Source organism: uncultured Hyphomicrobium sp. (assembly GCF_902826555.1).
Taxonomy (GTDB): Bacteria; Pseudomonadota; Alphaproteobacteria; order Rhizobiales; family Hyphomicrobiaceae; genus Hyphomicrobium_C.
Window position 1 is genome coordinate 1 of the sequence record NZ_CADEFI010000001.1, and the last position, 57,671, is coordinate 57,671.

Annotated in this window: 47 protein-coding genes, 2 tRNA genes and 2 pseudogenes (1 of these 51 running past the window's edge); 34 read left to right on the forward strand and 17 right to left on the reverse strand. The window is 65.3% G+C overall.

Annotated features, from left to right (window positions below; all coding sequences use genetic code 11):
• A pseudogene (locus QZV93_RS00005) lies at nt 1–505 on the reverse strand (vitamin B12-dependent ribonucleotide reductase); the annotation flags it as partial.
• A gap of 606 nt (nt 506–1,111) precedes the next feature.
• Here QZV93_RS00005 and QZV93_RS00010 point away from each other — a divergent pair.
• The 3 genes from QZV93_RS00010 to QZV93_RS00020 all read left to right on the forward strand — a co-directional run bounded on the left by QZV93_RS00010 (nt 1,112) and on the right by QZV93_RS00020 (nt 2,708).
• A complete protein-coding gene (locus QZV93_RS00010) occupies nt 1,112–1,519 on the forward strand; it encodes an NADH:ubiquinone oxidoreductase subunit NDUFA12 (protein ID WP_295554904.1) in 408 nt (135 codons plus the stop codon).
• Nucleotides 1,520–1,611: 92 nt separating this feature from the next.
• On the forward strand, nt 1,612–2,160 hold the full coding sequence (locus tag QZV93_RS00015) for a DUF2155 domain-containing protein (protein ID WP_295554907.1): 549 nt from the start codon (nt 1,612–1,614) through the stop codon (nt 2,158–2,160).
• Between the two features lie 284 nt (nt 2,161–2,444).
• Nucleotides 2,445–2,708 carry a hypothetical protein gene (locus QZV93_RS00020; RefSeq protein WP_295554908.1) on the forward strand — a complete coding sequence of 88 codons (264 nt, stop codon included), beginning with the start codon at nt 2,445–2,447 and terminating at the stop codon, nt 2,706–2,708.
• 3 nt (nt 2,709–2,711) lie between these two features.
• Here QZV93_RS00020 and hemB read toward each other — a convergent pair whose 3' ends face one another.
• Together hemB and QZV93_RS00030 are read right to left on the reverse strand one after the other, a co-directional pair.
• Nucleotides 2,712–3,755 (reverse strand): porphobilinogen synthase, encoded by a 1,044-nt coding sequence (gene hemB / locus QZV93_RS00025; protein ID WP_295554909.1) that lies wholly within the window; start codon nt 3,753–3,755, stop codon nt 2,712–2,714.
• Between the two features lie 76 nt (nt 3,756–3,831).
• A complete protein-coding gene (locus QZV93_RS00030; RefSeq protein WP_295554910.1) occupies nt 3,832–5,169 on the reverse strand; it encodes an extensin family protein in 1,338 nt (445 codons plus the stop codon).
• A gap of 225 nt (nt 5,170–5,394) precedes the next feature.
• Between QZV93_RS00030 and QZV93_RS00035 the strand changes: the two genes are divergently transcribed.
• The 14 genes from QZV93_RS00035 to QZV93_RS00100 all read left to right on the forward strand — a co-directional run bounded on the left by QZV93_RS00035 (nt 5,395) and on the right by QZV93_RS00100 (nt 19,617).
• The gene (locus QZV93_RS00035; RefSeq protein ID WP_295554912.1) at nt 5,395–6,483 is read left to right on the forward strand and encodes an enoyl-CoA hydratase/isomerase family protein; all 1,089 of its coding nucleotides are present in this window, start codon (nt 5,395–5,397) and stop codon (nt 6,481–6,483) included.
• A 128-nt stretch (nt 6,484–6,611) separates the two neighbouring features.
• A complete protein-coding gene (locus QZV93_RS00040; protein ID WP_295554914.1) occupies nt 6,612–7,124 on the forward strand; it encodes a winged helix DNA-binding protein in 513 nt (170 codons plus the stop codon).
• 280 nt (nt 7,125–7,404) lie between these two features.
• Nucleotides 7,405–8,694, forward strand: coding sequence for a L,D-transpeptidase family protein (locus QZV93_RS00045; RefSeq protein WP_295554916.1), 1,290 nt, complete (start codon nt 7,405–7,407; stop codon nt 8,692–8,694).
• A gap of 260 nt (nt 8,695–8,954) precedes the next feature.
• A complete protein-coding gene (hemA, locus tag QZV93_RS00050; RefSeq protein ID WP_295554917.1) occupies nt 8,955–10,190 on the forward strand; it encodes a 5-aminolevulinate synthase in 1,236 nt (411 codons plus the stop codon).
• A gap of 229 nt (nt 10,191–10,419) precedes the next feature.
• A complete protein-coding gene (gene glyA, locus QZV93_RS00055) occupies nt 10,420–11,715 on the forward strand; it encodes a serine hydroxymethyltransferase (protein ID WP_295554918.1) in 1,296 nt (431 codons plus the stop codon).
• Between the two features lie 112 nt (nt 11,716–11,827).
• On the forward strand, nt 11,828–12,319 hold the full coding sequence (gene nrdR, locus QZV93_RS00060; protein WP_295554920.1) for a transcriptional regulator NrdR: 492 nt from the start codon (nt 11,828–11,830) through the stop codon (nt 12,317–12,319).
• Between the two features lie 69 nt (nt 12,320–12,388).
• Complete coding sequence (ribD, locus tag QZV93_RS00065) at nt 12,389–13,525, forward strand: bifunctional diaminohydroxyphosphoribosylaminopyrimidine deaminase/5-amino-6-(5-phosphoribosylamino)uracil reductase RibD (protein WP_295554921.1); 1,137 nt, start codon at nt 12,389–12,391, stop codon at nt 13,523–13,525.
• A gap of 49 nt (nt 13,526–13,574) precedes the next feature.
• Nucleotides 13,575–14,168 carry a riboflavin synthase gene (locus tag QZV93_RS00070; RefSeq protein ID WP_295554923.1) on the forward strand — a complete coding sequence of 198 codons (594 nt, stop codon included), beginning with the start codon at nt 13,575–13,577 and terminating at the stop codon, nt 14,166–14,168.
• Nucleotides 14,165–15,310, forward strand: coding sequence for a 3,4-dihydroxy-2-butanone-4-phosphate synthase (ribB, locus tag QZV93_RS00075; protein WP_295554924.1), 1,146 nt, complete (start codon nt 14,165–14,167; stop codon nt 15,308–15,310). The genes QZV93_RS00070 and ribB overlap by 4 nt, the downstream gene beginning before the upstream one ends.
• A gap of 11 nt (nt 15,311–15,321) precedes the next feature.
• Nucleotides 15,322–15,834: a 6,7-dimethyl-8-ribityllumazine synthase gene (gene ribH / locus QZV93_RS00080; RefSeq protein ID WP_295554926.1), complete on the forward strand. Its 513-nt coding sequence runs from the start codon at nt 15,322–15,324 to the stop codon at nt 15,832–15,834.
• A complete protein-coding gene (gene nusB / locus QZV93_RS00085) occupies nt 15,831–16,361 on the forward strand; it encodes a transcription antitermination factor NusB (protein ID WP_295554928.1) in 531 nt (176 codons plus the stop codon). The genes ribH and nusB overlap by 4 nt, the downstream gene beginning before the upstream one ends.
• Before the next feature lie 2 nt (nt 16,362–16,363).
• Nucleotides 16,364–17,371 (forward strand): thiamine-phosphate kinase, encoded by a 1,008-nt coding sequence (gene thiL / locus QZV93_RS00090; protein ID WP_295554930.1) that lies wholly within the window; start codon nt 16,364–16,366, stop codon nt 17,369–17,371.
• 210 nt (nt 17,372–17,581) lie between these two features.
• Entirely contained in the window at nt 17,582–18,904 is a 1,323-nt protein-coding gene (locus tag QZV93_RS00095) for a L,D-transpeptidase family protein (protein ID WP_295554932.1), read from the forward strand.
• A gap of 59 nt (nt 18,905–18,963) precedes the next feature.
• Nucleotides 18,964–19,617 (forward strand): hypothetical protein, encoded by a 654-nt coding sequence (locus QZV93_RS00100; RefSeq protein ID WP_295554934.1) that lies wholly within the window; start codon nt 18,964–18,966, stop codon nt 19,615–19,617.
• A 14-nt stretch (nt 19,618–19,631) separates the two neighbouring features.
• Here the strand turns inward: QZV93_RS00100 and QZV93_RS00105 are convergent, their stop codons facing one another.
• The 8 genes from QZV93_RS00105 to QZV93_RS00140 all read right to left on the reverse strand — a co-directional run bounded on the left by QZV93_RS00105 (nt 19,632) and on the right by QZV93_RS00140 (nt 27,111).
• The gene (locus QZV93_RS00105) at nt 19,632–20,393 is read right to left on the reverse strand and encodes an ABC transporter permease (RefSeq protein WP_295554936.1); all 762 of its coding nucleotides are present in this window, start codon (nt 20,391–20,393) and stop codon (nt 19,632–19,634) included.
• A complete protein-coding gene (locus tag QZV93_RS00110; RefSeq protein WP_295554938.1) occupies nt 20,390–21,316 on the reverse strand; it encodes an ABC transporter ATP-binding protein in 927 nt (308 codons plus the stop codon). Before QZV93_RS00110 ends, QZV93_RS00105 begins: the two co-directional genes overlap by 4 nt.
• Nucleotides 21,317–21,396: 80 nt before the next feature.
• Nucleotides 21,397–22,446: an SPOR domain-containing protein gene (locus QZV93_RS00115; RefSeq protein ID WP_295554939.1), complete on the reverse strand. Its 1,050-nt coding sequence runs from the start codon at nt 22,444–22,446 to the stop codon at nt 21,397–21,399.
• Nucleotides 22,447–22,473: 27 nt separating this feature from the next.
• On the reverse strand, nt 22,474–22,869 hold the full coding sequence (locus QZV93_RS00120; protein ID WP_295554941.1) for a hypothetical protein: 396 nt from the start codon (nt 22,867–22,869) through the stop codon (nt 22,474–22,476).
• A 342-nt stretch (nt 22,870–23,211) separates the two neighbouring features.
• A tRNA-Asn gene (locus tag QZV93_RS00125) sits at nt 23,212–23,286 on the reverse strand.
• 85 nt (nt 23,287–23,371) lie between these two features.
• A complete protein-coding gene (locus QZV93_RS00130) occupies nt 23,372–24,940 on the reverse strand; it encodes a cation acetate symporter (protein WP_295555338.1) in 1,569 nt (522 codons plus the stop codon).
• Nucleotides 24,941–24,957: 17 nt separating this feature from the next.
• A complete protein-coding gene (locus QZV93_RS00135; protein WP_295554943.1) occupies nt 24,958–25,272 on the reverse strand; it encodes a DUF485 domain-containing protein in 315 nt (104 codons plus the stop codon).
• A gap of 150 nt (nt 25,273–25,422) precedes the next feature.
• Entirely contained in the window at nt 25,423–27,111 is a 1,689-nt protein-coding gene (locus tag QZV93_RS00140) for a TIR domain-containing protein (protein ID WP_295554945.1), read from the reverse strand.
• Nucleotides 27,112–27,399: 288 nt separating this feature from the next.
• Between QZV93_RS00140 and QZV93_RS17550 the strand changes: the two are divergent.
• The 3 genes and pseudogenes from QZV93_RS17550 to QZV93_RS00155 form a co-directional block, all read left to right on the forward strand.
• Nucleotides 27,400–27,681, forward strand: a pseudogene (locus QZV93_RS17550) (toll/interleukin-1 receptor domain-containing protein); the annotation flags it as partial.
• A gap of 243 nt (nt 27,682–27,924) precedes the next feature.
• Nucleotides 27,925–30,177 (forward strand): hypothetical protein, encoded by a 2,253-nt coding sequence (locus QZV93_RS00150; RefSeq protein ID WP_295554949.1) that lies wholly within the window; start codon nt 27,925–27,927, stop codon nt 30,175–30,177.
• A gap of 90 nt (nt 30,178–30,267) precedes the next feature.
• Nucleotides 30,268–30,711, forward strand: a complete 444-nt coding sequence (locus QZV93_RS00155; protein WP_295554951.1) for a cupin domain-containing protein — start codon at nt 30,268–30,270, stop codon at nt 30,709–30,711.
• Nucleotides 30,712–30,718: 7 nt separating this feature from the next.
• Here the strand turns inward: QZV93_RS00155 and QZV93_RS00160 are convergent, their stop codons facing one another.
• The gene (locus QZV93_RS00160; protein ID WP_295554952.1) at nt 30,719–33,472 is read right to left on the reverse strand and encodes a CHAT domain-containing tetratricopeptide repeat protein; all 2,754 of its coding nucleotides are present in this window, start codon (nt 33,470–33,472) and stop codon (nt 30,719–30,721) included.
• A gap of 107 nt (nt 33,473–33,579) precedes the next feature.
• Complete coding sequence (locus QZV93_RS00165; protein ID WP_295554953.1) at nt 33,580–34,389, reverse strand: hypothetical protein; 810 nt, start codon at nt 34,387–34,389, stop codon at nt 33,580–33,582.
• A 193-nt stretch (nt 34,390–34,582) separates the two neighbouring features.
• On the opposite strand from QZV93_RS00165, the gene QZV93_RS00170 reads away from it, so the two are divergent.
• Nucleotides 34,583–36,556 carry an MDR family MFS transporter gene (locus QZV93_RS00170; RefSeq protein WP_295554954.1) on the forward strand — a complete coding sequence of 658 codons (1,974 nt, stop codon included), beginning with the start codon at nt 34,583–34,585 and terminating at the stop codon, nt 36,554–36,556.
• 22 nt (nt 36,557–36,578) lie between these two features.
• Here QZV93_RS00170 and QZV93_RS00175 read toward each other — a convergent pair.
• A tRNA-Cys gene (locus tag QZV93_RS00175) sits at nt 36,579–36,652 on the reverse strand.
• A gap of 221 nt (nt 36,653–36,873) precedes the next feature.
• Between QZV93_RS00175 and QZV93_RS00180 the strand changes: the two genes are divergently transcribed.
• The 6 genes from QZV93_RS00180 (at nt 36,874) to QZV93_RS00205 (ending at nt 46,009) form a co-directional block, all read left to right on the forward strand.
• Complete coding sequence (locus tag QZV93_RS00180) at nt 36,874–37,230, forward strand: DUF1232 domain-containing protein (protein WP_295555340.1); 357 nt, start codon at nt 36,874–36,876, stop codon at nt 37,228–37,230.
• Nucleotides 37,231–37,355: 125 nt separating this feature from the next.
• On the forward strand, nt 37,356–38,024 hold the full coding sequence (locus tag QZV93_RS00185; protein WP_295554956.1) for a protein-L-isoaspartate O-methyltransferase: 669 nt from the start codon (nt 37,356–37,358) through the stop codon (nt 38,022–38,024).
• A gap of 410 nt (nt 38,025–38,434) precedes the next feature.
• A complete protein-coding gene (locus tag QZV93_RS00190) occupies nt 38,435–39,823 on the forward strand; it encodes a TolC family outer membrane protein (protein ID WP_295554958.1) in 1,389 nt (462 codons plus the stop codon).
• Between the two features lie 329 nt (nt 39,824–40,152).
• Nucleotides 40,153–41,133: a DUF2497 domain-containing protein gene (locus QZV93_RS00195; RefSeq protein WP_295554960.1), complete on the forward strand. Its 981-nt coding sequence runs from the start codon at nt 40,153–40,155 to the stop codon at nt 41,131–41,133.
• Between the two features lie 243 nt (nt 41,134–41,376).
• Nucleotides 41,377–43,026 (forward strand): DUF2497 domain-containing protein, encoded by a 1,650-nt coding sequence (locus QZV93_RS00200; RefSeq protein WP_295554962.1) that lies wholly within the window; start codon nt 41,377–41,379, stop codon nt 43,024–43,026.
• 205 nt (nt 43,027–43,231) lie between these two features.
• Nucleotides 43,232–46,009 carry a valine--tRNA ligase gene (locus tag QZV93_RS00205; protein WP_295554964.1) on the forward strand — a complete coding sequence of 926 codons (2,778 nt, stop codon included), beginning with the start codon at nt 43,232–43,234 and terminating at the stop codon, nt 46,007–46,009.
• 153 nt (nt 46,010–46,162) lie between these two features.
• Here the strand turns inward: QZV93_RS00205 and QZV93_RS00210 are convergent, their stop codons facing one another.
• Nucleotides 46,163–46,750: a DUF2939 domain-containing protein gene (locus tag QZV93_RS00210; protein ID WP_295554966.1), complete on the reverse strand. Its 588-nt coding sequence runs from the start codon at nt 46,748–46,750 to the stop codon at nt 46,163–46,165.
• A 554-nt stretch (nt 46,751–47,304) separates the two neighbouring features.
• On the opposite strand from QZV93_RS00210, the gene ilvD reads away from it, so the two are divergent.
• Together ilvD and QZV93_RS00220 are read left to right on the forward strand one after the other, a co-directional pair.
• Entirely contained in the window at nt 47,305–49,029 is a 1,725-nt protein-coding gene (gene ilvD, locus QZV93_RS00215) for a dihydroxy-acid dehydratase (RefSeq protein WP_295554967.1), read from the forward strand.
• A 13-nt stretch (nt 49,030–49,042) separates the two neighbouring features.
• Entirely contained in the window at nt 49,043–50,047 is a 1,005-nt protein-coding gene (locus QZV93_RS00220) for a tetratricopeptide repeat protein (RefSeq protein ID WP_295554969.1), read from the forward strand.
• A gap of 61 nt (nt 50,048–50,108) precedes the next feature.
• Here QZV93_RS00220 and xth read toward each other — a convergent pair whose 3' ends face one another.
• Both xth and erpA read right to left on the reverse strand, forming a co-directional pair.
• A complete protein-coding gene (gene xth, locus QZV93_RS00225; RefSeq protein WP_295554971.1) occupies nt 50,109–50,888 on the reverse strand; it encodes an exodeoxyribonuclease III in 780 nt (259 codons plus the stop codon).
• Nucleotides 50,889–50,925: 37 nt separating this feature from the next.
• Nucleotides 50,926–51,273 (reverse strand): iron-sulfur cluster insertion protein ErpA, encoded by a 348-nt coding sequence (gene erpA, locus QZV93_RS00230; RefSeq protein WP_295554973.1) that lies wholly within the window; start codon nt 51,271–51,273, stop codon nt 50,926–50,928.
• A 139-nt stretch (nt 51,274–51,412) separates the two neighbouring features.
• On the opposite strand from erpA, the gene QZV93_RS00235 reads away from it, so the two are divergent.
• The 5 genes from QZV93_RS00235 to QZV93_RS00255 all read left to right on the forward strand — a co-directional run.
• A complete protein-coding gene (locus QZV93_RS00235; RefSeq protein ID WP_295554975.1) occupies nt 51,413–52,648 on the forward strand; it encodes a deoxyguanosinetriphosphate triphosphohydrolase in 1,236 nt (411 codons plus the stop codon).
• 93 nt (nt 52,649–52,741) lie between these two features.
• The gene (gene argS, locus QZV93_RS00240; protein WP_295554976.1) at nt 52,742–54,556 is read left to right on the forward strand and encodes an arginine--tRNA ligase; all 1,815 of its coding nucleotides are present in this window, start codon (nt 52,742–52,744) and stop codon (nt 54,554–54,556) included.
• A gap of 189 nt (nt 54,557–54,745) precedes the next feature.
• Nucleotides 54,746–56,395: an SPOR domain-containing protein gene (locus QZV93_RS00245; protein WP_295554978.1), complete on the forward strand. Its 1,650-nt coding sequence runs from the start codon at nt 54,746–54,748 to the stop codon at nt 56,393–56,395.
• Nucleotides 56,396–56,509: 114 nt separating this feature from the next.
• Nucleotides 56,510–57,541 (forward strand): beta-N-acetylhexosaminidase, encoded by a 1,032-nt coding sequence (gene nagZ, locus QZV93_RS00250; RefSeq protein ID WP_295554980.1) that lies wholly within the window; start codon nt 56,510–56,512, stop codon nt 57,539–57,541.
• A 61-nt stretch (nt 57,542–57,602) separates the two neighbouring features.
• Nucleotides 57,603–57,671: the 5' end (the start) of a ScpA family protein gene (locus QZV93_RS00255; protein ID WP_295554982.1), read on the forward strand. The gene runs 801 nt beyond the window's last position; only the first 69 of its 870 coding nucleotides appear in the window; its start codon is at nt 57,603–57,605; its stop codon lies beyond the right edge, outside the window.

Below are 57,671 nucleotides of genomic sequence, written 5' to 3' on the forward strand. Positions count from 1 at the left end.
CGTCGATGCCGTAGGCCCAGTGCAGGCCGGTGTTGAACCATTGCGGCGAGTTGGGTGCACCCATCTGGCGCGCCAGCATGAAGCGGTGCTCGTCGTAGAAAGCGCGGGCATCGTCCTCGGTGGAGAAGTAACCGCCCTTCCAGCCCCAGTAAGTCCAGGTGCCGGCGAGACGGTCGAAGACCTGACGGGCATCGGCCTCGCCGCCAGTGCGCTCGCCCTCGGGAAGGGCTGCGAGCGCGCGCTCGTCGGCTGCGGAGCGCCAGAGCCAGGAGGGAACCTGCGTCTCCTCGACTTTCTTCAGGCGGCGCGGCACGCCGGCTTTGCGGAAATACTTCTGGGCCAGGATGTCGGCTGCGACCTGACTCCACTCCTCGGGCACCTCGAAGCCTTCGAGACGGAAGACGACGGAGCCGTCCGGGTTCTTGATCTCGGAAGTCGCGCGGCGGAACGAGATGCTCTCGTAAGGAGATTTGCCAGCCGTCGTGAAGCGCCGCGTGATCTTCATGTATTTCCTCGTGCAATTTCGAAGTTCGGACGTGCGGCGCAACGAGGAACGGGATGGCGACGCGGTGGTTATTTGGACACACTTCACCCGTGGACCGCCGCGGCGCAGCGTTCCCAGTCAGCGCTCGAAGACAGGCTGACGCAGGTGATACAGGACGTGTTGATTGAGTACTCGGAGCGCTCGCGACCGAAATCCCCCCACAGTGGTCGCGACGAGGACAAAGCTAGTGCGATTCGAGTCAGGGCGAAACTGTGGTGGGCTAGATTTTGTGGGTCGCAGAGGCAACCGCACTAGATCTAGTGGCTGTTGGCGAGTTGGGGATTGACAGCTCGAAAGGCCTGTAATTGCGGCCTTTGTGTGGGATGCCGCAAAAAGCGGCGTGTGTATAAGTCCCAAAAGCGGCCCCATGCGAGGGACTGGCTGGAGGGTAAGCCGAGTCGTCGCTAGGGGGCTGTTGTAAATCTGCCGCAAATGCTGTGTCAGCAACTTTGGCGCAAGCTCCGGGTCCGCTTGCGATCAGAAGGTGACGGTCGGGACGAAAGGCGCGCTGGCATTCAACGGCGGCGCGCGGTAATCGAAAACATCGCGGTGCGGAGGTGCGGACAAATGGGGATTTTCAGCGAGATCTTCAGCTGGTGGGGCGGCAATACCTGGGGCACGCGCCTTACGATCGCGCGCCAGGGCCGGTTCGTCGGCAGCGATTCCTTCGGCAACAGCTACTACGAGCAGTTGAAGGGCGTGGGGCCAGAGGGTCCGCTCGGCCGGCCGCGCCGCTGGGTGACGTACACGAAGCTCGCCGACCCGTCGAAGGTGCCGCCCGAGTGGCACGGGTGGCTGCATTATACCGTCGACACGCCGCCGACCGAGGAGCGCTACGTGGCGAAGCCCTGGCAGAAGCCGCATCGGCCCAACATGACCGGGACGCCCGAGGCGTATCGTCCGGCGGGCTCGATTCTCGGCAGCGGGCACCGGCCCCGCGCCACAGGCGACTACAAGCCCTGGCGGCCCGAGTAGATTTAACGTTCCTGAGCCTTGGCCGCGCCATCGTTGCATCGCAGATGGTCGGACGGACGGGCTCAGATCGTCCATGCGGGAATGCTGTTTTGATGACCGGCCACCGGCCCGACACTTCTATCAATGGCGCGACCGGCATCGCGGTGCTTAGAGCCGTGTGCCTGCTGTTGTCGTTTCTCGCGGCCTCGTCCGCCGGCGCCGTCGAGCGGCTCGACAATCGCGTGGCCGTCTTCTCGGCCCTCGACAAGGTGACCGCCACCATCAAGACGCTCGAGGTGCCGATCAATGAGACGGTGCAGTTTGGCGCTCTCAAAGTGACGCCGCGGGTCTGCTACTCGCGCCCGGCAACCGAGCAGCCCAAGACCACTTCCTTCGTCGAGGTCGACGAGGTGGGGCTCGACGGCAACCAGAAGCGGATCTTCACCGGCTGGATGTTTGCGCAGAGCCCGGGATTGAACGCAGTCGAGCATCCGGTGTTCGACGTGTGGCTGACGGATTGCCAGAAGCCCCGCAACGCGGTGGCCCAACAGCAGCCGCCGCCGACGCCAGGTGCCGAAGGGGTTGCGCCCGAAGCGGAGTGGCAGGCCGAGCCGCCTGCCGAGGGCGAGATTCCGGAGCAGCGGCGGCGCGTGCGCCGCTGATCGAGAGAACGGGCAGCGGGCGAGCAGCCCGTAGGCAGGACGCGGCTGTGTCGTTCGAGACTCACACCGAGGGCGAAGTGCGTCCGCAAAGAAAGAGATGCGCGCTTTCGTCTACCGCGAATCTCGCGGGTTCTGCATAGTTCACTCAATCAAAAGAAATTTCTGCGCACGTTGCACAGAGCTGGACGTCGTGTTCCTCGCGGAACCGTCGAGCGCGCAACGCTTTACTAGTATGCGTGCAGCCGTTCGCTTGCTGGTGTCAGCCGAGACATTCGGAGCCTCCAATGACCGATTCACGCTCCATCGCATACGATGCGACATTCACGATTCTCTACATCGGCCTCTTGGCTGCCATGGCGGTGCTTTCGTTGGCGCTGATGGCGCTCGCCGCATTCGGTATCGAGTTCGGTCCGGCGCAGGTCGGTGCGGCCGCCGTCAACCTGGCGGGCTGGGCGGCCCTGCCGTTGGCGCCGCGCCTTTATCGCCGACTCGTGGGACATCCCTTCTCGTGGCGGGCCAATCGTGCGCTCGGCGGGGAGCCGATCTAAGTCTCAGTTGGAAAGCAGCTTGGCGACGCGGGGCGCGAAGTAGGTGAAGATACCGGACGCACCGGCGCGCTTGAACGCCAGCAAGCTTTCCAGAATGGCCTTTTCCTCGTCGAGCCAGCCTCTTTCGGCGGCGGCCATGATCATCGCGTACTCACCGGACACCTGATAGGCGAAGGTCGGGACCTTGAAGGTCTCCGCTACGCGGCGGACGATGTCGAGGTAGGGCAGGCCCGGTTTCACCATCACCATGTCGGCACCCTCGGCGAGATCGAGTGCCACCTCGCGGATCGCTTCGTCGCTGTTGGCGCTGTCCATCTGGTAGGTGCGCTTGTCGCCTTTGAGGAGCCCGCCAGATCCCACCGCATCGCGGAACGGCCCGTAGAACGCGCTCGCGTACTTGGCGGCATAAGACATGATCTGCGTATTGACGTGGCCGCTTTCCTCGAGCGCGCGGCGGATGGCACCGATGCGCCCGTCCATCATGTCGGAGGGAGCCAGGATGTCGGCGCCGGCCGCCACCTGCACCAGCGACTGGCGCACCAGCATGTCGATCGTCGCATCGTTGACGATGGCGCCTTCGACGAGCAGGCCGTCATGGCCGTGGCTGGTGTAGGGGTCAAGGGCGACGTCGAGAATGACGCCGATGTCGATGCCGGCCTCCTTCACGGCGCGCGTGGCCCGGCAGACGAGGTTGTCCGGGTTCAGCGCTTCGCGTGCGTCGTCGGTGCGCCGCTTGGGATCGGTGTTGGGAAATAGAGCGATGGCCGGGATGCCGAGGGAGGCGGCTTCGCGCGCGGTGGCGACGATCAGATCGACGGAGAGGCGTTCGACACCGGGCATGGAAGCGATGGGCTGGCGCTCGCCCTTGCCCTCGATGACGAACAGTGGCCAGACGAGATCATCGGCTGTGAGCACGTGCTCGGCGACGAGGCGGCGCGACCAGGCGCTCGCGCGGTTGCGGCGCATACGGACGGCCGGATAGCTGCCGGCGGCAGGCGGAGCGGTGGCGGCGCTCGCGCGGGTTGGAAAGGGTTTCGGTACCGTCACGCTTTTGCCTCGGGATTCAGTCCGGCGGACCATCCCGCCTCTCGGGGCCGGATGCAACCCTTTGCGGCAGACAGGGTCAATCGCAGATTTTCTTGAACTTGCGCTCGGCCATATCGACGTGGAAATGGTTACGATGCGCTTCGTTGGCTTCGGGCCCAAGGGTGGTGCCGAAAATGCGGCAGGCGGACGCGTGGATGTCATGCAGGAAGCGGCCTGAGGGCGTCTTGGGCGGCGGCGCGACCGCGTCCCCGGACCCGTCGGCGGACGGGAGCGCGGCAACGGTCTCCGGCGTCTTCTGTTTGCCCTGCTTGGCCTTCCGATCGATCTTCTTTCCGCCGGTCGCCGGCTCCTCCTTGGTGATGGCGGCGGGGATGGCGAGGTCGGTCTTCTTGGGCGGCACGCCTTCGACCAGCGTCTTGCGCGGAAGCGATGTGCCGGTGGTGCCGGACTTCGCGGCCAGCTCGGCGGCTTCGGCTTTCTCTGCGGCGGCTTTTTCAGCGGCTGCGTTGGCGATGGCGGCCTTCGCGGCGGCAGCCTTGGCGATCTCCTTGGCGACGTCGCGCTTGTTCATGCCCCAGTCCGTCAGCACGATGGCCTGCGCGCCCTTGCGGGTGATGAAGCCGCGGATGTCGAGCGCATTCGCCTTGCCGTGCTCGGAGAGCTTGTTGCCGACGCGGCCATAGGCCATGCGGCAGGAATAGTCGCTCATGGATTCGACACGGATGACCTCGGATCCGAGGTGCTTTTTCGCGGCGGGCTGAACCTCTTCCTTCATCCATTTGGTCAGCGCGACGACCATGTCACAGGTGATGACGGGCGGCGGCGAAAACGAGATCTCCGGCGTCTTGCCGATGGAGATGAGGCGAACCGGCGCCATGGTTCCGCAGTCGCCCTTGCGGAAGGGCGGCTCGGGGATCGTCACGGCATCGACGCCCTTCAGGAGCTGTGTGCAGCGCGCCTTCGCCAGCTCCACGTCGACAGCGGGCCACTCGGTCGGGATCGCAGGTTTCTTGGCGGCTGCGTCGTCCTTTTTGTCGGACTTCGGATCGTCCGGCTTTGCGTCGCCGGCGGCGTTCTCGGCCGGCTCATGTGTGTCGGGGGCCGTTCCTGTCGCCGTGGCGGGCTTCTTGTCCGCGTCCGGCTTGGCGCCGGCGTCCTTGCCGGCCGCGTCAGGAAGCGTGTCGTCTTTTTCCGCGCCGGTCTTTCTGCGCTTGGTTTTTTGCTTCTCGTCCGAAAGCGCATTCTTGGCGGCGGCGGTGGCCTTCGATGCAGCCTTGGTGGCGTCGATGACGATGGTTTCGAATGCGCCCGTGACGGTGTCCGTTACCGAGCCGGCGTGCGCCGGGGTGCCCAGCAGCGGCAGCAGGGCGAAGACGGCGCATAGGTGTTTCAAGGGTGCGTTCTCGAGGCTCATCCCATCCCTTGGTCTCGATGAGGCTTCTTCCATTGGCGGAGAAGGCCAGACAGGCCTGGGCCGCGAAGTCGCACGCATGGCCGGCGGGGCGAATCAGGCAGGTAGTTTCATCTCGGCGTCTAAGACTGTATAGCCGCCAAATGTGGCCCCATGTGGCAATCGCGTTCTGTCTCCACCCAATACATCGGTGACGTCGGCGCGATTTGCCAGTCCGCGGAGAATTTCATGGCCGAGACGGCAGACGAGACGCTGAAGGTCGAGATCCAGGGAACGCTGGCGCTCGTAACGCTGGCGCGGCCGCAGGCGCTCAACGCGTTGACGCGGTCCATGCGCTCGAAGTTCTCAGAGGGCCTATGGTCGTTCGCGCGCGACGCGCAGGTCTACGCGGTCGTCATGCAATCGGAGAGCCCGCGTGCGTTCTCGGCCGGGTCGGATGTGCGGGAGGTGATCGGGCTTGCGCGGGCGGATCTCGCGGCTGCCAAGGCGATGTTTGCGGAGGAGTATGCGCTCAACTGGCAGTGCGAGTGTTTCTCCAAGCCGACCGTCCCGCTGATCAACGGCATGGTGATGGGCGGCGGCGTGGGCATCACGCAATTCGGAACGCATCGGGTGGCGGGCGAGGCCTATTCGTTTGCCATGCCGGAGACGGCGATCGGCCTCTTTCCCGATGTCGGCGTCTGTCACGTGCTGGCACGGCTACCGCATCATGCCGGCATGTATCTCGGACTCACCGGGCGCAGTGTGGGACGGGCGGAGGCGTATGCGCTGGGTCTGGTCACGCACTGCATCGGGGCGGGGCGCTTCGAGGAGATCAAGGCGGCGCTGGCCGATACCTGGCCGGTGGACACGATCCTCGACGAGCGCCACGAAGACTGCGGCTCGGGGGAGCTCGAACCCTGCCGCGCGCTGATCGACCGCTGCTTCTCGGCCGATACCGTGGAAGAGATCCTGGCGCGGCTGGACGATGTCGCGGGCGAGCTTCGGGACTGGGCGCAGCATGTCGTTGCCGATCTGCGCCGCCGTTCGCCGCTGGCGCTCAAGATCACGCACCGGCACATCCGCGAGGCGCACACGCGGGAGCTCAGACAGACGCTCGCCGCGGACTATCGATTGGCGTGCCGATTCCTGGAGGCGAACGGAGACTTCTACGAAGGGGTTCGCGCGGCGCTGATCGACAAGGACGGCTCGCCGCGTTGGTCGCCGGCGCGCCTCGAAGATGTGAGCGAAGCGATGCTCGATGCCTACTTCGCACCTCTCGGGACGGATGAGCTGGTGCTGCCGACGCGCGAGGAGATGCAGGCGGCGCGTGCCTGAAGCGGGACGAAGGTTTACCTGCAATTTACCCAAGAGATTGAGCTAATTTTTATGGGTTTCCCGTAGCCTCCAATTATCAGAACCGGAAAACCGGTCGCGTCAAACAGGTTGATGAGTGAGGCAGGGTTATGAACACCGCTATCAGCGCGGGACGCCATCGTGCGCCCGTGGACCAGGATCCTAATCTCCGTTCGGAGTACGTGCAGAGTCTTCACCTCATCGAGCGGCTGCATCGCCTGCTGCTCGATGTCATCAAGGACGAGTTCGATCGCACCGGCAGCTCGGACCTCAATGCCGTGCAGGCGCTCCTGCTCTACAATATGGGCGACCAGGAGCTGACGGCCGGAGAGCTCAAGAGCCGCGGCTTCTACATGGGCTCGAACGTCTCCTACAATCTCAAGAAGCTCGTCGAGATGGGCTACGTCGACTACGAGCGCAGCGAGACGGACAAGCGCAGCGTGCGCGTGTCGCTCTCGGCCAAGGGGCGTCAGGCCGCCGAGGTCGTGACGCGGCTCTACCAGCGTCAGCTCGGCTCGGTCGAGGCCGTGGCGCAGGTGTCGAGCGACGAGCTGCACGGGCTCAACAAGGCGCTCGGACGCCTCGAGCGCTTCTGGACGGACCAGATCCGCTACCGTCTCTAGGTCGATCGGGGATGAACGGAAAAGGGGCGCGGGATCCGCGCCCCTTTTTGCCGTTGCTCCGAGGGGCTTGAACCGAAAGGCAATTCGGCTTTCTGCCCCTAAGGTAAATTGCTTGTTGCGAGCCGGCATCACCTTCACGGCCGGCATCCGGCGGGGGCTTTTTGTCAAAGCCGGAACATGCAATTCTTCCCGCAGAATCCGTGTTCAGAATGCGTAGCTCCTAGGCTTGCTGCGAACGTACGCGGGCGGAGCAGATCAACGTGATCTGGCGGGGGACTCCATGGTGGCATCGCTCGGCACCATCCATCGCAAAAACAGCTATCTCATCGCTGCTGCGACAGCGGCGCTTCTTCTGTCGGGCAGTGCGGCCTCGGCGGTGGACGACTTCTGGAACCTGCAGTTCGGTCCGACCGGAGGCGGGGGCGTCAGCGACCCGGCTACGGAGCGCGAAAAGCTGAAGGAGTTCGAGCGCAATCCGCCCCCCGGATTCCCGACGCTTGCCGCCGCCAACATCGAAGCGACCAAAGCGGCCATCGCTCGCTACGAGCAGATCGTCGAGGCGGGCGGATGGAAGTCGGTTCCCGAGGCGACGGTGAAGCCCGGGGAGGATCATTTCGCCGTCGTCGAGCTCCGTGACCGGCTGATCGTGTCGGGAGAGCTCAGCGCGGACGCGGCCGGCAGCGAGGCGCTCGACGGTACGCTCGTCGAGGCTTTGAAGGCCTATCAGGAAACCAACGGACTGACGCCCAACGGGCGGCTCGATGCGCCGACGGTGGCGGCGCTCAACGTCACCGCCGAGGACCGGCTGAAGCAACTCAAGACCAACCTCAAGCGGCTCGTCGAGATGGTGGCCGTGGTGAAGCCGCAACGCAAATACGTGGTCGTCAACATCCCGGCGGCGCAGGTGGAGGCGGTGGCGCTCAACAAAGTCATCACGCGCCATACGGGCGTGGTCGGCAAGGTGGACAGGCCGACGCCGCTGCTCCGCTCCGCGATCACGGAGATGAACTTCAATCCGATCTGGCGCCTGCCGCCGACCGTGATCCAGAAGGACCTCATCCCGCAGGGGCGGGAGATGCAGGCCAAGGGCGAGAACGTCCTGATCAAGACCGGGATCGAAGCCTACAGCAACGGCAAGAAGGTGGATCCCGGAAGCATCGACTGGAGCTCGGCCGCGCCGAAGTCCTATTCGTACCGGCAGCCGCCGGGGAAGGACAATCCGCTCGGCTTCGTCAAAATCAACTTCGCGTCGGGCGAGTCCGTCTACATGCACGACAGCCCGTCGGAGGGTCTCTTCGGACGCAACTTCCGCGCTGCCAGCTCAGGCTGCATCCGCGTGCACAATATCGAGCGGCTGGCTTACTGGCTGCTCGGGCAGAACGACGGCTGGGATCCCGAGAAAGTTGCGAAAATGAAGGAGACCGGCGAGCGGAAAGACGTGCGGCTGGCCACTCCGGTGCCTCTGCACTTCGTCTATATCACCGCCTGGGCGACCGAGGACGGCACGATCCAGTTTCGTCGCGATCTCTATAATCGCGACGGCGTGGCTGAAATCGCGACCTCATATTGACGAGCGCCAAGGTTTCATTTTTCGGCGGCCGTGTTTGATCTTCGTCAATGCACGGAGTGTATTGCGCCGCAATATTGCCAAGACACCGACAAAAGTCGCCTTCATCTTGTGTTCAGCTGCAAACAGCTCGTTGCAACCGAGGGGATCGCCGCGACATAAGGACTGTTGCACTGTAACACTTGACGGGTAATGGTGGCGCCAAAGTCGGCCTGCCATTAAAAGGCGGTGCCGGCATAAAAAGGTTTCGAGGAAACACGTCGATGGTCGATTACGCAGAGCGTTTCAAAGCATCTCTCGATGCGATCCGCCGAGAGGGCCGCTACCGCGTGTTCGCCGACGTGAAGCGCAACTGCGGCGCCTTTCCTGCTGCCGACCACGTGACGCCGGCCGGCACCAAGCCGATCGTCGTCTGGTGCTCCAACGACTATCTCGGCATGGGCCAGCACCCCAAGGTGATCGCTGCCATGCACGAGGCGATCGATGCCGTCGGCGCCGGTTCGGGCGGCACGCGCAATATTTCCGGAACCACGCACTATCACGTCGAGCTCGAAGCCGAACTCGCGGACCTGCACGGCAAGGAGCAGGCGCTGCTGTTCACCTCGGCTTTCGTCGCCAACGAGGCGACGCTGTCGACGCTCGTCAAGCTGCTCCCGGGCTGCATCATCTTCTCGGACGAGAAGAACCACGCTTCGATGATCGAGGGCATCCGCCACGGCGGTGGCGAGAAGCGCATCTTCCGCCATAACGATCTTGCCGACCTCGAAGCCAAGCTGAAACAGGCGCCGATCGACGCGCCGAAGATCATCGCCTTCGAGAGCGTGTACTCGATGGATGGGCATATCGCGCCCATCGCCGCCATCTGTGACCTCGCGGAAAAGTACCGGGCGCTGACCTATCTCGACGAGGTGCATGCCGTCGGCATGTACGGTCCGCGCGGCGGCGGCATCGCCGAGCGCGACGGCGTCATGGATCGCATCGACATCGTCAATGGCACGCTGGCCAAGGGCTTCGGCGTCATGGGCGGCTATATCGCCGGAACGCGGGACCTTTGCGACGCCATCCGCTCGTTCGCTCCGGGCTTCATCTTCACCACCTCGCTGGCGCCGGCCATCGCAGCCGGTGCGCTGGCCTCAATCCGCCATCTCAAGGTCAGCTCGCTCGAGCGCGCCCGTCACCAGGAGCGCGCGCGGGCCCTCAAGGCCCGCCTCATGGGCGCTGGGCTTCCGGTGTTCCAGAACCAGAGCCACATCGTGCCGGTGCTGATCGGCGATCCGGTGCACTGCAAGGAAGTCACCGATCGGCTGCTCGACGCGCACGGGATCTACGTCCAGCCCATCAACTACCCGACGGTGCCCCGGGGCACCGAGCGGATCCGGCTGACCCCCGGTCCGCATCATACGGACGCGCAGATGGACGAGCTGACGGCGGCTCTCAGCGCGCTGTGGGCCGCTTGCCCGGCTGCCGTGGGCCGTACCGGCAAGCTCGCCGCCGAGTAACCATCCCCCTGGTCCCGATGTTGCGGCGCACAGCCAAATAAATGGGTGCGACGCGACTTCCCTGTTTTGTACCTTCGTCGCATGATATGGCCATGCGCGCGAGACCCGTCTGCCGCAAAGCCTCTGTGTCGCCGTCCCATCGGGGGGACAGCACGCGGGCCCGTTCATCGATAGAAGGTTTCAATTCGCGCCGTTCCCCCACGCATTCAGCCGACCACGAGGAAACGCCATGTTTAAATTGAAGGGAAAGAGCCCGACCACGCGCTTTTTCAAATCCCCGCTCTCTGAGACCGATCCCGAGATCGCGTCCGCGATCGACAAGGAACTCGGCCGCCAGCAGTACGAGATCGAGCTCATCGCTTCGGAGAACATCGTTTCCAGGGCGGTGCTCGATGCCGCCGGCAGCGTGCTCACCAACAAGTACGCCGAGGGCTATCCCGGCAAGCGCTACTATGGCGGCTGCCAGTACGTCGACATCGTCGAGGATCTGGCCATCGAGCGCGCCAAGAAGATCTTCGGCTGCGGCTTCGCCAACGTGCAGCCCAATTCGGGCTCGCAGGCCAACCAGGGCGTCTTCAACGCGCTGGCCAAGCCGGGCGATACGATCCTCGGCCTCAATCTAGCTCACGGCGGCCATCTCACCCACGGTGCGACGGTCAACCAGTCCGGCAAGTGGTTCAAGGCCGAGCACTATCAGGTTGAGCCAGACACGCACCGCGTCGACATGAACAAGGTGCGCGAGATCGCCAAGGAAAAGCAGCCGCGCATCATCATCGCTGGCGGTTCGGCCTATCCGCGCCAGTTCGATTTTGCGGCCTTCCGCTCGATCGCGGACGAGGTCGGCGCCCACCTGATGGTGGATATGGCGCACTTCGCGGGCCTCGTGGCGGCCGGCGAGCATCCCTCGCCCTTCCCGCACGCGCACGTCGTCACCACGACGACGCACAAGACCCTGCGCGGTCCGCGCGGCGGCATGATCCTCACCAATGACGAGGACATCGCCAAGAAGATCAACTCGGCCATCTTCCCCGGCATCCAGGGCGGTCCGCTCATGCACGTGATCGCCGGCAAGGCGGTGGCGTTCGGCGAGATCCTTACTCCGGAGTTCAAGGGGTACGCCAAGCAGGTGATCGTCAACGCCAAGGCGATGGGCGAAGTGCTGGTGAATGCCGGCTTCGCGCTGGTCTCGGGCGGCACGGATACGCATCTCATCCTGCTCGACCTGCGTCCGAAGAAGCTCACCGGCAACATCTCCGAGAAGTCGCTCGGACGGGCGCACATCACCTGCAACAAGAACGGCGTTCCGTTCGATCCCGAGAAGCCCATGGTGACGTCGGGCATCCGTCTCGGCGCGCCTGCGGGAACGACGCGCGGGTTCGGCGAAGCGGAGTTCCGCGACATCGGCCGCATGATCGCCGAGGTGCTGGACGGGCTCGCCAAGAACGGCGAAGCCGGCAACGGCAAGGTCGAGGAAAAGATCAAGGCGGAGGCCACGGCGCTCTGCAAGCGCTTCCCGATCTACTAATCCGAGCTTCGGGGAGAGGCCGCTCGCGGCCGTTTCGCCGGACATCAAACTGCTTTAGAAGAAGGCGCCGGAGCAGGCCGCTCCGGCGCCTTTTATTTTCGGAGACCGAGAGATGCGCTGCCCCTACTGCTCCTGTGAGGAAACGCAGGTCAAGGACAGCCGCCCCACGGAGGAGAATGCGGCCATCCGCCGGCGCCGGGTGTGCCCGGACTGCGGCGGCCGCTTTACGACGTTCGAGCGCGTGCAGCTGCGTGAGCTGGTCGTCGTCAAGCGGAGCGGACGCAAGGTGCCGTTCGATCGCGACAAGCTTTTGAAGTCGGTCGAGGTGGCGCTGCGCAAGCGGCCTATCGAGAGCGAGCGCGTGGACCGCATGGTGTCGGGCATCGTGCGCCAGCTCGAGAGCGCGGGCGAAACCGAGATCCCGTCCTCGACGATCGGCGCCTACGTCATGGAGGGGTTGCGCGCCCTCGATCCGGTGGCCTACGTGCGCTTTGCCTCCGTCTACCGCGATTTCCGCGAGGCGGCAGACTTCCAGGAGGTTCTGGGAGAGATCGCGCGCGATGACGTCATCGGCGACGCGCATCACGCGGCGAAAAAGCATTGAAGAGGGGCAGCGGGTAACGGGCAGCAGGCGCCGGACTTCGTCAACAGTAGACTGGCCCTAGAGACGACCATGAGCTTTACCGCGTTCGACGAGCACATGATGGGAATTGCGCTCGCGCTGGCGCGGCGCGGGCTGGGGACGACCGCGCCCAATCCTGCCGTTGGCGCCGTCATTGCCGACGAGGCGACGGGCGAGGTGATCGCGCGCGGGCAGACGCAGCCGGGCGGGAGGCCGCATGCCGAGACCGAGGCCTTGCGGCGGGCCGGTGCGCGGGCGCGCGGCGCAACGCTCTATGTGACGCTCGAGCCGTGCGCGCATCACGGAAAGACGCCGCCTTGCGCCGATGCCGTGGTTGCGGCCGGCGTGAAGCGGGTCGTGGTCGGTGTCGAGGATCCGGATCCGCGCACGCAGGGACAAGGGATCGCGCGCCTGCGGGAAGCCGGGATTGCCGTCGCGACGGGGCTGCTCGGGGACGAGGCGCGCTGGGTGACCATGGGGCACATCCTGCGCGTCACCGCGGAGCGCCCGTTCGTGCAGCTCAAGATGGCGCTCGACCACGACGGCGAGCTGCCCCGCGGTCAAGGCGGGAAGGCGCTCATGGTGACGGGTGTCGAGGCGCGCGGAACCGGACATCTGCTGCGTGCGGAGAGCGATGCCATTCTCATCGGCAGCGGAACGGCCCGGGACGACGATCCGGATCTCACCTGCCGCTTGCCTGGGCTCGCGGCGCGCTCACCGATCCGGGTTGTGCTGTCGCGGACGCTCGATCTGCCGTCGGATCTCAAGCTCGTGCGTACGGCGCGGGAGGTTCCGGTCTGGATCTTCACCAGTGGAGAGGTGGACCATCGGCGCGTCGCTGCGCTCGAGGACGCGAGCGTGCGGGTGATCGCGGTCGGCGCGGCGGGCGGCGGCCTGGCGCTGACGGAGGTGCTGGGGCGGCTCGCAGCCGAGGGCGTGACGCGGCTTCTCGTCGAGGGGGGCGAGGCCGTCTGGCGCGCGTTCGCGGAGGAGCGCCTGGTCGACGAGGTGGTGCTGTTCCAGGCCGGAGGCGACGGAAAGGGCCATCTTGCGCCCGCAGCGCTTGCCGCCCGCTATGCTCCGGGGCTAGATCTCAGCCCAACGTCGCACCGGCGCGTCGGCGCGGATGCGGTCTCGACCTTTCGGGTGATCGATCTGCCGCGCGCGGATATCGGCCGCAGCGCCTAGCGGGTGCTGCAGGGGCCGAAACGGCCATGATCCAATGGAGTGTGAACGCGTGTTTACGGGTATCGTCACCGACGTGGGGGAATTGATCGGCCGCGAGGGTGGACGCTTCGCGATCCGCTCGCGCTATCCGGCCGAGACCATCGCGCACGGTGCGTCCATCGCGTGCGACGGCTGCTGCCTGTCGGCGGTGACCGTGCGCCCGGATGGCAGCGGATCCGCCTTCACGGTCGACGTCTCCAACGAAACGCTCTCGATGACGACGCTCGGGTCGTGGCACGTGGGGCGGCCCGTCAATCTCGAACGCGCGCTCCGGGCGGGCGACGAGCTCGGCGGGCATATCGTGTCCGGGCACGTCGATGGCGTGGCACGTATCCTCGACATGCGGCCCGACGGGGAGAGCGTGCGTGTGCTGCTCGAATTGCCCCCGCACCTCGCGCCCTATGCGGCGCCGAAAGGCTCCATTGCGCTCGAGGGCACGTCGCTCACCGTTAATGAGGTCCTGGGGGCGCGCTTCGGCGTCAATCTCATTCCCGTGACCTTGACCGAGACGACTTGGGGGCGCAAAAAGCCCGGCGACGAGGTCAACGTGGAAATCGACCTTTTCGCGCGCTATGTGGCGCGCATCATGGAGTTTCGGGCTTGAGCAGCGGCCTTTCAAAAATCGTGCACTCGGAGAGCGCCGGGTTCCTTTCGTCGACCGAGGAGATCGTGGACGACATGCGCAACGGGCGCATGGTGGTTCTGGTCGATGCGGAGCACCGCGAGAACGAGGGAGATCTCGTCATTCCGGCGCAGATGGCGACGCCGGATGCGATCAACTTCATGGCCAAGCACGGCCGCGGGCTCATCTGCCTTACGCTTCTGCAGGGCCGAGCACAGGAGCTCGGCCTCGAGTTCATGGTGCGCACGACGGCGGCGCGCGAGCGCACGGCCTTCACGCAGTCCATCGAGGCGCGTGAGGGCGTTTCCACCGGCATCTCCGCGCACGATCGCGCGCGGACCATCGCGACGGCCATCGATCCGACAAAGGGCGCGGCCGACATCGTTTCACCGGGGCATGTGTTTCCGCTGGTGGCGCGCGAAGGCGGCGTGCTGATCCGCGCCGGGCATACGGAGGCTTCGGTCGACCTGGCGCGTCTGTCCGGGCTCTATCCCGCGGCGGTGATCTGCGAGATCATGAACGAGGACGGCACCATGTCGCGGATGCCGGACCTCATTCCGTTCGCACAGCGTCATGGGCTCAAGATCGGCACAATCGAGGATCTCATCGCCTACCGGCTGAAGCACGACCGGCTGGTCAAGCAGGTGGCGCAGACGCGGGTGGAGAGTGCATTCGGCGGTGCCTTCGATCTTCACGTGTTCACGACGACGGTGGAGCCCGTCGAGCACTTGGCGCTGGTCAAAGGCGATCTCTCGGCGCCGGGGCCGGTGCTGGTGCGCGTGCATGCAGTCAACGTTCCCGGCGATCTCATCGGCATCGGCGGTACCGAGGGCGCGGTTGCCAACGCCATGCGCGCGCTCGAACGCGAAGGGCGCGGGGTCATCGTGCTGATCCGCGATCTCGGACCCAAGAGCGTGTCGGAATGGATCGGACGGCGCACCAAGGCGGCTTCGAGCGAGAAATCCGCGCGCGGGCGGCGGCAAGTGGAGATCGGCGTCGGCTCGCAGATCCTGAGGGCGCTCGGTGTCGGCGACATGGTGCTTTTGACCAACGCGCCGGACGACGTCTACGTGGGCCTCGAAGCCTACGGGCTGCGTATCGTCGATACGCGCGCGATCGGATAGGGCCGTCCAAAATGGTCAAAACCGACAAACGCGAGCGTTCCGATATGGAGCTCTTTTCCGGCGCGCCCGCGCGTGTGCTCATCATCGAGGCTCCGTACTATCGTGCCATCACCGACGAGCTCGTCGCGGGCGTCGCGGCCGTGCTCGATGCTGCGGAGGTCGCCTACGATCGCGTGGCGGTGCCGGGGGCGCTCGAAATTCCGCAAGCGTTCGCCCAGGCTGTGGCGGCAGGGCTCTTTACGGACAGCGGCAAAGGCGTCTATTCCGGTGCAGTCGTTCTCGGCTGCGTGATCCGGGGCGAGACCTCGCATTACGACATCGTCTGCAACAACACCAATCACTGGCTCATGGAAACGGCAATCCGCCATAACATTCCCGTCGGCAACGGCGTTCTCACCGTCGATACGGAGGCGCAGGCATTCGCACGCGCGCAGGGGGGCGTGGACGGCAAGGGTGGCGACGCGGCGCGGGCGTGCCTCAGGCTCATGAAGCTTGCCGGCGATTTCGGACGGCGCGCGCCATGAACCTGCCCCGCAAGAAAAAAGGTGCGGATGCGCCGAAGCCGCGCACGGTGTCGCGCATGGCGGCCGTGCAGGCGCTCTATCAGATGGATCTTGCCGGCACGGATGCGGGAGAGGTGATCGCGCAGTTCCTGGCTCGAAAGCCCGAGTCGGAAGGGCGGGACACGGAGGCCGGCGGGGAAGCGGAAGCGCTGACCAGTCTCGACGGGGGCGATCCGACGTTCTTTGCCGACGTCGTCAAGGGCGTGGTGCGGCGCCAGCGCGAGATCGATCCGCTGGTAGATCAGCAACTGCGCACGGGCTGGCGACTGGTGCGCGTCGACTCGATCCTGCGTGCGATCCTGCGCGCTGGCGTGTTCGAGCTTCTGGAGCGCAGTGACGTGCCGGCCCGCGTCACCATCAACGAGCACATCAACATCGCCAAGGCCTTCTTCGAGGCCGACGAGCCCAAGGTCGTCAATGGCGTGCTCGATCGCATTGCGCACAAGGTGCGGGCGAAGGAGTTCGAGACGCCAAGCGAAGGAAAGTAGCCGTGGCGAAAGAGAAGGGCGGGGGCGAGGACGAGCTGATCCAGAGCACCTTCGCGCCGCTCGCCTCGGCATTTCCCGGCGCGCTGGGGCTCAAGGACGACTGCGCGGTGCTCGCGCCGCCTCCGGGCCAGGACCTCGTTTTGACGACCGATGCCGTCGCCGAGGGCATACATTTCTTTTCCGACGATGTCGCGGCCGACATCGGCTGGAAGGCGCTGGCCGTCAACGTGTCGGATCTGGTTGCAAAGGGCGCGCAACCGCTCGTCTATCTGCTCTCGCTTTCCTTCCCGGAGGAACCGAGGCGCGCGTGGCTGGACGGCTTCGCGCAAGGGCTCTCTGCCGCGCAGTCGGCCTTCGGCATCGTGCTCGCCGGCGGTGACACGGATCGCCGTCCCGGCCTTCTTTCGGTCACGGTGACGGCGATCGGCAGCGTCGCCAGCGGGCGGACGGTGCGCCGTTCGACGGCGCGGGCAGGGGATTTGCTTTTCCTTTCAGGTACGCTGGGCGACGGCGCGCTCGGTCTCGTGTTGCGCGGGGATCCGGCGCGGCGTGCCGCGATGGGCCTCGACGAGGGCAAAGCCGAGGCGCTGGTGGCCCGCTACCTTCGACCGAAGCCGCGTGTCCCGCTTGCGCCCCACCTCGTGTCCTACGCTTCGGCGGCGATGGACGTGTCGGACGGGCTCATCAAGGACTGCGGCCGGCTGGCGCGGGCGAGCGGGCTGGGTGCGTCGCTCGACGCGCTGCGCGTTCCGCTCTCCCTGCCTGCGCGTACGGCATTGGCCCGGGACTTCCGTCTGATCGAAACGGTGCTCACCGGGGGGGACGACTACGAGGTGCTGACTGCGGTGGCGCCCGACCGGGCGTCGGATTTCCGGGCGGCGGCGGCCGGGAGCGGTGTTGCGGTCACTGAAATCGGGCGGCTGGCGGAGGGCTCCGGCGTCAAGGTCTTCGGGGCCGGCGGGCAACCGCTCGAGATCGGCCGCTCGGGATGGGACCATTTCCCGGACTGAGCCAGGCTCGCTGGCCGGCGGCGCCGGCCTCAAACCCATGTGATTGCAAAGGTTTGCTTAAGTCGCATTGCGGGCGGGTCTTTGTTTGGCCATATGGTTTTCGTCTATGGGGCGCTCGACTCGCGCCTTGTTTGCGCTCGGCATTATTGGCCCTCGGTAGATCAGGGCCAGCGAACCGATGGGATTCGATTTCCGGTGATACCGCTCAAGATGTTTTCTCCCGCCCTCGCGTTCGCGTTCCTCGCGGCAGTTGCGGCGTGGTCCGGATCGTCGGCTGCCGCCCAAGACGGCAACTGGTGGGAGGGCATCAACAGCTTCGGCTCACCGGACTATTCCGGCAAACGTGCGTCGCTCGAGCGGACGCCTCCACGCAAGGACGACCTCAACGATCTTCGTCCCAACGACATCCCCTGGCGCAGCGACGAGATGCTGCGCGCCATGGAGGATGCCATCGCCCGCTACGAGAGCATCGTCAACAAGGGCGGATGGCCGATCATTCCCGGCAACCGCATGCTGCGTCCCGGCGACGACGACGAGCGGGTGGGCGCGCTGAGGCGGCGTCTCATGGTCTCGGGCGAGCTGGCTCGCTCTTCGAGCTACAACGATTATTCGTTCGACTCCGTGGTCGAGCAGGCGGTGGTGCGCTTCCAGGAAAACAACGGCCTCAGGACCAACGGGCGCGTCGACCAGCCGACGCTGGCGGCTCTCAACATCACCGCGGAGGAGCGGCTCTCGCAGCTCAAGCTCAACCACGGGCGGATTCTCGAACTCGTGCAGCAGGCTCCCGAGGAGCGCTATGTGCTGGTCAACGTCCCGGCCTTCCAGCTCGAGGCGGTTGAGCGCTACCAGACCGTGCTGCGCCACCGCGTGATCGTGGGGCGCAACGGGCGCGAGACGCCGTCGCTCAAGGCGATGATCAAGAACCTCAACTTCTTCCCGTTCTGGCGGGTGCCCGACAGCGTGGCGCAGCTCGATGTGTTCCCGCGCTTGGTGAAGGAACCCGACTATCTGGCGAAAGAGCACATTCGCGTGCTTTCCGGCGACTTCAACGGGCCGGAGATCGATCCGATCTCCATCGACTGGTCGCAGGCGAACGCCAAGGTGGTCAAGCTCAAGCAGGATCCCGGGCCGCAGAATGCTCTCGGTCTCGTGCGCATCGATATGCAGAACGAGCACGGCGTCTACATGCACGACACGCCGATGAAACCGCTGTTCGAGCAGCGCGCGCGCGCGTTCAGCGCCGGGTGCGTGCGTGTTCAGGACGTGTTCCAGCTGGTGGAATGGCTTGCCAAGTACGAGCCGGGTTGGGAGAACCCGGGCCAGGTGCAGGCGGTGCTGGACATGGGGCAAGCGCTCGATGTGCAGCTTTCGCGGCCGGTGCCGGTATATTTCGCCTATATTACGGCGTGGGCGGAGCCTGACGGACGCATTTCGTTCCGGCCCGACATCTACAGCCGCGACGGCTCGGCGGCGATGGGCGAAGTGATCGATCCCGATGCGCCGCCGCCGCCGGCGCAAGGCCTCGCGCCTTAGCCTTGTCACGCAGCGAGGACTTGTCCTGGACGCGCGCAGGTGGAATTCTCCGCCGCGTCATGCTGCAGCAATTGATCCAGTCCGCGACCCAGACGGCGCACACGCTCAGGCGGCGGTGGCTGCCCGTGCTCGTGACTCTCGTCGCGGGCGGCTGGGTTCTGTTCGCGTTCTGGCTGTCGGACGTCCAAGGGCGGATGGATCTGCCGATCGCGTACTCGATCCGCATGACGTGCGAGGACGATCCGGAAGCGGGGCTGTGGCGCGGAGGATGCGAGCGCGTTGCCAGCGATATCGCGCAGGTGGGGCGGCCGGGACTGGTCGATCTCTACGGGGCGTTCGTCGAGGTCCACCACAAGCCGGGCCCGCGCCAGGCGACCGCGGCGCGCTTCGCGGATGTGCCGCATGAGCCGGGTTTCGATCTCGCGCAGGCGCTCGCGGGGCAACGCTACGGCCTCGCTCTGGTGACTCCGGAGTTCGAGGGAGTCAAAAGCCGCGCGCACGCCGAGGCGGTGAAGGAGGCCATCGACGTGCGCGATCGCGCGTTGCTTGCCATCGGCCGGGCTGGCCTCGGCATCGATGCACTGATTGCGGGCGCGGCGGCCAATCTCGCGCATCCCGGCGTGATGGTCGAAGGTGCGCAGCAATACGTGGGCATCCTGCTCGGCACGGCCAAGACCAGCGATATCGCGACGGGACTTTCGGAGCGGCGGTGACGTCTCGTTCCGGCTCAGGCCTTGATGCGGTAGCCGGTCTTGAAAATCCACCAGACGGCGAGAAGGCACACGGCGAGGAAGCCCAGCGTCATGCCGAGAGCGACGGCGATGTTGACGTCGGAGACCTCGTAGAAGCTCCAGCGGAAGCCGTTGATCAGGTAGACGATCGGGTTGAACAGAGTGACGGTCTGCCAGAAGGGCGGCAGCATCTTGATCGAGTAGAAGGTGCCGCCAAGGAAGGTCAGCGGCGTCAGCACCAGCATCGGGATCACCTGCAACTTTTCGAAGCCGTCGGCCCAGACGCCGATGATGAACCCGAACAGCGAAAAGGTCACCGCGGTCAGCACCAGGAAGCCGAGCATCCACACCGGATGCGCGATGCGGATCGGCACGAACAGGCTGGCGGTCGCCAGAATGATGAGACCCAGGATGACGGACTTGGTCGCCGCCGCGCCGACGTAGCCGAGCACGATCTCCAGCGGCGAGATCGGCGCCGACAGCAATTCGTAGATGGTGCCGGCGAAGCGCGGGAAGTAGATGCCGAACGAGGCGTTCGAGGTGCTCTCGGTCAAGAGCATCAGCATGATCAGGCCGGGTACGATGAAGGCGCCGTAGGAGATGCCGTCGATCTGGGTGATACGCGAGCCGATGGCAGCGCCGAAGACGATGAAATAGAGCGACGTTGAAAGTACGGGTGAGAGGATGCTCTGCATCAACGTGCGGCCCCAGCGGGCCATCTCGAAAGTATAGATCGCGCGTACGGCCTCAACGTTCATTTGGAATGCCTCACGAGATCGACGAAGATGTCCTCGAGCGAACTTTGGCTTGTGGCAAGGTCCTTGAAGCCGATGCCGGCTTCGCGCATGTCGTTCAAGAGCGCGGTGATCCCGGTGCGGTCGGCGTGCGTGTCGTAGGTGAAGACGAGCGCGCCGCCACCGGGGGCAAGCTCCAGCTTGTGGGCCACAAGGGCGGGTGGAATGGCGGCCAGCGGCTGCTGCAGCTCGAGGGTCAACTGCTTCTTGCCGAGCTTGTGCATCAACTCGGTTTTTTCCTGCACGAGGATCAGCTCGCCTTTGGTGATGACGCCGACGCGGTCGGCCATCTCCTCCGCCTCCTCGATGTAGTGCGTGGTCAGGATGACGGTGACGCCGCCTGCGCGCAGCTCGCGCACGATGTCCCACATGTCCTTCCTGAGCTCGACGTCGACGCCGGCCGTCGGCTCGTCCAGAAACAGGATGCGGGGCTCGTGGGCGAGCGCCTTGGCGATCAGGACGCGCCGCTTCATACCGCCCGAGAGCGTCATGATGCGGCTGTCCTTCTTGTCCCAGAGCGAAAGGTCGCGAAGGACCTTTTCGATGAAGGCCGGGTTCTTCTTCTTGCCGAACAGGCCGCGGCTGAACGACACCGTCGCCCACACGGTCTCGAACATCTCCGTCGAGAGCTCCTGCGGCACCAGGCCGATCATGGAACGGCAGGCGCGGTAATCGCGGGCGACGTCGTGGCCATCGACGGTTATGGTGCCGCTGGTGGGATTGACGATGCCGCAGATGATGCTGATCAGCGTCGTTTTGCCGGCGCCGTTGGGGCCGAGCAGGGCGAAGATCTCGCGTTCCCGGATGTCGAGGTTGACGGTCTTCAGTGCCACATGACCCGAGGCGTAGGTCTTGGCTACGTCCTTGACGGAGATGATGGGATTCATGCGTGCGTCCGGATGCGCGTGCGCGTTGGATTGAGGCCCTCACATAGGCTCATCGGCGGTAGGCCGCAAGGCTCGTCGACCTAATGCAGCGGCACGGACTTGATCCAGCAACCGGCCAAGCCGGCGCCCCTCAGCTTGCTGCACAGGGCTTTGGCATCATCCCGCGATTGGGGGGGGATGAGCGACAGCCGGTACCAAGTCTGTTTGTCCTGGCCCTGCACCCGATCGACACGGGCCTTGGCGTTGCCGAGCAGCTCCGGGTAGCTGCCCTTGAAGGTGCGATAGTCCTGCTGCAGCTCCTCGGTGCTGCGCCGCGTGGTGAGCACGACCAGGTAGGGCTGCTCCATGTTCTGCGTGGCAACGGGTGTGGGCTCGGCGAAGCTCGACGGCGCGGATTGTGTGTGGGACTGCGCGTCGGGCGCATGGTCGGGTGCTTCCGAGCCTACGACGCTGATCTCCGGTGCGTTGGCGCCGGGCGGCGTCATGCGTTGCACGGCGATCACCAGCCCGGCGCCGATAGCGAGAGCAGCCAGCGCCACGGGCAGCGGTTTCTTGGTGAGGGCGCGAAGGTTCGCAACGGACGCGATGCCCGGCTGCGGGGGCTGTTGCTTGGCACGCTTTGCTTGTTGCGGAGCTGGCCGACGGGGCGTGGCTGCGGGCGCCGGGCCGCCGGCGGTGGGGCGGTTGCCTGCGGAGCGTGCGAAACCGGACGGGCCGGTGGGTGCCAGGGGGTGTTCGGAGGTGTAGCGGAGCGCGTCCTGCTCGATCTCGCGCGAGACGGCGAGGAGCGCCTGGTGGACGCGGGCCGAGTCGCGTCGATAGGCGCCTTGGCCGCCATCGAGCTTCTCCTCGAGGATTTCGAGCAGGTCGAGGGCGTGGCGCTGGCCGCCCATGATGTGCGTCAGGATTGCGAAATCCAGAGCCTCGTCGCTCGGGAGCGCGCCCATGATCTGTTCGATATCGCGTTGAATGCCGGAAATGACCCGCACCGTGGATTCGACCTCGGCCGCCATCGCAGCCGGAATGTAGCTGTTGCGGTCGAGAACGTGGCGCAGGCGACGGGCGACGTTGTGCGAGATCTCCTGGATCTGCCGGCGCTCGATCGTTGCGTCGCGGTCAAATGTCGTCATCGCGTCGATGCCCTCATTCCCGCGCCGTCAGCCCGCAAGGCATTCGGGGAACATGTCACGGACAACCTCGAAGGAGCAGCCTGTCGCGCCCTCGATGCACTGATAGTTGATCACCGGCGCGGCGCCTTCGCTCGCGATCGAGATCTGGGTGCGGATCTTTTTTATGAAACATCGCGCACTGTTGCCGCCGCCGGCAAGCTCGATAGAGGCGAGAACGCTTTGCTCCGCGCACGCCGTATTGGAGATCGTATACGTCGAGGCCGAGGACTGGGTGACGGAGAGGCACTCGGGATCGGCTGACGGCTCCGGCTGCGCGAGGCTTTGTGCTCCGGATGCCAGATGCCAGGCGCCGGTCAGTACGAGGGCGGCCAGCACCCTCCAGGGATGGCTTCGACCGATTTTTGCGATGAACCCTGGATGCATGTTGGCGCGACGGTTCTTCGGGAGTTTGGCGCTGGTAGAACGCCGCTCTTCGGGAATGGCTGAATTCAGCGTGGGATCAGTCGCATCGCCTAGGGGAGGGAGATGGCCGATGTGTGGTGATCATAGACGGCCCGCGAACGGGGAGCCCTGCGGCGTGGTGTAAGCGCTGGGGATAAGATTTCGTGGCGGCGCCTTCGCAGCGGGCGAAATTCCCGTGAACGCGCGTCACTGCGCCATGATCGAGGATTTACGGGATTGTCCACGGCCTGGGGGCGCGTCGGCGCGGGGCCTGGGTGGCGTGTAACGCCGTCGGGCCATTTCGGGCCATGTCGTTGAAATGAGTGGCTCCGCGGGTAGGATTCGAACCTACGACCGATCGGTTAACAGCCGATTGCTCTACCACTGAGCTACCGCGGAATGGCCGGAGAGCCGGGCTCATAGCAGATGCTTGCCGCCAGAGCCAGAGGGTATACGAAAAATCTCACCAAATCGCCCCGATGCGTCAATGGGCGGCGACCGTCGTTCCTGCCCCTATGCCGGTTTCCGAGCGCACGAACTGGGCTTCGAAGGCTTGCCGCTCGGCCTGGGCCGTGGCGCTGCGATCGAGCTTCGAGACGAGATAGATGCCGAGGAAGGCGATCGTCATCGAGAACAGCGCCGGGCTGTCGTAGGGGAAGATCGCCTTCTCGTGACCGAACGTCTTGACCCACACCGCCGGGCTCAGGACCACCATGGAGACGGCGGAGATGAGGCCCGCGAACCCTCCCACGACGGCGCCGCGCGTCGTCGTGCCGGGCCAGAAGATGCTCATGAGCAGCACGGGGAAGTTGCAACTCGCGGCGACGGCGAAGGCAAGGCCCACCATGAAGGCGACATTCTGCTTTTCGAACACGTAGCCGAGGCAGATGGCGACGATGCCGATGACGACGGCGCTGATCTTCGAGATCCGCACCTCGGTCGCTTCCACGTTGCGGCCGCGCGCGAAGACGTTGGCGTAGAGATCGTGGCTCACGGCGGAGGCACCGGCCAGCGTCAGACCGGCCACGACGGCGAGGATGGTGGCGAAGGCGACGGCGGAGATGAAGCCCAGGAACAGCGAGCCGCCGACGGCCTTCGACAGATGGATGGCGGCCATGTTGGTGCCGCCGATCAAGCCGTTGATCTTGTCGATGGCGCCGCCGTCGCCGGGCTTGAAATAGGTCGGGTCGCTCATCAGCAGCGTGATGGCGCCGAAGCCGATGATGAAGGTCAGGATGTAGAAGTAGCCGATGAAGCCGGTGGCGTAGAATACCGATTTGCGCGCGGCCTTGGCGTCGCGCACGGTGAAGAAGCGCATCAGGATGTGGGGAAGGCCGGCGGTGCCGAACATGAGCGCGAGGCCCAGCGAGATGGCGGAAATCGGGTCCGATACCAGCTTGCCTGGGGCCAGGATCGAAAGGCCGTCCGGGTGTGTTTCCGTCGCCGACTTGAACATGGCATCGGGCGAGAAGGAGAAGTGCACCAGCACCGCCAGCGCCATGAAGGTCGCGCCACCGAGCAACAGGCAGGCCTTGATGATCTGCACCCAGGTGGTCGCGACCATGCCGCCAGTCGCCACATAGGTGACCATCAGCACGCCGACGACGATCTCGGCGTAGAGGTAGGGCAGCCCGAACAGGAGCTCGATCAGCTTTCCGGCGCCGACCATCTGGGCAATGAGATAGAGGGCCACGACGGCGAGTGTGCCGATGGCGGACAGCGTGCGGATGGGCGTGGCCTGGAGGCGGAACGCGGCCACATCGGCGAACGTGTAGCGGCCGAGATTGCGCAGGCGTTCGGCGATCAGGAACAGAACGATGGGCCAGCCGACGAGCCAGCCCACGGAATAGATCAAGCCGTCGAAGCCGGACGCGAACACGAGTCCGGAGATGCCGAGGAAGGAAGCTGCCGACATGTAGTCGCCAGCAATGGCCAGCCCGTTCTGGAAGCCGGTGATACCGCCGCCGGCGGCATAGAAGTCGGCGGCCGTACGCGCGCGCGAGGCAGCCCATCGCGTGATGACGAGCGTCGTCGCGACGAAGACAAGGAACATGGCGATGGCTTCGACGTTCACGTGTGCCTCCCGACGATGCGCTCGACGGCGAGGTCGAAGTCTTTGTTGGCTCGCCACACGTAAAATCCGGTCAGCACGAAGGCTGCCAGGATGACGCCGACGCCGAGGGGGATGCCGATGGTCGTGGTGCCTGTGCCGATCGGGGTCGCGAGCAGGCCCGGCGCGAAGGCAACGACGAGGATAAAGCCGAAATAGATCGCAGCCATGGCTGCGGAGAGCCCCCAGGCGAGTCGGGATCGCCGACGCTCGAGCGCAAGAAACTCAGGATCGCGCTTGACCTTCTCGATCAGCGCGACGATGTCGGCTGGCATGTGTTCGTTTCCCCCGATGAGCGACCTGCCTTGCGTGGCGGCGCCAGTTTTCGGCAAGCTTATCCGATTGCGGGCGGAGGAAAAGTTCTTCGTTCCGAGGCGGTGTCATCCTTAAGTCTACCGTGGCCGCCAATGCCGGAGACGCGGCCGCTACTTGTTGCGGAACAGCTGTGCGAGCCAGCTGCGCGGCGGGGCAGGCTCCGTGACCGGTCTCGGGCCGGAGGGGGCAGCGTCCCACGGCCCCGCGGGCGGCGTCGTGGCCGGAGGCGGGCTCTGCGGCTGCTGGTTGGGCGCGGTGGGTGCCATTTTCGCTGTTTCGCCGGTGCCTGCGGGCGGCGGCTTGATCAAATTCTTGAGCTCGCGCGCGATGCGCTCCGGATCGTCGTCCCACACGAGCCAGTTCTTGCCGCGGATCAGGGGCAACTTGGAGAGATCGGGCTTGCCGACCATCACCGGTACGACGCGTTTGTCGCCGGATACCTCGAGCGCAAGGGCGGTGTTGATCTCGAGGATCGGCCACTCCTTGTCGACCGAGTTGCTCGAGACGATGGCGACGACGGTGCGGGCCGCGCCGAGGGCGGTGTTGATCTTTTTCGTGAAGCTCTCGCCCCAGCCGATGTGCTCCTCGTCGAGGAACGCCTTCAAGCCGTAGCGCTCGCAAGCCTCGTGGATCGGCCGGCCGATCAGCGCCTTGTCCTCGCGGGCGTGACTGATGAAAATGTCGAAGTCGTCGGCCCCGAAGACCATCTGGCGGATGAATTTCGACGGATTGGGATCGAGATCCAGGACCTTGCTGCAGAGCTTCAGGAACACGGGATCGTCGGCGCCGCGGATCATGCGCACGAACGAGAGCTGGCCGTAGACGATATTGCGGAATGCGGCGCCGTGGGCGCGCCGCACGCGGCGGCGGCTGGTGCGATACTTGGCAAAGTGCTCGGCGGCTGCGGCATCGAGGCCGAACTTCTCCCACGCGTGCAGCATGGCGCGAATGCGGCGGATCCGCTCGCGTTCGACGTTGATGCGTGCGTTGACGACCAGCCCGGTCACGCTTTGCTGGACGCCGTGGCCCTGGATGCGCACCTTGTTGCCGTTGATCGCAAACCCCGATGCCGTGATGGCCTGCTCCAGGGCATCGCCCGCCACGACCTTGAAACCGCCGCCGGGGATCTGCTCGCGAATGGCGATCGCGGGCGGAAACTGCGCGAGGTTGGTCGAGAATGTGATGTCGTCGGCATAGCGCGAATAGGCGAGCTTGCTCTGGCGCGCGAGCCGCAGCAGGCGCCTGTCGAGCGTCGCCGCGATGAAGTTCGACAGCACCGGCGAGGTCGGGGCGCCTTGAGGCAGCCCGTTGCGGTAGGTGACGATCTGCGCGCAGACGGTCGCCGCGGCGGGTGCCATCTCGAACGGCGGCTTCATGAAGAGACCGCGCACGCGGCCGAAATTGATGGTCGGGAAGAAATCCACGAGGTCGACGTTCAGGACCCATCGCTTGCCGATGTGATCGCCGGCGTTGGTGGCGATGCTTCGCTTCTCGATGAAGCCGTGCGCGCGGGGATGGGCTTCGTAGAGCTGCTTGAAATCGACGTGCAGCTTGTCCTGCATCTCGCGCAGGAGGCCGTGCGGCGCGCTGATGCGGCGCATGCCGCCCGAGCGCTTGGGGATCTCGAAATGGCGATAGCGCTCGTGATCCGGCGCCTTATAGAGGATCAGCAGCATGGCGCTGACCTCGACGCCGAGATACCGGGCGACGTCCTCCGCCGTTTGCAGCGGCTCACCGTCGAGGCGCAACGGGATCACCGGCGGTTCGGCCGCGACGTCTGCGCTCGGCTGAGAAGGCATCCCACCCCTCGTACCTTAAAAACACTGGGGTCCGCCGGACCCCGGTGAAGATGGACATTGGTTTTTCTGTCGCAGGATCAACAACAGACGTAGAAGGGCGAGATGCCTTGCCGCGATGAAGAGTGGAATGTGTGGCGGTGTCAAGGCGCGTTGCGTCGAAGGCGCGGCGAAACGGTCCTTAGCAGACATGCCTCGCGAACTCGTCTCCCGTGACAGCGGGCGCGATCCGCTTGGATTCAACCGCAGCTTTCGCTAGTGGTTGAGTGTGCGGATGTGCAGGCGTCGTTCATGCAGAAATCCAGCGTCGACTTGGTGATTGCCTACGCCCGCGCCGATCGAGGCGCGTTGGCCGATTGCTCGGCAGCTCTCGTCCAGCGCGGCTACGTCGTCTGGTGGGACAGCGATATGACCGCCGGCCGGAAATGGCGCGAACAGTTCGACGAACAGGTCGAGCGTGCACGCAAAGTCATCGTCATCTGGTCCAAGGCGGCTTCCAATTCCAAGGAAGTCGCTCGGGAGATGGCCTTCGCCTACGGCCAGCGGAAGCTCGTTCCGCTTTGCATCGACGATACGCCACCCGATCATCGCTACAACGAGCTCGATCACAAGCGCATTGTCGATTTCGGGACAGAGATCGACGCAATCGTCGATGCGATCGAGTTCGTTCCTCCCCGATCTTCGCTCGCCATCGCTCCTGACTTCGAGATCGAGCTCGGCGACCTTCCACGTCCTCCTGCAAGATTGTTCGGCCGGGAGGTCGAGCTTGCGGCAATGCAATCCGCATGGAGAAGCTCGGGCGCAGAGAAGAGGAACGTGTTCGTCGTGCATGCCCTCGGCGGCGCGGGAAAGTCCGCCTTGGTAGGCCGTTTCATCGATGAGCTTCGATCACGAAGCTATGATGGGGCCAGCCGCGTGTACGCCTGGTCAGCGTACAGTCAAGGAGCCAACAAGCGAGCCGATGCGGGGAAGCTTTTCACGGAGGCGCTGGCCTTCTTCGGCTACGCCGGGCCGCCGCTGACCGATCAGGTCGCTCAAGCCCGTACTCTATCCAACATTCTTCAAAAGACGCGCTCCTTGCTCGTGCTCGACGGCTTGGAGCCGTTGCAGGGAGCGCCAAAAGAGAGTGGCGGCCGGCTCAAGGACAAAGCCCTCGCAACTCTCATAAAGCGATTGGCCGACCACAATCCTGGTCTTCTCGTGCTCACCTCGCGGCAGCCGCTTCCGGAGCTCAAGGACCACGGCTCGGTCGTCAACTGGGCTTTGGAGCATCTTTCGACACCGGCCGGCGTGGCTCTCTTGCAGCAACTGGGTGTTCGGGGCCGAGAGAAGCATCTCAAAGCCGCGGTCGAAGAGGTCGAAGGCCACGCGCTGTCCGTCACTCTGCTCGGCACCTATATCGCGACCGTCGAGGGCGGGGACATCCGGCGGCGAGACAGGTTCCAGCTCGGCAAGATCATAGACACGACCGACGAATTCGAGGCGGAGGACCAGACCGATCGCCTAGCCAAACGAACCAACAAGATCATGCGCGGCTACGTGGAGCAGTTGCAAAAGCTGGAGGGCGTATCAGCCGGCGGCGGACAACCGGAACTCTCGCTGTTGAGCATCGTCGGGCTGTTCGACCGGCCCGTCGAAGGCGCCGCTCTCGCAACCTTGATCGCGGAACCACACGTTCCAGGTTTGAACGACGGTTTTCTGCTCAATCGGGAAAACGTCCGCAACTTCCTGGGCATGATCAAAGAGGTTCACGAGCGACCGCTGACCGTCGAGGAACGCAGCCAACGTTTCAGGTTTGCGAAGGAGCGGCTGCGCGCCTTGCGAATTTTGGCACCGGCCAGTCCATTGGACCCGATGCAGATCGATGCGCATCCGGTCGTTCGTCAGTACTTCGGGGACGAGCTCCGGGTGAAAAATCCAGCGGCGTTCACGACAGGTCATGCCCGCTTATTCGAACACTATCGAAGCTCGGAGCCGGAAGAGCCGGAGTCCATCGAGGCGATGGAGCCTCTCTTCCACGCGATCAAGCACGGATGTCTTTCCGGCAACATCCAACCCGCATTTGCCCTTTACTGGTATCGCATCTCAAGAGGGGAGGAAGACTTTGCGGTGCGCAGCCTCGGAGCGGTCTCTCCGATGATCTCTCTTCTCGCCACTTTCTTCGACGAGCCGTGGCGAACGCCATCGCCAGAGCTTCAAAGTGGCAGCCGTCGCGTGCTGATCAATCGAACGGCCAATCTGCTCACAGGCGCGGGCCGGCTGCACGAGGCTCTGGAGGTTCTGGACGGTGCGCGTCTTTCGGAAGGCTACTACAGGAATGCCCACTACAGCAGTCTCCTGCTGGATCTTGGCGAGATCGGCAAAGCGATCGAAGCCGCAGAGGAAAACCTTCAGCACGCGAGCGGACAAACCGAAATTCGACCGCAGATAAACGCCTTCGTTCAGCTCGCCTTTGCCTTTTTGCAACACGGAGATGCCGACCGCGCTTCAACCTCGTTCAGGCAAGCAGAGCTTCTCCAGCGGGAGCACATCCATCAGAAGAGGCGTCAATTTCTTTTCTCGACCAATGGCTTCAGATTCAATCAGCTTCTGCTCGACGAGCGCAAGTATGAGGATGCTGCGGAGCGCGCGCAGAATTCTCTGGTCGTAGCCAAGAAGGATGGCAATCCACTCGCAATAGGTCTCGACACTCTGGTTTTGGCCCAATGCGCAGGGTGTGCCGACACGGACAAGTCGGCCGAGCTTTTCGACGATGCGGTCGCAGCGCTCAGAGTGGCGAACCGAGATGATTACCTTCCGTATGGCCTTCAGTGGCGCGCTAGATTCCTCAGCGCCAACGGGCAGTTCGAAAAGGCTGACGATGATCTCCGAGAACTCGAGGAGATTGCCCAGTTCGGAGAGATGCGATTATTTCTTGCCGACGCGGCGCTATTACGTGCGCAAATGGCCGCTGCACGGGGCGATATGGCCAAGGCCCGCACGGCTGCCGGCGAGGCTCGTACGCTCATCGAGCGGTCAGGCTATGGACGCCGCCGCGGTGAGTTGGATCAAATCGAACGGGACCTCTAGCGGCTGGTAAGGGTCAGCTAGCACGGATGCTGGCAGGTGGGGATGGGTGCGGTATGCTCGCTCGCAGGACCCTATCGTGGAGACCTAGCCATGCGCGATGCTTCGGAGCCGACATGTCATCTCGTGCGCGCGGACGACACCTATGACGGCAAGCAGGGGCTGACCTATTTCTGCGGCATCGCCGCCGAGACCGTGGGAGCAAAGGGCATCTGCATGCATCTGCTCACCATCCCGCCGGGTGGGCGGGCGAAGGCGCACATGCATGAAAATCACGAGACGGCGATCTACGTGCTCGAAGGCGAGGCGGTGGCGCTCTACGGCGACCGGCTGCAGCATCACGCCGTGACCAAGGCGGGCGACCTGTTCTACATCCCGGCCGGGGTGCCGCATCTGCCGATCAATCTTTCCAGCAAGCCCATATCGGCGGTGATCGCGCGCACGGATCCCAACGAGCAGGAGAGCGTCGTGCTTCTGCCCGACCTCGAGGCTTTCGCGGAGGAGGCAATCGCGCGCCTGATGGCGGCCACGACCTAGCGCGCGGTCAATTTCCTTCTCCGACGACGACGAAGGGCGCCCAATAAGCAGGATGCGCCAGGACGGTGTTTCCGGAATCGGCGAGTGCCGTCATGGCTCGGCGCATGGCCTCGGCGCGGCCGAGCGATCTGTCCACCGCTGTCGCCGACAGGGCGTGCACCATGAGCGCGACCGCCGCGTCCTCGCGCACGGACCAGTGTGAGACGAGCATTGTCCGTGCGCCCGCGTAGAAGAAGGCGCGCGCGAGGCCCGACAGGGCTTCCGCTTCCTTGGCATTGCTCGCGGCCGTGTTGCAGGCGGACAGGATGACCCAATCGGCGTCGAGTTTCAGGGCTGCGACTTCCGCGGCCGAGAGATAGCCATCGTTCTCCTCGGAGGCGGCGTCAGGCGGTGTCAGCACGAGGCCCGGCTCCGCATTGGGAGCGACCTCGCCGGCGATGGCGCCGTGGGTCGCGAAGTTGACGACGGCGTAGTTCGCAAGTGCACCGGAGGCGCTCATCGCCTTGACGTTGGTCTCGGTTGCGCGCGGCCCGAGATAGATGTCGTCCTCGCCGGCGTTCATCGCCTTTGCCACTTCGCACGCGAGAACGGCTGTCTGCGGCACCGGTCTCCATCGCCGCAACGTTTCGAGCCAGAGGTCGCTTCTGGCGGCGGCCACACCTCCGACATTCCCCATATAGTTGCCGGTTTCCGGCAGAAACGGGCGCACTTTGGCGGTGGTCGCGCAATCGGTCATGAGCGTTGCCACGGAGGCACCAGCACGATCCTCTTCGGACGTTTCGTTGCCTGCGATCAGCGGATTGGCGAACGCAGCATAGATCCGACGATCGGAGCTGGCCGGACGGGGATGGCTTCGCAACGCCTTGAGGCTCGCGACCGAAGGCAACACCGTTATCGCATGACGGCGCATCAGCCATGACGGCTTGGCGCCGTCCGCGGGCGGTTCCGTCACCAGCGTCTGGAAGGGAAGCTGTGCGAGGGGGCCCGAAGGCACGATCATTAGATGCTTCCAGGTGCCGTTCTCGCTGCGTAACAAATCCTCGGCGCCGGTGAAAAGCGTCTTGTAGATCTCGTAGGCCTTGCCGGCGTCGAACGGCAGTGGCTTCGGCATCGGGGTGCCGGCCGGGAGGGACAGCAGGCTTGCGCAACGGTCTCGTCCGGCGCCGTTCCAGGACGCGTGATCGAGGCCGCAGCGCAGCGCGGCAACGTGCTCGCCGAGCGATTTGGTGGTCATATCGCTGCGGAGCCAGCGGTTTTCGCTCGGGGTCAGAAACCAGAAAAACGTTTCGTTCTCGTTGGCCGACGGGACGAGCAGGATCTCGTCGGGTTTCAGGAGCTTGGCCACATCATCGGGCGTCAGCGTCTCGAGGCCTATGAGGGCGGAATAGGAGGGGGACAGCTTCGCCAGAGCCGTTTCCGATGCGGCGATCTCTTGCTCCAGATCCGCCATGCGCGTGCGGACCTCGCCGAAGCGCGCCGCGTCGGCGCCCGCGATCATGAGCTGCACCAGCTCGCGATCGGCCGCCTGCCATTTGCTCCTCAAGTCCTGGGTTGCTCGGATGCGGGTGGCAATATCGCCGGTCCCGGCCTCGAGCCGGGCATTGAGCTGACCGAAGGCGTCTCCGGCCCGGGTTCGCCCGCTCAACTGTGCTGCCTGAAAGGCTTCGGCGAGCAAAGCCGGACGATCAGCAGTTTTCGCGGCGGCGGCCCATGCGGCTTCCATGACGAGGTCGAAGGCGAAGCGCCCGGTGTCGGAGCGTGCGCGAGATCTGGCGTCGACGGTCTCCGTGCTCAACTGTCTCAGCTGGATGGCGGCCACGCGACGGGCGAGGCCGAGTGCCTCGGCGGGTCGACCTGTTTGCATGGCTCCCTTTGCCATTCCAACGAGGGTTATGGCGGCAAAGACGCTGTCCTTCCCGAAGTAGCCTTCGTAGAAATCCAGAACTTTCCCGTACGCCACATCGGCTTCCGCGATGGCCCCGCGCTGCGCGAGGCAGTCGGCGATGGATTGGTTCGTGGTGGCACGCTCGAACGGTCCGAAATCCGGGTTCTGCTCCTGAGCCCGCGCGGCGCGCGCAAGGAGCGGCTCTGCGTCGGCGCATCGCTTGTGCAGCACGTAGAGCGATGCGAGGGCGGTCACCATGCCTATGAGCGCCCTGTCGTTTTCGGGCAGGTTGCGCTCGAAGTAAGCGATGGCTTTCTTGTGGGTGGCTTCGACTTCCACGAACTGAACCGGGTCGCCGGCATCGAGGTTCGCAACGCGTGCCAGGCTGGCGAACAGATCCTCCTCGTCGGGTCCCGTCTTTCCGAAAAGCTCCGTGCTACGCGCCGAGAGGGCGCGCGCTTCGTCGGTGCGGCCCTGCATGCCGTAAATGCCGGCCAGCGTCGCGACGGCAGCCGCATATCGGCGCTCGTCGGGCGGATCGGCCCGTTCGGCAATTTCAAGCGCGCGCTTTGCAGAGCTTTCCGCTTCGGCAAGGTCGCCTGTCATCATAGCTAGGACGGCGTTGTCGTTGAATGCGTCCGAGAAGCGAATGTCGGTCTCGCCGGCGTTTTCCTTCAGCCAGCTCAGGTATTTTTGAATTTTTTCGCGCGCGGTGTCGATCTCGCCCCGCTGCAGGTGGGAGAGAATTTCCGTGTGGAGGGCATCCATGTCCTGGGCAACGGCAGGGGACGGTGCGGATAGCGTCAGGAAAGCCCACGCGAGAGCGGCGAAACACGCGCGAACGCGTGGCCCCCACCAGGAAAATCCGGCCAACATGCCCTGCTCCGCAACAGCAATAAAACGCAATGCGGGGAGTGTGCGCTGGCGTCAGCATGCAGGCAAGATTGGAATCGGACCGGTGCGATTTGGTGGCCGGCTTTCCTTCAGGAGTTGCGCCGGCCGGGTGGGGTCAAGCCGCATTTCTCCATGGGCTGCGCGGTGGTGGACCAGCGATCCTTGGTGATGGTGACGACGTAGCGGCGGCAATCGTGCGCGGCGCTCTTGACGAAGTGCACCTCGAACAGTGCGCTCTTCGATTTGGTCTCCTTCGGCCAGGTGAAGACGTCGCCGTCCGGTGTCTCGGCCAGCGCCTTCTTGATCGCCAAGTCGGCGTTGCGGTAATCGGCGGCCGACATCCTGGTCAGCAAGACGCGCGAGAGATCGGGATGCAGGCCGACCGCCATGGCGCGCTTCTGATAGGGGTCCGAGGCATCGACGACCGGCGGCGGCAGCGGCGCGGCCGGCTTGTCATCGGCTGCGGCCTCGCCGGGCGTTGTTTCCGAGGTCGCGGCCTCCGTCGTTTCGGCCGGGGCCACCGTCAGGGCCGGTGCCGACGGGACGGGCGTGCCGGCCTCGACGCTCGGCGCCTCGGCGATTTCGCGCGCGGCCAGCGGCTGTCCGATCTGCAGCGCGGCGTCGGCAACGGCTGTATGATTGGTCGGTGCGGGCGCTTGCGGCGTCAGCAGGGACTTGAGGGCGGAAAGGTCGTTCGGTAGCCACGGCCGCCAGATGTCCTTGGTTTCGAGAAGCGCGAAACCGCAGCCCGCGAGGACGAGGAGGGTGACCATGGCCGACAGCATGGAGCTGCCACGCCGTGCGCCAGACACGTGGATCGGCTCGCCGGCGAAAAGCTCCACCGGATCGTCGTCGTAGGTGTCGAAATCGGATTGCGAATAGGACGCGCGGTGAGACATGACGGTGCTCCCCCATCATTGCCGTGTCCCGCGTTGCTGCATATGCATCAAAAGAGTCGGGGCGAAATGATGGCGGGCGCAAAGAAATCTGCTTTGGCGGTTGCGACGGATCCGGTGCGCGGCCCGGTCGACGGGGCGGGCGCGGTCAGGCTAAGGTTAAGCCCTCAGATTCACCGGCGCGTTGACCTCCGGCATGCAGGACACAGCTTCCGATCCCAGTCGTGAGGCCGCACATCGGCGAGAGCTGATCGCGACCTTCTCTGCGCTCGTGCTCGTGCTGCTGCTGGCGTCCCTCGACCAGACCATCGTCGCCACGGCGTTGCCGATCATCGTCGATGAAATCGGCGGACTTTCACACCTGTCGTGGATCGTCACCGCGTACCTGCTCTCGAGCACCGTCGTGGTGCCGCTGTACGGCAAGCTCGGCGATCTCTACGGGCGGCGAGTCGTGCTGCAGGCGGCCATCGCCATCTTCCTCGCGGGATCCCTGCTCTGCGGGCTGGCGCAGAACCTGCCGGAGCTGATCGTCTTCCGTTTCCTGCAGGGGCTCGGAGGCGGCGGGCTGATCGTCACTGCCATCGCCGTCGTCGGCGATATCGTGCCGCCGCGCGAGCGTGGCCGGTACCAGGGCTTCTTTGGCGGCGTGTTCGGGCTTTCGACGGTGCTGGGGCCGCTGCTCGGCGGGTTCATCGTCGATCAGTTTTCCTGGCGCTGGATCTTCCTCATCAACCTGCCGCTCGGGCTGCTTGCACTGGGCGTGATCAACAGGACTTTCCGCGTCACCACGCGCAAGACGGCGGCGGAGATCGACTATCCGGGTGCCATCCTGCTGGCGCTGGCCTTGACCTCGATCGTGCTGGTGACAAGCCTCGGCGCGACGCTTGCCAGCGAGGCGCCGGTCAGCCTGTTCGCGATCTCCATACTGGGCGTGCTGTCGCTGGCGGGATTTCTCTACGCGGAGACGCAGGCGGCGGATCCGCTATTGCCGCTGTCACTGTTCCGCGTGCGCGCGTTCGTCATCGGCACTTCGGTGGGTCTCATCGTCGGCATGGCGCTGTTCGGCTCGATCACGCTGCTGCCCGTCTATCTGCAGGTGGTGAAGGGGCTCGATCCGACGAGTGCTGGCCTGCACATGACGCCAATGATGCTTGGCGTGTTCGCGAGCTCGATCGCGAGTGGGCAGATCATCAGCCGCTGGGGGCGTTACAAGATTTTTCCGGTCGCCGGTACGGCGGTGATGACGTTGGCGCTGTTTCTGCTGTCGACCATCGAGCTCGAGACCTCGACGCGCACGGCGGCTGGCTACCTTCTGATGCTCGGACTCGGCCTCGGCATGGTGATGCAGATCCTGGTGATGGCTGTGCAGAACGCGGTGCCCTACGAGCGGCTTGGCGTCGCGACGAGCGGCACGACGCTGTTCCGCTCCATCGGCGGGTCGGTGGGCGCGGCGCTGTTCGGCGCCATTTTCGCTTATGTCCTCGAAGGCGACGTCAGGGGCGCGCTGCCCGGCGCCGAGGCGGTTCTCAATCCGGCGGAGATCGCCAAGCTCGTGGAGCCGGCCCGGTCGCAATATCTTGCCGAATTCGTCAAGGCGCTGCATCCCGTCTTCCACACGGCGACGGCGCTGTCGTTCGTCGCCTTCCTGCTGGCGCTCGCCATCAAAGAGGTGCCGCTGCGTAGCTCCATCACGCCGGAGCCGATCACGGACGCGCTGCCTCTGCCGCGCGATGCGAAGTCGCTCGAAGAGCTGAAGCGCATCGTTTCGCGCGTGACGGCGCGTGAGAACCGCTGGCGCGTCTACCAGCGTGCAGCGGAACGCACCGGCCTCAAGCTCGAGCCCGACGAGCTGTGGTTGTTCGCCCGCATCGGCGAAAATCACGGCCGGGCGACGCGCGAGGATCTCGTTCGTCTCCTGCGCATCAACGACGCACAGTGCGAGGATCTTCTGGGGAGGCTCGTCGGTGCGGGCATGGCTGGCCGCAACGGGGCTGGTCTCTACGAGCTGACGGCAGAGGGGCGGGCCGGCTACGAGCGCCTGCTGAAGCGGCGTGAAACGGATCTCGAGGAGATGCTGGCCGACTGGAACCGCAACGAGCACCCGGACGTGCGCGCGATGATGCGGGAGCTGGCGAAATCCTTCGCGAGCGCGCCACCGCTGCGTGTGTGAGAATCGTGATGGGTGCGATGGATGGAGGCCACGGCCGGAATCGAACCGGCGTATACGGATTTGCAGTCCGCTGCGTCACCACTCCGCCACGTGGCCTCAGGCTCGATCATCCGCGGGAGGGAAATCTCCCCGCCGGTGGGTCTCGGGCAATATCGGGAGACGGCCGATACGGCCGCTCCTGGCGTGCGGGAGCCATCTATCATAGAGACGAAGCCGTATACAAGCACGGTATCATCATGACGCCTGATTGAGGAGTTTCAGCGGTGCGGGGCGCGGTACGTGCGGCGGCGCGACGGGGCTTCGAGCATCTCGAGGCGCTGGCGGCGCGCGCAAAGCGGGACGGCATCGCGCTCTATCTCGCGGCCCGCGACCGGCGGGTTTCCTGGGCGGTGCGGGCGTTTGCGGTTCTGGTGGCGGCCTACGTGCTGTCGCCCATCGATCTCATTCCCGATTTCATTCCGGTCATCGGTTTCCTCGACGAGCTCATCCTGCTGCCGCTGCTGGTCGCCGTCATCGTGCGGTTTGTCGACCCGGCGGTCATGGCCGAGCTCAGGGCAGAGGCAGCACGGCGCGCCGAGCGTCCGACGAGCCTGCTCGGGGCGGCAATCATCGTGGGGGTCTGGACGATACTGGCCGGGCTCGCGGTGTGGGTGCTCTGGCCGCGCGCGGCCTAGTTCTTTTGTCGCTCGCACACCGATGTTGCGGGCGGTGGCCGGGCGGGCGGACATCGCGTATGTTTCGGAAGCTTCGCGTGCGTCCCGGTGCGGACCGGAGCACTCCAATCATTCGGGAGGATGCAGTGGATTACGCCATTCAACGCAAGAACATGGTCGAATCGCAGGTGCGGCCGAGCGATGTCACCGACAGGCGTATCATCCGTGCAATGCTCGATCTGCCGCGCGAAGCCTTCGTGCCCGAGCGGTTCCGCACACTGGCGTACATGGACGGGCCGGTTCCATTGACTGCCGCCGAGGGTAGCGGCCCGCGGCGCACCCTGCTTCCGGCGCGCACGCTGGCCAAGCTCGTGCAGGCGGGCGAAATCGATCCGGCCGGGACGGTGCTGGTCGTGGGAGCGGGGACGGGCTATGGCGCGGCGCTTCTCGCCAAGCTTGTGGCGAGCGTCGTGGCGCTCGAGAGCGATGCCGGGCTCCTTGCGAAGGCGCGCGAAACACTGCCTGCGGTCGGCGCCGAGACGGTCGTTCTCTCGGAAGGCGGACTGGCGCAAGGGTGCGCGAACGAGGGGCCTTACGACATGATCCTCGTCGAGGGCGCGGTCGACGAGGTGGCACCGGATCTGCTCGATCAGCTGAAGGACGGTGGAAGGCTTGTCACGGTTGTCGGCCGCGGCGCGGCGGGGCGCGCGACGGTTTGGCGCCGCAACGGTTCAACCTTCGGCGCTGCGGTCATTTTCGATGCGTCAGCGGACGTTCTTCCGGGATTCGAGAAGGCCCGGGCGTTCGCCTTTTGATTTTTGCCGGAGGGGGGCTTGCAAGTGAGCGTCCCGCGTTTACCGCTTGGCTTGTGCGTCGGCGGATCCCCCGTGGTCGTCGTTCAATTTTTATTATTTACTATCAATGGCTTGCGGCAGGCTTCCGTGCGCTTTCCGGCGTGGGGACTGGTTAAGGCACGCAGGGCGTGTGTGGGAATGCGGCCACGCACTCAACCACATGTACGGAAAGGCCTCTTGGCCGCCTTCTGCGAATCAAGTTCGTGCTCTACTAAGTGCGATGGGCTCAGTTGGGCTCGCGGCGTTTATCTTGCGTTTTGTAATCAGTCCGTCGTTGGAAATCGCCAAGGCAAGTGCTGGGGTTAGATTTGCTGGATCTGATACGGATTTCGCGACTTGCTGTTCTTGCCGCCACAGCAGCGGCGGGTGTCGTGGGACTCTGTCCGTCGGCGGTGCGCGCAGAGAGCCTCAACGAAGCTCTGGCGGCGGCCTACGAGTACAATCCGCAACTCGACGCAGAGCGTGCGCGGCTCAGGGCGACGGACGAGGAAGTGACGCGGGCGCGGTCCGGCTACCGTCCCGTCATCACCGGCAATGCCGACATCAATTACGACTGGACCAAGCAGCGCGGAAGCGCCGCCACCATCGGCACGCAAGAGCAAGAGCTGAAGCCGGGCGGCTACTCGATCGACGCGGTGCAGCCGATCTTCAGCGGCTTCAGAACGATCAACTCCGTCAACGAGCAGGAAGCCAACGTCCGTGCCGCGCGGGAGACGCTGCGCTCGGTCGAGCAGAGCGTGCTGCTCAGTGCCGTGACGTCGTTCATGGACGTGGTGCGCGATCAGGCCATCGTGCGGTTGCGCGAGAACAACGTCACCGTGCTCTCGCGCGAGCTCAAGGCGACGGAAGATCGCTTTGCCGTAGGTGAGGTCACGCGTACGGACGTGGCGCAGGCGCAGGCGCGCCGGGCGGGCGCCGTTTCGGCTCTCGATCTCGCGAAAGCCAATCTCAAGACCAGCCGCGCTACCTTCGAGCGCGTGGTCGGTCATGCTCCGGGAAGCCTCGTCGAGCCGCGTGGGTTCGAGCGCTATCTGCCGACGTCGCTGGATGAGGCAACCCGCATCGGAACGCACGAGAACCCGGCCGTGGTCAACGCCCTCTATCTCGAGCAGGCGGCCAAGTTCGGAGTCGACAGAATCCGCGGCGAGCTGCTGCCGAGCGTGCAGCTCGAAGCTCAGTACTCGGACCGCTTCGAGACATCGCAGCTCATCAACGAGTCGGAGAACGCCACCGTGACCGGCCGGTTGACCGTGCCGATCTACGAGGGTGGCGAGATCTACGCGCGCGTCCGCCAGCAGAAGCATATTCACATCAGCCGGCTGCAGGAAATCGAGCAGGCGCGCAGCGAATCCGAAGAGCAGGTCGTTGCGGCCTGGTCGCAGCTGCTCGCGGCGCGGGCGCAGGTGCAGTCCGACCAGTCGCAGGTGGATGCCAACACGACGGCGCTCACCGGCGTTCGCGAGGAAGAGCGGGTCGGGCAACGGACCCTGCTCGATGTCCTCAACGCCGAGGTGGAACTTCTCAACTCGCAGGTGCAGCTCGTATCGACGCGGCGCAACGTCGTGGTGTCGAGCTACGCGGTTCTGGCCTCGGTCGGACGGCTCGATGCTGTGAATCTTGGGTTCACATCCGTCGCGTACGATCCTGAGGCGCACTATCAAGAAGTTCGGCGTAAGCCCTGGGGAACTTCGATAACTCACTCGGACGGTCGTACCGAGGAGCTGCCGCCTCCGCCCGAAGGCGCCGACCCCGTTAAATAAATCTCCTTGAGCAAGGCAGGCGGGATGGGTTAGCTGAGCGCTGCCCTGCTCGTCGATTTGTGTTGTGCTGTGGCTTTGCCACATCGTTGCCCACTATGGCGCTTAGCTTTGTGCGCGGTGGGAGTCCCACACACAACTTTTGGATGAGCGGGAGTGCTTCGTCTGCCGGGCACGGGGTGTTTGCCGGCGCGAGCACAGTGACTACCTCGTTGCGGGCGCGCAACCGGGGCCGGGGCGGCCGCACATTTTCGCGGGTGTTCCAATACGGGGCGGGATCCCTGCGGGGGGATGCCGGCACTGCTTATCGTGGGTGCGTAGGGAGTGGCGTAATGAACATGACCGAGAAGAACGGCCAGCCAAGCATGGAGGAGATCCTTGCGTCTATCCGCAGGATCATTGCCGAAGAACCCGTAAGTCACGCTCATAACGGCGAATTGCGCGGAACGCCGATTATGCTCAAGGGCGATAGCGCGCTCGAGGATGCCGCCGAATTCGATTTGCCTGCGATCTTCCGGTCGTCGCCCCCGCCGCCGACCGAGCGCTCGACGCCGCTCCTGGGCCGTCTCACCGACGCGATCCGCAGTGCCACGACATCCGCTTCCGAACTGCGTAACGGCGCCAACGGCGAAGACTACGCTGGGCATTCGGCCGAGCTCGGCTCGGGCGTAACGGACGGCGGCCTGTCCTCCCTCAAGTCGCCGCGTCCCGATTCGGCTCCCGTGGAGCCGCTGCGGCCTCTCAACGGCATTGGACACGAGGTGTCCGCGCCATCGGCTTATTCCACGCCATCGGCGCCCGTCGCGGCTGCCTCCAGCTCCGGCCCGCCCGAGGAGCCGAAGCGTGTGATGGCGCCCTTCAAAGATACGCATTTCATGCGGATGGCGACGCCGGCTGGCGGGGCTTCGGCTCCTGCTCCGTCTCCTTCTCCGGCGGCGGCCGCGCCGCTCCCGCCTGAAGCCGGAAAGCCCGTCGATTTCGGGACCATCATACCGGGGCAGTTTGATCGCGCTTCGCTTGCGAGCGGGCAGGCTGCGACCCCGCAGACGTTCGCGGCGCCAGAGCCCACGATCGCTCCTCCGCCGCATGTGGCGCCTGTGATCATGCCGCCGCCGCCGCTGCCGCATGCCGATCAGAATGCGCTTGTCGTGGTCCCGCCAGGTGGCGAGGAAACGGGGTCGATCGAGGACACGACGGCCGATTTGCTGAGGCCGATGTTGCGCCAATGGCTCGCCGACAACATGCCCCGCATGGTCGAGAAGGCGCTTCACATCGAGATCGCCGAGAGCATCAAGGCGCCGAAAAAGCCTTGAGAAGCGGAGCTTGGCTCGCGCACGTGCCGTAAATCCGGAGTTCGCCTCGAAATCGTCGCACGCTTTGTTGAGCATAATGCGATTGAGGTGCGGATAGCGCGGTCGAGACGCATTGAAGCCTTCCCGGCACCGGGGTACGTCTTCTTTATGAAACGAGATTCATTTTGCCACTCGATTGCAGCGCCGGGCAAAGCGAATTGCCGGGTGCCGCCGGGTGACATGCAGATCTGCGGCAGGTAGGGCATGAACAGACCGGATAAGGCCGGCGAGCCGAGCATGGAGGAGATCCTGGCGTCGATCCGCCAGATCATCGCCGACGGGCCGTCGGCCGATCAGCCTGAGCCGGCGATCGAGGCCAATCCGCTCGTGCCGCAGTCATACGCGAGCAGCAAACCCGCCGACGCACCGGTTCCGCTGGCGGACCGGCTGAGTGGCGTTCTCAAAGGTGGCCAGCTGACGCCGACGAGTCCGCTCGGCTCCAAGCGGCCGCTATCGTTCGATCAGGACCTCGCCGACATGTTCGACGAGCAGGATACGCCCAACGGCAACGCGGTGGCCGCGCCGAAGCCGGACATGCGCGTGCCGGCGGGACTCTCTCATCCCATGGCGGCGAAATCGTTCGTGTCCCAGAAGCCGGAGAGCGCGAAGCCTGCTGCCGTGGACGAGGCTGCAGTGCTGCCGCCGCATTTCGCGCCGTCCGAGCCGCTCATTCCACCGCCGCCATTCGGCGGAGCAGACAAACCCGCGGAGGCCCCTCCGCCTCCGAAGGCGTTCGGATTTCCGCCGCTCAGGAAAGCGAGCTTCTATCCACCGCAGTCCGCTGCGCCTGCTGTCGCGCCAGCGCCTGCGCAGGCGGATGCTCTGCCAGTTTCGCGCGCCGCGGACCTCGATGCGACATCGCCGAATTCTGCGGGCGAGCGTTCGTCGGCAACGACGCCGGCACATGTGGAAGAGGCGTTGAAGCGTCTCGAAGGGTTCGGTTCGCCCGCCGCTGTTCCTGCGTCCACCACCGGCGAAGCAGAGCGCGCGCCGATTGCATCGCCGGTCGAGAATTCGCCGCAGGCGTCGTCGCCCGCGAACGGGCTGGGGTCGCATGCCGAACCGGCCGCGCCGAGCTTTGCATTCGGTGGCGATCCGGCGCGCCGCGATCCGCCGCGGTCCTTCATTCCATCGTCTCCGTTTCCTCCTTCGTCCGGTTTCGCCGCGTCTCCGGTCTCGCCGACACCCGCGGCCGCGCCATCGGCGCAACCCGTGCTGGACAGCGCGCCGCCCATCACGCAGCCGTACACCGCGCCACCGAAGCCGCTTGGCGACGTGGACAATCGGACCGTTGAAGCGCCGCGTGGGCCGACGTTCGAGACGCGGCCTGTCGAACCGCGGCCCGTGGATGTGAAACCCGCCGAAAGCCGGATGTTCGCGAGCCAGCCGGCCGAACCGCCGCGCGCTTATGCGGATCCGTTCGCGCAGACCGCCCGGCCTGCGCCGGGTTACGGCGAGCCGCAGCGCTTCAATGCCGAGCCCGGCATGAGTTCGGCCGCTGCCCATCAGGCCCTCGATGCGCTGGCCCAAGGGCTCGCCGCGTCGGCGGCCGCCAGCTCCGCGCCCGTGGAGCCGGTGTCGCCCGCCATCCCGCTGACGCCGGTGTTCGAAGCGCCGGAGCCCGAGTACAGGGCGCAGCCCGTGCCGTCGCCGTCATCGTCGACGCTTCCGGCTCCGCTGGCTTCGCCAGGCTCCCTGCCGGTCAACAGAACCCTCGAAGACGCGGTCGCGGACATGCTGAGACCCATGCTGCAGCAATGGGTTGCCGACAACATGCCGCGCATCATCGAGCGCGCTCTCCGGACCGAGGTCGCCAAGTCGGTCAAGCCGGGGCACAAGCCGCCCGGCATGTGACGGGGCCGTGACGCAGATCAGCGTGCAAACTGCACTCTCGCCCTGGGCTGCCAGCGCCCGGCGCCGGCCGCTGCCAATTGACAGGCGGCAAGCGGGTTCGTAGGACGCCTGCTCTCTTCCTCTTGGTTTTTCGGGCCCGTTATCGGAAAACCGCTTTCCTGGTTTCCGCACGCACTCCTTCCATCCGTAAAGGCAGCCCTGCCCCATGCTCGACAAGACCTATCAGCCCGCAGAGATCGAGCCGCGCATCAACGAGGCGTGGACCAAGGCGGACGCGTTCCGCAGCGGGCGGCCGGACCGGGCAGGCGCGCCGCCCTATTCCATTGTCATTCCGCCGCCGAACGTCACCGGCTCGCTGCACATGGGGCACGCGCTCAACAACACGCTGCAGGACGTGCTGGTGCGCTTCGAGCGCATGCGGGGCCGCGATGTGCTGTGGCAGCCGGGCACGGACCATGCCGGCATCGCCACGCAGATGGTGGTCGAGCGGCAGCTCATGGAGCGCCAGCAGCCGGGGCGGCGCGAGCTTGGGCGCGAGGAGTTCGTGCGCCGGGTCTGGGAATGGAAAGAGGAGAGCGGCTCCACCATCGTCAATCAGCTGAAGCGGCTCGGGGCTTCGTGCGACTGGTCGCGCGAGCGCTTCACCATGGACGAAGGGTTGTCGCGCGCCGTCATCAAGGTGTTCGTCGAGTTGTTCCGGCAGGGGCTCATCTACAAGGACAAGCGGCTCGTCAACTGGGATCCGAAGTTCCAGACCGCGATCTCGGACCTCGAGGTGGTGCAGATCGAGAAGAAGGGGTCGTTTGTCTGGGCGGATGGCGATCCGGAGAAACCGTTCGACGCGGAGGCGCTGGCGAAGGTTCTGAAGAAGGATCCTTCGGGGCACATGTACCACTTCCGCTATCCGCTGGCGAAGAAGGTCAAGGGCTATGACAAGGACTACATCGTCGTGGCGACGACGCGGCCGGAGACGATGCTCGGCGACACGGGCGTCGCGGTGCATCCCGAGGACGAGCGCTACGCGGCGCTGATCGAGGCGGGGGCGAAAGTGCGCCTGCCGCTGGTCGGGCGCGACATCCCGATCGTCGCCGACGAATACTCCGATCCCGAGAAGGGCACGGGCGCGGTGAAGATCACGCCCGCGCACGACTTCAACGACTTCGAGGTCGGCCGCCGGCATGATCTGGCGAAGATCAACGTGCTCGATGCGTTCGGGCGGATCGTCGACGGCGAGGATGTGCCGAAGGCCTATCGCGGTCTCGCCCGGTTCGAGGCGCGGCGCCGGGTGGTCGCCGATCTCGCAGCGCTAGGGCTGCTGGCCAAGATCGAGCCGACGACGCATACGGTGCCGCACGGCGACCGCTCGAACGATGTCATCGAGCCCTGGCTTACGGACCAGTGGTACGTCAACGCGGGCGAGCTTGCGAAGCCGGCGATCGCGGCCGTGGAGAGCGGCAAGACGACGTTCGTGCCGAAGAACTGGGAGAAGACCTACTACGAATGGATGCGCAACATCGAACCCTGGTGCATCTCGCGTCAGCTCTGGTGGGGACACCAGATTCCGGCGTGGTACGGCCCGGACGGGCATGTTTTCGTCGCCTATGACGAGGAGGAGGCGCGCGCCGCGGCGGAGACGCACTATGCAGGCTCCAATGCGCCGCTCACGCTCACGCGCGACGAGGATGTGCTCGACACCTGGTTCTCGTCGGCGCTGTGGCCGTTCTCGACGCTCGGCTGGCCGGACGAGACCGAGGAGCTCAAGCTCTATTATCCGACGAGCGTGCTCGTCACCGGCTTCGACATCATCTTCTTCTGGGTCGCCCGCATGATGATGATGGGGCTGCACTTCATGAAGGAGGTGCCGTTCCACACGGTCTATATCCATGCCCTGGTCCGCGACGAGAAGGGCCAGAAGATGTCGAAGTCGAAGGGCAACGTCATCGACCCGCTGGCGCTGATCGACAAGTACGGCGCGGACGCGTTGCGCTTCACGCTTGCCGCCATGGCCGCGCAGGGGCGCGACATCAAGCTCGCGCCGGCGCGCGTCGAGGGTTACCGCAATTTCGCGACCAAGCTCTGGAATGCGGCGCGCTTCGGCGAGATGAACGAGTGCGTGCGGCAGTTCGACTTCGATCCGCATTCGGTGACGCATACGCTCAACCGCTGGATCGTCGGCGAGACGGAGCGGGCGGCGAACGCCGTCACGGCGGGGCTCGAGGGATACCGCTTCAACGAGGCGGCCGGCGCCATCTACGAGTTCGTCTGGGGCGTCTACTGCGATTGGTATCTCGAGCTGATCAAGCCGATCCTCGCCGGCGACGACGAGCAGGCGATTGCGGAGACGCGCGCCTGCACGGCGTGGGTGCTCGATCAGTGCCTCAAGCTGTTGCACCCGTTCATGCCGTTCATCACCGAGGAATTGTGGGCACACATGGTGGAGCATGGGGAGCGCCGGCTGTCGCTGCTTTGCCTCTCGGAGTGGCCGCGGCTTTCGGGGCTCTCCAGCTCGACGGCAGACGAGGAGATCGGCTGGGTGGTGCGCCTGGTCTCGGAGGTGCGCTCCGTGCGGACGGAGATGAACGTGCCGGCGGGCGCAAAAATTCCGCTCGTGCTCACGGGCGCGAGCGAGGGAACGGTGGCGCGGGCGCGGCGTCATGACGAGACCATCCGGCGGCTGGCGCGCCTCGATGGCATCACCATCGCGGACACGGCGCCCAAAGGGGCGGCGCTGATCGTGATCGGAGAGGCAACCGCCGCGCTTCCGCTCGAAGGCGTTATCGACATGGGGGCGGAGCGCAAGCGGCTCTCGAAGGAGATCGAAAAGGCCGAGGGCGATCGCAACAAGGCGGCGACGTGGCTCGGCAACGATGCCAATGTCGCCAAGTCGCCCGAGCACGTGGTGGAGCTCAATCGCGAGCGTGTGGCGGAGGCGATGGACCGCATCGCACGGCTTACCGCGGCGCTGAAGCGCATCGAGGGTTAGGCTCTCGTCCTTCGATTGTTTGCTCAGAGTGTCATCCTAGGCCTTGTGCCTGGGATCCAGTCCGCGTGGACCTGGATTGCGCTTCGGCGGTGCATCGGTGCGGAGCCGTGGATCCTCGGGACAAGCCCGAGGATGACAGGGGGCTGTGCCGGATCAGAGCGACGGCGTGGCGGGGACAGTGCGCAGGCGCAGCTCGGTGAGCTTCCATTCGATGCCGCGCAGCTTCAGGAGGCCGACGTAGTGGCGTGTCGGATCGTTGCGGTCCGCCATCTCGATCTCGAACACAGTCGGTGAATGGAACTCGGCGCGTTTGACGCGTTTCCAGAAGCCGATGACGCGCTCGTTCCAGGGCATGGCGTCGATGGCGGCCTGCTCGCCTGAAATGTTCTCGCGATAGAACTGGCGGACACCGAACAGCTGCGGCAGGCCTTCGGGCGTCACGTAGCTCTCGATCATGTTGTCGACGGCACGGCGCGAGATGCCGTTCTTGATCCGCTGCCATAGGCCGACGGTCGGGCCACGTGCGCCCGGTGCCACGACGGGCGTCGGGCCGATGGCGTACTCGAGCATCGACTGGCGCAAAGTCTCGCGAACAGTCGGCCATTCGAGCTTGGCCTCGATGTAGGGCGCGTTGCTGGTGCGGACAGCCTCCCGGATGGTCCAGACGGTCAGCAGCGGATAGGCGATGTAGGCGGCAGCCAGCGCGAAGCCGGCGGCGAGGGCGAATAGAAGCTTTTTCATCAATGGATACTGGGAGACCTCTGGCACCCCGGCGTGTCGTTTACCAATAGGCCTGATGATTTGGGCGTTGTTCTGGCAGCTGCTGCACTCACCAGTTGCGGCAATGTTGCCCCAATCTTCCGCGGATTTGTCTTTAGGCGGCCCCAGTCGAGCCCACGATCGGCCGGGATCGGGTGCTTAGGTAGCATCGCAGAGGCGGGATGCCGAAGGGATGGTTTTCCGGCCGCTGCTCGAACTGTGATCCCAAGGCCACGCTGGTCGAATACTCCTAAAAAACGGGGGGCTGAGTTAGGGATGTTGCCTGATCGACACGCAATCCGGGCCGATATGCCTCGTTTGGGCCACAAATGAGAGCGACGAAAGGTTCATGGACACCGGAAGCTTGCGGGGGCTTCAGGTTCGGAATGGGCGGATCGCGTGTATTGGCGTCCGCAGATCCATTTTGCCGATGCGGCCTTATCGAAGAGACATACGCCCGCTCTTGACCGGGGGCTTCGCACACACCACGTGCGGCGCCCTTGTCAGGAAGTCATAGAGCGATTGGACGTGAGTTAATGGACGCGAAGACGTTCGACAAAAGAAAGCTGCCGAGCCGGCATGTCACGGAGGGGCCGTCGCGCGCGCCTCACCGGTCCTATTACTATGCCATGGGGCTCACCGAAGAAGAGATTCATCGCCCGTTCGTCGGCGTTGTCTCCTGCTGGAACGAATCCGCGCCCTGCAACATCGCGCTGCAGCGCCAGGCGCAGTCGGCCAAGGCCGGCGTAAAGGACGGCGGCGGCACGCCGCGCGAGTTCTGCACCATTTCCGTGACCGACGGCATCGCCATGGGACACCAGGGCATGAAGTCGTCGCTCGTCTCCCGCGAAGTGATCGCGGACTCCATCGAACTCACGATGCGTGGCCACAGCTACGATGCGATGGTCGGCATTGCGGGCTGCGACAAGAGCCTGCCCGGCACCATGATGGCGATGCTGCGCCTCAACGTGCCGTCGGTCTTCATGTACGGCGGGTCGATCCTACCGGGTCGCTACAAAGGTCACGACGTGACGGTGCAGGACGTCTTCGAAGGCGTCGGCATGCATTCGGCCGGGCGCATGACCAACGACGAGCTGCATGAGCTCGAGTGCGTCGCGTGCCCGAGTGCGGGTGCGTGCGGCGGCCAGTTTACTGCCAATACGATGGCCTGCGTCTCGGAAGCGATCGGGCTGGCACTGCCGGGCTCGGCTGGCGCACCCGCGCCGTATCAGAGCCGCGACGAATACGCAGCCGAGAGCGGCAAGGCTGTCATGCGCCTCATCGCGCAAGGCATCCGGCCGCGTGACATCTGCACGCGCAAGGCCTTCGAGAACGCTGCGATCGTCGTTGCCGCGACCGGCGGCTCGACCAACGGCGCCCTGCATTTGCCGGCCATGGCGAACGAGTGCGGCATCGATTTCGACCTGTTCGACGTGGCCGAGATCTTCAAGCGCACGCCGTACATCGCCGACCTCAAGCCAGGCGGAAAGTACGTGGCCAAGGACGTGTTCGAGATCGGCGGCGTGCCGCAGATCCTGAAGGCGCTGCTCGAAGGTGGTGTGCTGCACGGCGATTGCCTGACGGTCACCGGCAAGACCATGGCCGAGAACCTCGCCTCCGTGACCTTCAACACGGAGCAGAAGGTCATTCTTCCGGTTTCCAATCCGATCAGCCCGACGGGCGGCGTCACCGGCCTCAAGGGCACGCTGGCGCCGGATGGTGCCATCGTCAAGGTTGCCGGTCTCAAGACCATGAAGTTCCGCGGTCCGGCGCGCTGCTTTGATTGCGAGGAAGACGCTTTCCGGGCCGTCGAGGCGCGTGACTACAAGGACGGCGAAGTGTTCGTCATCCGCTACGAGGGTCCGAAGGGCGGGCCCGGCATGCGCGAGATGCTGGCGACGACGGCGGCGCTCTACGGTCAGGGCGCCGGCGACAAGGTCGCGCTCATCACCGACGGCCGGTTCTCCGGCGCGACGCGTGGTCTTTGCATCGGTCACGTGGGGCCGGAAGCCGCGGTCGGCGGCCCGATCGGCCTCATCAAGGACGGCGACATCATCGATATCGACGCCGAGAAAGGCACGCTCGACCTTGAGGTCGAGCCGGCCGAGCTCGAGCGGCGGCGTAAAGCGTGGAAAGCCCCGCCAAATGCTTATCAGAGCGGGGCGATTAGAAAATTTGCAGATCAAGTGGGGCCGGCCCGGTATGGCGCCGTCACCCACGCAGGCGGGAAGGCGGAAGTTGTTTGCTATGCGGACATCTAGGCTGATACTCGGATTGATATTCATCGCGTGCGTGCCGTTCGCGGCTGTCGCGCAATCGACATCGTTCACCTCGGCGCGCGAGGCGCTGCGTCAAGGCGTCAGCGCATACCAGGGCGGCTACTACGAGCTGGCCATGCCGGCGCTGCAGTTCGCGGCGGATCGCGGGGAGTTCATGGCGAGCTACTATCTCGCCAAGATCTATCAGGACAGCACCGGGCCCTACACGGATCACGCAAAGGCCTACGCGCTGTTCGAGAAGATCGCCGACGACCATCTCGATGCCGATCCCGACGATCCGCGCGCACAATACGTCGGCAAGGCGCTGACGGCGCTCGCGGGCTATGTGCTGCGCGGGCTGCCGGAGATCGGGCTCGCCCCGGACGCCGAGCGGGCCGTGTTCTATCTCAAGAACGCATCGACCACGTTCAACGACGAAGACGCCCAGTTCGAGCTCGCCAAGCTGCAGCTCAAGGGCGAGGGCGTCGAGACGAACGTGCCGCTCGGCCGCCACTGGCTGTCGGTGTTGAGCCAGAACGGCCATGCGGGCGCGCAGGCGTTCTTCGCCGACCTGCTCTGGCGGGGCAAGCACGTGGAGCCGGATCCGGCCCGCGCGCTGGCCCTCATCGCGGTCGCTGTCGACAACGCTTCGCCGCAGGATGCGATGTGGATCGACGACATCTACCAGAACATCTTCTGCGGCGCGGCCGAAGGCACGCGCAAGCAGGCGACCGGCATCGTGGCGCAGTGGGGCAACCGCTATGGGCGCAAGCCTGCGGCGTCCTACGACCGCAGTGGGCTGCCCCAGCTTGCCGCAACTCCGGTCCGAACCTGCAAGAACGGCGAGCCGGTCGATATGATCCAGACGCAGGCCGAGGCATCGGCCCAGCGGCTGCCGGCCGTGCGTACGTTCGAGTATGGGACGATGGGCGGTCCGGCAAAATTGCGGGACATCAACGTGCCTGGGCCGGCGGCTCCCGCACAGCCGGTTTCGCCGGCGGCTCCGGTGGAGGCACGCTGAGACCGCGCAATTTCGATGCATCGAAGGGCGGGCCGAAAGGTCCGCCTTTTTGCTTTCCGGATCAGGTCAGGATGGTCCAGACGGGCGCGTGGTCGGAGGGCTTCTCCCAGCTGCGCGTGAATTTGTCGATGCCGGCGGATGAGAGCCGATCGGCGGCCTGCGGGGAGAGGAGCTGGAAGTCGATGCGGATGCCGTCGTCCTTCTGCCAGGCGCCGGCCTGGTAGTCCCAAAACGTGTAATGCCCTGGTCCGGGGTGGCAGGCGCGCACGGCGTCGAGGTAGCCAAGGTTTTCGAGGGCGCGGAACGCGGAGCGGCTCTCGGGTTGAAACAGTGCGTCGCCGCGCCAGGCTTCGGGGCGCTTGGCATCGCGCGGCTCCGGGATGACGTTGAAGTCCCCGCCGAGGACCACCGGCAGTTCTGATGCGAGCAGCGCGCGGGCATGGGCCTCGAGACGCGCCATCCAGCCGAGCTTGTAAGGGAATTTCTCGCTTCCGAGCGGATTGCCGTTCGGCAGGTAGATCGATGCGACGCGGAACGCGGTGCGGCCGTCGGCGACGGTTGCCTCGATGTAGCGCGCCTGCGCGTCGGATTCGTCGCCCGGCAATCCGCGCGCTATGTCTTCGAGCGGATGCAGCGAAAGCAGCGCCACGCCGTTGAAGCCTTTCTGGCCGTGGGTGGCGACATTGTAGCCGAGCTCAGTGAATGCCTCGGTCGGAAAGCCCTCGTCGACAGTCTTGATCTCCTGGAAGCACAGTACGTCGGGCTTGGTCTCGCGCACGTAGGCGAGCGCGCCTTCGATGCGGGCGCGGATACCGTTGATGTTCCAGGTGGTGATTTTCATGCGATGGGCAGCAGGCAGGAAGGACGGCGCCAGGGGTTCATAGCGAGAAGCTGGTGCCGCAGCCGCAGGAGGCGGTGGCGTTCGGATTCTGGATCTTGAAGGAGGCACCGATCAGGTCGTCGACAAAATCGATTTCGGAGCCGGTGAGATACTCGACCGAGATGGGATCAATCAGCACCTTGGCGCCGCCGTTGCCGATCACGAGGTCGTCGCCTGCGGTTTCGCCCACGAGATCGAACTTGTACTGGAAGCCCGAGCAGCCGCCGCCCTCGACGGAAATGCGCAGCATGGTGCCCTGCGGCTCGCCGGCCACGATCTCCTCGATCCGCCGCGCGGCGCGATCGGTCAGAGTGACGGCAGCGGTCTGGGACAGAGTTTCAGTCATGAACCATCCTCGAAGGCGGCTTTGCGTGCCGGTTGCGGCGGTCGCCCGGCGTCAGCAAAATCTGATACGAAGATAGTAATCGGCTGGTTCAAGTCAAATGGCGTGCGGCCGACCCCTCCAGGAATGGCTTTCGAGCAGTATGAGCAAGGCGAAGCAGGGCATAGCGGACTGTGAATCGGCATATGGCGGCGAACTCGAGCCGGGCGAGCGCGCACCGGCGCCCTATGCCGCGAGCGCAGTGCCGTCGCGGGGGCGGCGGTTCGCCGAGCCCGACTGTCCGACGCGCAGCCCGTTTCAGCGGGATCGCGATCGCATCCTGCATTCGACTGCGTTCCGCCGCCTGATCCACAAGACGCAGGTGTTCGTCTACCACGAGGGCGATCACTATCGTACACGGCTCACGCACAGCCTGGAGGTGGCGCAGATCGCGCGCACCATGTCGCGTCAACTGCGGCTCGACGAGGATCTGGCCGAGGCGCTCGCGCTCGCGCACGATCTCGGGCATCCGCCGTTCGGGCATGCGGGGGAGCGGGCGCTCGACAGGCTCATGAGCGGGTTCGGCGGTTTCGATCACAACGCACAGAGCCTGCGCGTCGTGATGGCGCTGGAGCGGAAGTATCTGGCGTTCGACGGTTTGAACCTCACCTGGGAGACGCTCGAAGGGCTCGCCAAACACAACGGGCCCATCGTGGGCGAGGATCACGCGCCGGTTCGCAAGGTGATCCGCGCGCTCGAAGACTGGCGGAGCCTCGAGCCGGCGCGCTGGGCGTCAGGGGAAGCGCAAGCGGCGGCTCTTGCGGACGACATCGCGTACGTGAGCCACGACATCGACGACGGCCTGCGCGCGGGGCTGCTCACTCTCGACGACTTGCGGGGTGCGCCGCTCGCGGGCGCCATCGTTGCGGCGCTGCCCATTGCGGAAAGCCCGGGTGTGCGCGGCCGGCTCACTTACGAGGTGACGCGGCGCATGATCACGGTGCTGATCCAGGACGTCGTAGGGGAGAGCCGGATCCGGCTCGCGGCGCTCAAGCCTGGTTCTCCCGACGACATCCGTGCGACGGGGGATGCGGTCGTCGCCTTTTCGCCGCGCATGACGCGGGATCTCGCGTCACTCAAGGCGTTCCTGATGGAGCGCGTGTACCGAAGCCGCAAGGTGATGGACGTGATGGAAGAGGCGGAGGCGGTCATCGGGCGGCTGTTTGCGCGCTATCTCGCCGACCCCGGGGTGCTGCCGGATGCGTGGCGTGCGGCTCAGGACGGGCTTCGCCAGCGGGGGCGCGCGCGCGTGATCGCGGATTTCGTGGCCGGCATGACAGACCGCTACGCCATCGATCAGCACCGCCTCCTGTTTGACGGCAAGCCGGAATTGCGATAGCCGGGCCGATGCTTTTTTGCCCGCGCGGGCGAGGCGACAGACGCGCGACCTTCAGATGGTCGCGCGGCAACGATCAGATCAGGGCGCAATTTCATGAATGTGTTCGCGGAGGTGGAAGCCAGGGTTCTTGCTGCGCTCAAGGGGCTGCAAGCGAAAGGTATGCTGCCGGAGGACCTCGATTTCGGCGCCGTCGCCGTCGAGCAGCCGCGCGATTCTTCGCATGGCGACCTCGCCTGCAACGCCGCCATGGTGCTGGCCAAGGCCGCCAAGATGAAGCCGCGCGATATCGCGGAGGCGCTCTCGTCTTCTCTCAAAACCGATCCCGATGTCGCTTCGGCGGAGGTCGCGGGGCCGGGCTTTCTCAATCTGCGCATGCGCGACGGCTTCTGGCACGACGTAGTGGGCGCAATCCTCGCCCAGGGTCCGAAGTTCGGCGCGTCCGGCACGGGTGCGGGCGAACGTACGAACGTCGAGTATGTGTCGGCCAATCCGACCGGGCCGATGCACGTCGGGCATTGCCGGGGCGCGGTGTTCGGCGATGCGCTTGCCAATCTCCTGGCGTTTGCGGGCTACGACGTAACGCGCGAGTACTACATCAACGATGCGGGCGGGCAGGTGGATGTGCTCGCGCGCTCGGTGTTCCTGCGCTATCGCGAGGCGCTGGGCGAAGACATCGGCGAGATCCCAGCCGGGCTTTATCCTGGCGACTATCTGAAGCCGGTCGGCGCAGCGCTCGCAAAGGAGCACGGCGCCGCGCTCATCAATATGCCGGAGGAGCGGTGGCTGCCGCTGGTGCGCAGCTTCGCCATCGATCAGATCATGCCCATGATCCGGGATGATCTGGCTGCCTTGAACATCAGGCATGACGTGTTCTTCTCGGAGGCGTCGCTGACGCGCGGCGGGACCGACAAGGTGCAGGCTGCGGTCGCGGAGCTTCGCAAGCGGGGGCTCATCTTCGAGGGACGGCTCGAAAAGCCCAAGGGGCACGACGACGAGGAGTGGGAGGACCGGGAGCAAACGCTGTTCCGATCGACGGAGTATGGCGACGAGGCCGACCGGGCGCTCATGAAATCCGACGGCACCTACACATACTTCGCCGGCGACGTGGCCTACCACTACGACAAGCTCCAGCGCGGCTTTCGCCACCTGATCAATGTCTTCGGAGCCGATCACATCGGCTACATCCCGCGCATGTTGGCGACGATCGCGGCGTTCACGGACGGCCAGGTCGAACGCGATGCAAAGGGCAAGCTCAAGCACTGGCATACGACGGGCGGCACGGCGGATCTCGACATCAAGGTCGTGAACCTTGTGAAGCTGTTCAAAAACGGCGAGCCGTACAAAATGTCGAAACGTGCGGGCACGTTCGTGACGCTGCGCGACGTGGTGGACGAGGTGGGGGGCGATCCCGTGCGCTTCATGATGCTCTATCGCAAGGAGCTCGAGCCGCTGGACTTCGACTTTGCCAAGGTCACGGAGCAGTCGAAGGACAACCCGGTATTCTACGTTCAGTACGCTCACGCACGGGCCGCGTCGGTGTTGCGCAATGCACGCGAGGCTTTCGCGGATCTCGAGTTCGTGCGCGACGGGACGGTCAGCGCCGACCTGGCGCTCCTGACGGATGCGGGTGAGCTCGATCTGATCAAAAAGGCGGCCTTCTTTCCGGCCCTGATCGAGGGCGCGGCCCGCGCCCATGAGCCGCATCGGCTCGCCTTCTATCTCTATGATTTGGCTTCCGCTTTTCACGGCCATTGGACGCGAGGCAATGATTTGCCACAATTGCGCGTTATCCAGGCCGACGATCGAGCGATAACGGCTGCTCGGTGTGCGCTCGTGGCGTCACTGCAGCAAGTGTTATCCTCAGGCCTTACGGTGCTCGGTGTCGGTGCGCCGGAGGCAATGCGCTAGAGTCCTGATTCGAGGGCTTTGACGGGGCGCATCGTTCGTCGAAGACTGCCTTGCGGCTTGTGGGGTAAGCGAATTGTTTTGGCGAGTTTTTTCGTCAAGGCTAATGTCCCGCCGAATGGTCAGTTGCGTGAAGACTGGCCTGGTGCCGAGATCGCAACCCGCGGGGGGTGCGACGAGGGGTTCCGAGAGATGACACGGTATAGCAATCCTCTGCCGCACAATCAGGCCCCGAATACCCAGGGCCGTCCTGCCGCGCCGGCGCAACCGGGCCAGGCACCGCAGTATGAGCAACCCGGCTGGCCGCGGACTGCGGGACGCCCGCCGGCGCCTCACTATGCGGATCCTTCGGGGTATCCCGCCGATCCCCAAGCCGGCAATCATCAGGCAGATCCCTATGCCGCGCTGAGGCCGGACGGCTATGGGTACGGTCAGCAACAGCCGGCCCCGGCGCCGGATCCCTATGGTCTCGCCGGCTATACGGCTCCGCAGCCGCAGCCGAGCTATGGCACGCGCGCTCCCGCGCCTTCACCCGCGCCGGCCTACGGAGCCCAGAGCGACCCGTACGCTGCGCACGCGCCCTCGCCTTATGGCACCGCTCCGCAGACACATGCATACGGCGCGAATGGGGGCGGCTTCGGCACGCCTTCCGCACCGGCGCCGCAATCTGCTTACGGCTCCGGCTACGGGGTCACACCGAATTCCAACGGCCACGGCAGCCCGTCCGCAGACCAATGGGGCAGCCCGTCGCTCGACACGCGCGACTACGGTGGCCACGGCTACCAGAATCCCGCGCAGGGCCAGTGGGGGACGGATCACTACGGCGAGCCGCAGCTCGAGCCCGCGCTCGGTCCGGCCGGCGGCTATCAGAACGGCCAGCATCCGCAGCACGGGTCGTTCGATCAGAGCTATGCCGAGGACGACGCCCATTACGAGGATGAACCCCGGCGCGGCGGCTGGAAGAAGATCGTCGGGCTCGCGGCCTGCACCGTGCTTCTGGGTGGTGGCCTGGTCGTCGCCTACTCGAGCATCATGGGCCCGGGTGACGGGAAGGACGCTCCGCTGGTGAAGAGCGCATCGGGCCCGTCCAAAGTCAAACCGTCGGAGCCCGGCGGCAAACAGTTCGCCCATGCCGACAGCAAGTTGATGGGGCGCCTCTCCGAGGGCGGCACCGACAGCAGCACGGATCCGGCGGGTGTTCGCAAGGTTCCAGTGGTCACGGTCGGGCGTGACGGATCCATCCAGGCGCCGGCTGCGCAGCCTGAAGAGGAAACGCGCGCGGTTGTTGCCGTTCCTGGACTCACGGTGATCGATGGTCTTGGTGGGCCTCCGCCGATGCGCGCTACCGGCGATCAGCATGCGGCGCAATCGCCCCCTGTGAAGATGGTCGCGTCGGCTGATTCCAGCGGTCCGGTCGTGGTCGCTCCGCCCAAGAAATCGTCCGCCGCGAAGCCGACCGAGACGGCGGCTATCGACGAGCAACCCGCTGCCAAGGCCGAGGCGCCGCCGAAGAAAGAGAAAGTCGCTGCGGCGACGCCGGTCGCTGCTCCGGCTGCGACGGGGCCGAAGCCGACCGGCGCCGGTTATGTCGCGGTGCTGGCCTCGGTGCCGGCATCGGGTAGCAGCCGCATCGATGCCTTGAAGCAGTTCGCGGACATGCAGCAGAAGTACACTTCCATCCTGCAGAACAAGACGCCTGACGTGCAGGAGGCCAACCTCGGCGAGAAGGGGACCTACCACCGGCTCCTGGTGGGGCCCCCGGGATCGCGCGATTCCGCGAGCTCGGTCTGCACGCAGCTCAAGGCGCAGGGCTACAGCGGCTGCTGGGTCACGGCGTACTGATCCGCTCGTGTGATGATCGCGATATTCGCCCCATCAAGCTGCGCGGTTCCGAGCGAGTTTTATGCGCTTGGACCGGGCTGCGAGCGCCGGCGAACTTCGGAATCGGGACACTAGATGGCCAATGCCTTCATCAGCGGTGTTGCGGGCGACGTGCTTTCGGCCGCGGAAGCCGCTTTGTTCCGCTCGGCGCGTCCGGCAGGGCTCATCCTTTTCTCTCGCAATTGCATCAGTCACGAGCAGATCAAGCGCCTGATCGGTGATGTTCGGGATGCGGTCGGCGGCGGCGATTTTCTTGTGCTGATCGATCAGGAGGGTGGGCGCGTGCAGAGGCTCAGGCCTCCACTCGGGCGTGCGCTTCCCGCCGCTCAAGCCTATGCAACGCTCTATGCGGCAGATCCCGGGCAAGCGACCGAAGCGGCGTTCCATGCCGCGCGGCTGCTCGCCGACGATCTGCGCGCGCTCGGAATCAACACAGATTGCGCGCCCGTCGTGGACGTACCGGTGCCCGGCGCACACGACGTGATCGGTGACCGCGCCTACGGGCGCGAGCCCGCGCAGGTGGCTGCGCTGGCGCGCGCCGTGGCTGAAGGTTTCATGGCGGGTGGCGTGCTTCCCGTCATCAAGCATATTCCGGGGCATGGCCGTGCGGGTGCGGACAGCCACCTCGAGCTGCCGGTGGTGACGGAATCACACGCCGTGCTTTCGGCGAGCGACTTCGCCGCCTTCAAGCCGCTCCGGGATATGCCGGTCGCCATGACCGCGCACGTGGTGTTCACGGCGCTCGATGAAGCACAGCCCGCCAGCACGTCGCGGCGGGTGACGCAGGACGTCATTCGCGGCGAGATCGGCTTCGACGGTCTGCTCATGAGCGACGATCTCAGCATGAAGGCGCTGACGGGCAGCTTCGCCGACCGGACGCGCGCGGTGCTGGATGCGGGCTCGGATCTGGCGCTGCATTGCAACGGGGTGCTCGCCGAGATGGAAGAGGTGGCGGCGGCATCGCCGGAGCTGTCCGGGGCGGCCCTGCGGCGATTCCACGCGGCCCTGGCGGTCCTGGACCGGCACGAACCTTATGATTCCGTCAAGGCGGAAACACAGCTGGCGCTGGTGCTCGGAAGCGGCAGACGGCATGCTGAATCAGTGTAGTCTGGCGTTCATATGACGTCGGCGCACAGGGACCTTGTGTGCCGCTGACCAGCCGGGACCGATGATCGAGGATACGGGACACGTTGCCGACGGGGAGCCGGGCTGGGAAGCGCCGGACCGCGATCTTGCG

Excerpts from the sequence above, each read along its gene's own strand:
- nusB (WP_295554928.1), top strand. The coding sequence starts at position 15,831 with ATGAACCTGCCCCGCAAGAAAAAAGGTGCGGATGCGCCGAAGCCGCGC.
- ribH (WP_295554926.1), top strand. The coding sequence starts at position 15,322 with ATGGTCAAAACCGACAAACGCGAGCGTTCCGATATGGAGCTCTTTTCC.
- QZV93_RS00200 (WP_295554962.1), top strand. The coding sequence starts at position 41,377 with ATGAACAGACCGGATAAGGCCGGCGAGCCGAGCATGGAGGAGATCCTG.
- QZV93_RS00115 (WP_295554939.1), bottom strand. The coding sequence starts at position 22,446 with ATGACGACATTTGACCGCGACGCAACGATCGAGCGCCGGCAGATCCAG.
- QZV93_RS00095 (WP_295554932.1), top strand. The coding sequence starts at position 17,582 with ATGTTTTCTCCCGCCCTCGCGTTCGCGTTCCTCGCGGCAGTTGCGGCG.
- QZV93_RS00170 (WP_295554954.1), top strand. The coding sequence starts at position 34,583 with ATGCAGGACACAGCTTCCGATCCCAGTCGTGAGGCCGCACATCGGCGA.
- erpA (WP_295554973.1), bottom strand. The coding sequence starts at position 51,273 with ATGACTGAAACTCTGTCCCAGACCGCTGCCGTCACTCTGACCGATCGC.
- QZV93_RS00245 (WP_295554978.1), top strand. The coding sequence starts at position 54,746 with ATGACACGGTATAGCAATCCTCTGCCGCACAATCAGGCCCCGAATACC.
- QZV93_RS00045 (WP_295554916.1), top strand. The coding sequence starts at position 7,405 with ATGGTGGCATCGCTCGGCACCATCCATCGCAAAAACAGCTATCTCATC.
- QZV93_RS00010 (WP_295554904.1), top strand. The coding sequence starts at position 1,112 with ATGGGGATTTTCAGCGAGATCTTCAGCTGGTGGGGCGGCAATACCTGG.
- QZV93_RS00105 (WP_295554936.1), bottom strand. The coding sequence starts at position 20,393 with ATGAACGTTGAGGCCGTACGCGCGATCTATACTTTCGAGATGGCCCGC.
- xth (WP_295554971.1), bottom strand. The coding sequence starts at position 50,888 with ATGAAAATCACCACCTGGAACATCAACGGTATCCGCGCCCGCATCGAA.
- nagZ (WP_295554980.1), top strand. The coding sequence starts at position 56,510 with ATGGCCAATGCCTTCATCAGCGGTGTTGCGGGCGACGTGCTTTCGGCC.
- QZV93_RS00165 (WP_295554953.1), bottom strand. The coding sequence starts at position 34,389 with ATGTCTCACCGCGCGTCCTATTCGCAATCCGATTTCGACACCTACGAC.
- QZV93_RS00120 (WP_295554941.1), bottom strand. The coding sequence starts at position 22,869 with ATGCATCCAGGGTTCATCGCAAAAATCGGTCGAAGCCATCCCTGGAGG.
- QZV93_RS00160 (WP_295554952.1), bottom strand. The coding sequence starts at position 33,472 with ATGTTGGCCGGATTTTCCTGGTGGGGGCCACGCGTTCGCGCGTGTTTC.
- QZV93_RS00205 (WP_295554964.1), top strand. The coding sequence starts at position 43,232 with ATGCTCGACAAGACCTATCAGCCCGCAGAGATCGAGCCGCGCATCAAC.
- argS (WP_295554976.1), top strand. The coding sequence starts at position 52,742 with ATGAATGTGTTCGCGGAGGTGGAAGCCAGGGTTCTTGCTGCGCTCAAG.
- QZV93_RS00140 (WP_295554945.1), bottom strand. The coding sequence starts at position 27,111 with ATGCCTTCTCAGCCGAGCGCAGACGTCGCGGCCGAACCGCCGGTGATC.
- QZV93_RS00040 (WP_295554914.1), top strand. The coding sequence starts at position 6,612 with ATGAACACCGCTATCAGCGCGGGACGCCATCGTGCGCCCGTGGACCAG.
- QZV93_RS00100 (WP_295554934.1), top strand. The coding sequence starts at position 18,964 with ATGCTGCAGCAATTGATCCAGTCCGCGACCCAGACGGCGCACACGCTC.
- nrdR (WP_295554920.1), top strand. The coding sequence starts at position 11,828 with ATGCGCTGCCCCTACTGCTCCTGTGAGGAAACGCAGGTCAAGGACAGC.
- ilvD (WP_295554967.1), top strand. The coding sequence starts at position 47,305 with ATGGACGCGAAGACGTTCGACAAAAGAAAGCTGCCGAGCCGGCATGTC.
- QZV93_RS00235 (WP_295554975.1), top strand. The coding sequence starts at position 51,413 with ATGAGCAAGGCGAAGCAGGGCATAGCGGACTGTGAATCGGCATATGGC.
- ribD (WP_295554921.1), top strand. The coding sequence starts at position 12,389 with ATGAGCTTTACCGCGTTCGACGAGCACATGATGGGAATTGCGCTCGCG.
- QZV93_RS00210 (WP_295554966.1), bottom strand. The coding sequence starts at position 46,750 with ATGAAAAAGCTTCTATTCGCCCTCGCCGCCGGCTTCGCGCTGGCTGCC.
- QZV93_RS00020 (WP_295554908.1), top strand. The coding sequence starts at position 2,445 with ATGACCGATTCACGCTCCATCGCATACGATGCGACATTCACGATTCTC.
- QZV93_RS00130 (WP_295555338.1), bottom strand. The coding sequence starts at position 24,940 with ATGTTCCTTGTCTTCGTCGCGACGACGCTCGTCATCACGCGATGGGCT.
- QZV93_RS00155 (WP_295554951.1), top strand. The coding sequence starts at position 30,268 with ATGCGCGATGCTTCGGAGCCGACATGTCATCTCGTGCGCGCGGACGAC.
- QZV93_RS00135 (WP_295554943.1), bottom strand. The coding sequence starts at position 25,272 with ATGCCAGCCGACATCGTCGCGCTGATCGAGAAGGTCAAGCGCGATCCT.
- QZV93_RS00015 (WP_295554907.1), top strand. The coding sequence starts at position 1,612 with ATGACCGGCCACCGGCCCGACACTTCTATCAATGGCGCGACCGGCATC.
- glyA (WP_295554918.1), top strand. The coding sequence starts at position 10,420 with ATGTTTAAATTGAAGGGAAAGAGCCCGACCACGCGCTTTTTCAAATCC.
- QZV93_RS00035 (WP_295554912.1), top strand. The coding sequence starts at position 5,395 with ATGGCCGAGACGGCAGACGAGACGCTGAAGGTCGAGATCCAGGGAACG.
- hemA (WP_295554917.1), top strand. The coding sequence starts at position 8,955 with ATGGTCGATTACGCAGAGCGTTTCAAAGCATCTCTCGATGCGATCCGC.
- QZV93_RS00030 (WP_295554910.1), bottom strand. The coding sequence starts at position 5,169 with ATGAGCCTCGAGAACGCACCCTTGAAACACCTATGCGCCGTCTTCGCC.
- QZV93_RS00110 (WP_295554938.1), bottom strand. The coding sequence starts at position 21,316 with ATGAATCCCATCATCTCCGTCAAGGACGTAGCCAAGACCTACGCCTCG.
- QZV93_RS00195 (WP_295554960.1), top strand. The coding sequence starts at position 40,153 with ATGAACATGACCGAGAAGAACGGCCAGCCAAGCATGGAGGAGATCCTT.